A 53610-nucleotide genomic window follows, 5' to 3' on the forward strand; every position below is an offset into this window, starting at 1 on the left:
TGCGAAGTACACAAGCTGATGTATCGGTAGAAAGCGTCCTAAATCTGAGCGCATTCGACTTAGATCAAGTATTAGAACGGCGTCCTACATTTCTCGAACCTGAATATCCGTTTGAGTGGACAGGTGTTTATCAATTAGATGAGGGACATTATCAGATGATTCTGGAGGAGGGCCCTGATCCAGAAATGTCACTCATAGGCATACCTGAACAGAAAGAGGATGAAGAGTCCTTAAAGGAGAGTGCGGAACAATGCGTTCGAATGTATGCACTTCCTGCCACGGCTATCAATCCTGGTGATTCGATTCCGATGAACCAGCATCTGAATCTTCAACTTGAATCAAGTGGTTCCAAAACATTTCACTTTAATTCAAAAGCAAACACAACTATTGGTTTTTATGCACAACATACTGCCGAAGAATTCGATTTGAAGATCATCAAAGAAACCTCCTCTGTAACGACATCACCCACAGCAGAACAAACCTTTACCCCGATCAAGCCCATCAAAGAACGCGTTTGGGTAGCAGAGCATGAGCATGATGATGAAGTGGGTTCAATGGTAATTGAACGCGTTGGCAACGTGGATCCAGACAAACTGAATCAATGGATCGGGCAACTCCTAGCCGAGAAGGGAGTGGATATCTTTCGAACCAAAGGTTTTATCAGCTACCCAAATGAATCCAGACGAATCGTTTTCCAAGGGGTGCATATGCTGTTCACTGCCCAACCTGGTCAAGAGTGGGGGGATGAACCACGGCGCAACCAGCTTGTATTTATCGGCCGTAATCTCGATGAAGATCAAATACGCAAGGACTTCGATCAATGCCTGATATGAAAGCCTTTGCCCCTCAGGGCATGCTTCATGAGGGTTGGAGCGCACAAGCAGATGACTATGCCCTCACCTGTGGATGGGGGGAGAAAGGCAAAACACTTCTCGTTGGAGACGTTGCTGGGGGACTTTATGCATTCAATGCTGATTCGGGCAACTTAATTTGGACCAAGAAAGAGGTCCATCAAGGAGGGTTGCTCGCCTTAGCGATTCACCCAGAGGGAGATCGAGTCGCAACATCCGGACAAGATGGATCTGTCGTGGTGTGGGATGCAACAACCGGGGATGTACTCCACCAAATTCAACCCGGCAAGAGCTGGGTAGAACATCTTGCCTGGTCGGACAATGGACAAACGCTGGCAGTCGCTTCTGGACGACACGTTCACCTTTACAGCAGCGATGGCATAGAACAATGGAAAACAGATGCGCATCCAAGCACCGTTAGCGCAATCTCTTGGTCGAAGCCTGATGAGCTGGCATCGGCCTGTTATGGCCGGGTCACATTTTTCAACCTCACCGAACAGCAAGAAGATCAGAAACTTGAATGGCAAGGATCACTTGTTTCCATGGTGCTAAGCCCCGATGGTGACATTGTCGCTTGTGGAAGTCAGGACAACTCTGTTCATTTCTGGCGGCGGACAACAGGAATGGATGCTGAAATGACAGGCTATCCAGGCAAGCCAAGTCAACTTGCCTTTGATCAAAGCGGCCGATTTTTGGCAACCGGTGGAAGTGATCAAATCATCGTCTGGAATTTTCAGGGGAAGGGCCCTGAAGGGTCACTGCCCGGGCAACTCGTCCTTCATCCGGAGCCAATCTCAAGCCTTGCCTTTGCAAATCAAAGATTAGTCCTTGCTTCAGGTTCAAGAGACGGCTCAGTGTTTGTGTGGTTTCTAGATAAAAACGGCGATGGGAACCCTTTAGGAGGGGCGTTCGTGGGTGAACGCGTCAGTGAAGTGTGCTGGAAGCCGAACGACAGCGCCTTGGCAGCCATCGATGCAGAAGGGGGCATCAATGTGTGGGATTTTAAAATCAGAGAGGGAAAAAACTCCTAACCGCAATCAATAACTCAGCGGATAATAACGACGAGATTATTTTAAAATGAAGGTTAAATCAAAACCCTTTGAACAATATCAGGACAAATAAGTAGTAAGCGATACACCAACAGTCAAGCTGCGCATGCAATCCAAAGAAAACCAAAAGAATCACCTATAATTGATAGAGCGAACAAAACCCGTACACCTCTCCAGGAAGCCATGGCCTCATTCACTTGGGACGAATCCACACTTTCCGCAGACTGTCCAAGCCTTGCATCCATGGCACAGCGCTTTGAAGAAGCAGCCGCCCTGATGCGCCAACTGGATCAAAGTGGTTTTCAGTTAGAGAATCATCAAGGCAGTCGAGTCATTAAGCATCAGAACAAAGAGGTATTTACAAGCTTTGGCTTTGTTCTTGAGGGCAAATAATAAATCCAGAAGGCTTCACAACACGCTTCAAACTCAAGCTATTGAACACCAGGAACATCAAAAAGAAGTCTTATCATTGTTTTAGCGAATAGCCATTGCACAAAATTATCATGCAATCAAAAATAATTTTTTCAACCGATATCTATGGTTCATAGAAGTTTGTTCTTCTGTTTGCTGAACAACGCATTCCTCCTTGATAGAATTCTAGTGTTGGTGAATCCACCTTTGCCGTCTGAGAATGTCAAAATTTATGCTTTCGGCAGTGAATCTAAGCGACTGTTGTTTTGAACGTTTTGGTACTGCAATACTGCCGATCGAAGACATGACCCCCCAGAGTGATAAGGACGCAATCCTCAAATTTGATGATGAAAACTTGAGGTACTACATCATGCGCCTTCGGCGACGACCAGCGAAAGTGTCAAGCATGACCCGTCATCAAAAAGCAACGCAATGCTTGGGGTCAGCCGATGCTCAACCATGGTGGATGGTTGTAGCTGAACCTGGGTTGGCTGGGGAGCAACTCAGCGAAGCAACAACACTTTTGGTGAGGGTTGAAGCGGGTGAAGCCATGAAGTTACACCAGGGAACATGGCATGCGGGTCCATTTTTTCTTGCTTCAAGTGCATTGTTCTTCAACCTGGAGTTAAGTGATACGAATCTCACAGACCACAATTCGCATCCCTTACCAACTCCCATAAAACTCAGATTAGATTGAAAGTGGTTGAAAACATGCGATACGCAATAGCCGTCCAAAAAAAGAGGCTAGTTTGACCTAGCCCCCCAACGCCTCGCAAACTCAACACAACCACCATAAAATAATGGTGGCTTGTCAGATACCAATGCTAAATATCTGACAATACCATCATGCCTTGGCTTAACTTGAAATACATCCTACAAATGTAGGGGTTCATCGATTTGAGGCTCAACAACGAACGACAAACAGAAATAACAGTAGGGATCGTTACCATGCAAAAACAAAGACTCTCGATTCATTAACGCCGAAAGGGCGTGAATTGTCGAGCAGCATAACCGTCCTATAACCACCCACACGACACTCACCAGAAAAGTGATGAGCGGTTGCATTCTTCAAACCAATATTGAAGCAAAAAGCAAAACGCCTTGCAGAAAATATGAAAACAGCATATAGTACTTAAAACAAGAATTCAAATGACTAAAAAGCTCAAGAAAAAAATCAAGAAATCGAATAAAATTGTAGAGAAAGATTTGCTCGGCAATCAAGGAGAAGTTTATTTTTCATCAGATTTTGACGAAAATTCTGTCTATTTCGAAGGATTTGACTCTTTAACTGGAACAATTGTGACTGGCTCATATGATTTCAACAAAAAAGGCGGTGTAACATCATATGGATTTTCCATTGGAGATTCCGACGGAATTGCTTTTACGCATTCATTCGAGCTAGAAAACAACAAAAGCTTTAAAAAGAGTGCCAAACATCTCCGTAGTATTTTTGATGAAGACACGACGTATGCCAACATCTTATCCAATGCATTATCCACAGGTAACTGCCAAGCAATCGCAAATTATCTGGATGGTTTAAGTGGAGTCGCTTCAGGGAGCATGTCAACAGCTGCTGGCGTTGGTAACGGAGATCTCTGCTACGCCTAGTAGAACATATGAAAGATCAAATAATTATAATTTAAAGAACAGCTTTTTGCTCACATTCTGCAATTACAAATACTTTAATCCAATAATTCAATAACAACTTTAGTGCATCAATATAAAAGGATGAGTTCAATCATTGGTCGCATTAATTGCTTCAACATTTAAAAGTCCATTTTGACCATACTGTAGTCGCAATTTTCGTTATAATTGACGCCCGCTTCCGATCATCATGAAATCGATCATCGCCATTTTTTTCGCAGCCGTTATGTGGGTACAGGTACCGCAATGGAAAGATGATTGGTCGAGGTGTGCCGTCGACGTCCCCGATGCAAGTTGCCATTGGTACATCGTTGCTCCTGACAATACATTTGGTGAGGGTTTCAACTGGGCAAGTGCACCATGGTTTGATGCCCATGGGTTGACTGATATTGCAGAACTTGATAACACCATGGTAAAAATTCATCAGCTCGCCACAACCGAGAGTTGAGGAAAGATCAAATCAACCGCAGAAAATTCAAACAATATTATTGAGTGACAATTCAACTATTACCCCGATGAGTATCAAATAATTATGAGTACTCAAACTTAAAACATAAGCATTATAAAATTCTACTGCATACTCTGATATTATTTTAGTGCATATTCAATATTTATCTGAATCTGATTCGGTTCTCATTTTAGGGATTGACCTTTACTATCATCAGGATTTTCATCTTTGCGGCACATCCATTTCGGCAAGGGCTTGCCTTCTTCATCCTTACAGTCCTTCAAAATGGATGAATCAATTTCTTTTTGCAGCTTCTCAGCCTCTTGTTTGATGCTATCCACATCAAAACTACAACCCGTAATAACGGCAGCGACAGCAAGAGAGGCAGAAACAGCACGAATCATAGGACAACTGAATTTCATGTGTTTTAGCAATGGATCAACGCCTATTCAACCATTGTGAACCAACCTGATGGGCAATTAGCATCGGAACACATCAATAACGACAAAGGGAATGATGGGAGTGGTCTACCAACGTGTACAACTGGTAATCCATAAAAAAATCAAGGAGGGACCCAAAAACGGATCATCACACGATTGCTTAACAAGTAGACGGTTTACTGTATGCAAAGCTGGAGTTCCAAAAAATTTTGTCAATTCACAGAGATCACTCTGATTGATTAATACACGTTCAATTCATCAAGGCCTGTTGAACCGAGGCACTTGTCTGTAGCTATTTGTACAATCAGAATGACGTTGAAGCCCTATAAAACAAGTAGGGTTGGCAACTAATCTTGGTCAAAGATCATCGTCCTAAGACTGGGGATGATGATATTGGTAAAGCCCTGTTCTTTCACGTAACACTCTGTTGAACATGTCACTGCGCAGCTACCTCGCCAAAGATGCTATTCAGCATGTCGGTGTAAATGTAGATGATATGGATGTATCAAAGAAATTTTATGGCGAGATTCTCGGTGGAGTTTTCATTGCAGAGATCACGGGAATCGATGGAGAAGAGTGGACAACGATCTTGAATGGTCTGGTTGATTCAGCACCACAACTGGGTTCTGGCGATGCATTAGACGTTTGCTTTTATTCATTCGGCAATTCTGCAATTGAATTGCTTCGCTATTACAACAAAGAGACCGGCAAGACCCACAGTGCTCACCCATGCATGGATGCCAACAAACAGGGCGTGGCTGGAAAGCATATTTCGTTCAACTTAGCTGAAGATATTAATGCCAAAGAGTTCCTCAAAAAGCTATGCGAAGCGACAAAAGACATGCCATATGTGTCACTCAATAAGGATGATTTGCATCACCTCGGTCCGGATGGAGCCCTTGGTGGTTGGAATTGCTTCTTTATGTCTGGTCCCAATGGTGAACGCATCGAGTTCAACCAAATCCCCAAAGGAAAATGCAATGCTGACACAAATTTCTCCGCTGCCGCACAACAATTCCGCAGTTCCATAGACTAGAAACGCAAAAATATGTTCCAGAACAACCTCTCCTTCATTCTCAATATCCAAAGCAACAGTTAAATCACAAACTTTAGATTAATGCATTCGATTTCTAAATACTCCAAACTTTACAGGCGCATTTAAATCACTAAATCAATAGCAACAAATCGCATTGCTACGGTTCCAATTGTGCTAATACTCTATGCATGGATGAAATATAAAATCAAGCCAAAATTGGATCAATAATGGCATCACATTGAGCTCCTTTCCGTTCATGTTGCCTGCAGATATGCCCATCATTCCATCTCCAAACCCAAGGAAGGCTGCGGCGCACCCAACTCAAACAATGGTGATCGCCAAGGCAGACAGGAATAAATTCCGTAGCGTAATTGAATGCAGGATCTCTCAAGGACTGGTTGAGCACCAGGCTGCCAGCATCACCAGAGACTGACCGGTGATAGGTACCAACAGGAATTTGCAAAGCACCCATGGCACGAACAATATGAATCACATGGTGGGGCTGGGGCCAGGCTGGATTCAGAAGAGTGAAAATACGTTCGCCTTCAATGACAAGATTATGGTCCACTTGATGTTGGTGGACGTAATACTGCTCCGAGCCATCCAGATCTGGAGGAGAGATGGCAGCGCCATAGTGCGCAACAACATCCGTGCCATTGCTACCTGGAACGCCAGCATCAAAAAAGGTCACAGAAGGTGTTTCCCTGAAAACATGAATTGGTATGAAGTGAAGTCGCATGATTAACACTCCGGGGTGAACAGAACTGGCATCGCGTTGATTACAAAGGATCCGATTCAGGATCCGAACCATCTGCAATGAAAGGGCAAAGAATGGTTTAGACCCAATCTTCGCTGATCAAGAGTGGTGTGATCCATGCAAGATCAGATGGCAAAACGATGGTTTAAATCTCCGATCATTCATGGCAGCTCCGCCTATCAGACACTCACTATTGGCTGCTCAAGAGTAAAAGACAACCCGTATTAAGGCTGATTGCCATTTTTGCCAAGCCGCCCGACAGTAGTAATGAATTGCTGATTTTTCTTAGAAAAAAGCTGAACATATCGATTCAAGGCAAACAAGTTGAATTTAAAACAGTGAAATCGAAAAATGAACCTCAACGGAACCAAACAAGAGACAAAGGTCGATAGAGACCCAAACAGCTCAGGTTGGGTTTAACTGCCCAGAATCGCCGTACATTCCAAGCGTTCCTGACTGGCATCCCGTCGTTGCACCCGAAGACTGATCAGCTTGGCCAGGTAGTTGGCATCCTCTTGAATCCCACAGAATCGACCTGAACCCCAGGTATGCAACCAGGGCAGCCCTAAAAAGTAGAGCCCGGAACTGGTCGTGACGCCCCGCTCATGGGCGGGTTGTCCTGAACCATCGAAAACAGGCACATCAACCCAACTGAAGTCGCTGCGATAGCCCATGCACCAGATCACTGCAGCAAGGGGTGTATGCCTTAGATCCAAACCTGGGTCTGTTGCCGTGGATGGATGCCAACACGGTGAATAAACATCCTCCTCAGGGATGGATCGCTCGAAATCCTGCTGCTCAATCCACGAATCAATACTGCTACGAATCCTGCAATACACGGCATCAGCATGATCGAGATTTTCAGCCAGATCCATGGCGAAGCCAATGTGATCGGCTTCAATCGTGGAGAGACGACCATGCAGATTGAGGCCCTCGAGAGCGCGTCGGCGAAGGTCAATCTCACGACCACCATCCCTGCCAGTGAGGTAGTGATTGGTTTTGGCGCGAACAGAACGGGGGTCGCTGTGCTCACTGATTGGCATGGCGTAGTACCCCATACGATCGAGCCAATCAACAACGTCACGACCGCGATAACGCCTGGGAGAACGAGGTGCACTGCCGACACTCAAGTGCACCTCCCGGCCGGCAAGAAACAGGTCTTCTGCGATCTGACTTCCGGACTGACCACTACCAACAACAAGGACCGGACCCGAGGGCAGCGATTCAGGATTGCGGTAGTCGCAAGCATCGAGTTGCCGAACGGTAGTTGGTAGACGTTCAGCCAAAGGATGGCGCTTGGGGATGTGATAACCGCCTGTTGCCACAACCACGTGATCAGCGTTGATCACACCCTCGGTGGTGTGCAGGCGATAACGACCGCCGCTGTGCGTGAGTCGGCGAACAGCGATACCCTCACGGACATCGGCACCCACGTGTTGAGCGAAGCGCCTCAAAAAATCAACGATCGCCCTTTTGTCCATAAAGCCATCGGGGTCGTGACCGTCGTAGGGAAATCCCGGCAACCGGCATTGCCAATTCGGCGTGACCAGGCAAAACGAGTCCCAGCGTTGCTGATCCCATGCAAAACCAATCTTGTTTTTCTCCAAGACAAGGGGCCGAAGGCCTTGGCGATGTAATGCTTCGGCAACGGAAAGGCCAGCCTGGCCTGCGCCAATCACAACAACCGTCTTCAGCTTGCAGCTATCGGACGATTGAGTCATGAAAAGACATAAGATTAGATTTTAACTTTGCCCCATTCAACAGCCAAAAGATGTAGCAGTAAATACAATTTATCGACGGTCAATCCGCATGTGAAACGCAGCATTTTGTCGCATTAGAAACTTTTTTTGGCGCCGGGGCGAGTCAGCCTGAACTTACTTGGAGTTTTGTGACATGCCCTCCGTTGAGCGTCCTGCCAATCAACCGGGTGATTTTCTCGTTGACTACGAAGAAAAGGTTTTTCCTGATGTGAAGGCAGATCCCGGCGAAAAGGCCCTGGTCACTTTTCACACCGTGGCATTTGAAGGTTCGATCGGGCTGGTCAACCTGTTGCAAGCCAGCCGATTAATTACCAAGGGATTTGAAACGTCAGTTCTGCTCTACGGTCCTGGTGTGACCTTGGGAGTTCAAAGAGGATTCCCGAAGCTCGGTGATGCCGCCTTTGACGGACATCTCAATTTCAATGCACGCCTTCAAAAATTTATGGATCAGGGGGGGAAAGTTTATGCGTGCCGTTTTGCTCTACAGGCGCTTTACGGCCATGGGGAAGGTGCATTGATGCCTGGGATTACTCCTGTTAATCCATTGGATGTTCTGGATATCGTCCTGATGCACCGGAAGGAAGGTGCCTTCATTCTTGACACGTGGACTCTCTGATTCAAAACAGTTTGCATTCATGGTTTCCCCATTGAAAGTTGCTGCAGCCCAGATCCGTCCAGTGTTATTCAACCTGGATGGATCTCTACAAAGAGTTCTGGATGCCATGGCCGAAGCTGCGGCTCAGGGTGTTCAACTGATTGTCTTTCCAGAAACATTTCTCCCGTATTACCCCTATTTCTCATTCGTTGAACCTCCTGTTCGCATGGGGAAAGCACATTTGGCGCTGTACGAGCAAGCGGTTGTTGTTCCTGGGCCAATAACTGATGCAGTGTCGAGTGCTGCCCAGCAACACGGCATGCAGGTGTTACTGGGAGTGAACGAACGGGACGGGGGCACTCTCTACAACACGCAACTGCTGTTCAACAGTTGTGGTGAGCTTGTGTTGAAGCGGCGCAAAATCACACCCACGTATCACGAGCGAATGGTGTGGGGCCAAGGCGATGGCTCCGGTTTGAAGGTGGTGCCGACCGCGATTGGACGCATTGGAGCCTTGGCTTGCTGGGAGCACTACAACCCCCTAGCTCGCTACGCCCTGATGGCTCAGGGAGAAGAACTGCATTGTGCGCAGTTTCCTGGTTCGCTGGTCGGTCCGATTTTCAGCGAACAAACGGCCGTCACCATGCGCCACCACGCTTTAGAGGCCGGTTGTTTCGTGATCTGTTCCTCCGGCTGGCTGGATCCCAGTGACCACACCCTAATCACATCAGACGAATCTCTTCACAGAGCCTTCCGCGGGGGATGTCACACGGCAGTGATCAGTCCGGAGGGTCGATACCTGGCCGGTCCGCTACCCGATGGAGAAGGCTTAGCCGTCGCCGAGCTTGATCTCTCCTTAATCACCAAGCGCAAACGGATGATGGACAGTGTTGGGCATTACAGCCGCCCGGAGCTTTTGTCGTTGCAGATCAACAACGCAGAAAACTCGCCGATGCAAACCATGACGGCTCCATCGACAAGACGTATTGATCCAGGCCCGATTACATCGGCGACACCCCAGCACGAGGACATGAACCATGTCTGAACTGGGGCGACTGGTAACCGAACTGCAGGTCAAAGGGGTGCAGACAGAATCGGTTGAGGGGAACCGTGGTCGTCGCGGTGGAGCAGGCCCTTCAGACCACAGGGCGCTCACCCTCGATGGAACCACGGTGATGGTACCGGTGTACAACGCCTCCGCATCGACCTCTCAATACAGATTGAATGCCTCCTCCCAGGGAGGTGTGGAGCTTGAAGGACCGCAGGCTGGCATCACTGATCAGATCTCCACAACACAACAGCCGGCGTTCTATGAGCTCTCAACGGCGGATGGAATTCCTTACCGATCGATTGCGTTGTTGCACGGTCGGGATGTGCTGGCAACAACGTTGCTGCAGACCTGCATTCGCTTCCGAGACCGCAGTCAGTCATGCCAATTCTGCGCCATTGAACAATCGTTGGAGGATGCCCGCACCGTTGTGCGGAAAAGCCCGGAACACGTTGCTGAAGTAGCCGAGGCTGCGGTACGTCTCGACGGTGTGCGCCAACTGGTGATGACGACCGGCACGCCCAACAGCGACGACAGGGGCGCACGGATGATGGCTGAGACGGCTACCGCCGTAAAACAACGGGTGAATCTTCCGATCCAGGGTCAGTGCGAACCCCCGGATGATCCGCTCTGGTACGACCGCATGAAACAGGCGGGAATCGACAGCCTTGGCATGCACCTCGAGGTGGTGGAACCGGATGTGCGTCGCCGCATTCTTCCAGGAAAGTCGGAACTCACTCTGGAGCGCTACTACAACGCCTTTGCTGATGCGGTGAAGGTGTTCGGACGAGGGCAGGTGTCGACCTATCTGCTCGCCGGATTGGGGGATAGTCATGACGCTCTGCTTGCATGCTCAAGTCGGCTCGTTGAGATCGGGGTTTATCCCTTCGTGGTGCCATTTGTTCCCATCTCTGGAACGCCACTCGAACATCACCCCGCACCGAGCACAGACTTCATGATCAACGTCTACCAAGGCGTCGCCAAAATCCTGCGAGACGGAAATCTGAGATCTGATCAAATGCAAGCCGGTTGTGCGAAATGCGGTGCATGTTCGGCTCTATCGCTGTTTGAAGACCACGCCTGAACACCATGGTCTTCCTTGATCCCAGCAGTCGCGACATTGGCAGCAGCTTCAGCTCTGCCCCGCACCTGTTCACCCCATCGGTGCGTTGCGGTGTTGGCATCGATGCCGATGACTTTCGGTTGTCACCAACGGCGACCTCAGAACAATTCACCTTCCATGTGCTGGGGCCCAATACCCCTCTTCTGCAGGGCTACTGGAAGCTTCGTCGAAAAATTTTTTGCGACGAGCAACATGTCTTTGAGACATCAGACCGAGATGGGCACGACGCCACCGCCATTCCCATTGCCGCGCTACATCACGGAGAGGAAGACACGGCAAGGGTCGTGGGCGTCGTTCGGATTGTCGAAACAGAACCAGGTCTCTGGTATGGAGGCCGCCTCGGCGTTCACAGCGCTTATCGGCGCCACAACCAAATTGGAAAAGGCTTGATCTGGAAAGCAGTCACCCGGGCCAATGGCTGGGGTTGTGCTGAATTTCTGGCCACTGTCCAAATCCAGAATGTGCGTTTTTTCAAACGGTTGCATTGGACATCGATCCGGGAAATCGAGATAAGGGGCATTCGCCATCACCTGATGCAAGCCGATTTGAACTACTACACACCCTCCAACGAACGCCGCCCCCATCAGCTCTCAGTTGCATGAACGTTGAACGCTTGATTCAGCAACTGCGTCAGAACAAGGGACTGCGTTCAAAGAGGGACATTCAGCCCGCAGCTCAGATCTTTCCCCATCAGCCGTTTCCAAACCTGGGCCATGCAGCGCTACTGGGAGACGATGCCGCTGTCTTACCGGCCCAAAACGGCAGCTTGCTGATGGCCTGTGAGGGGATGCATCCCACCCTGGTGGCAAACGATCCCTGGTTCGCAGGCTGGTGCGGGGTGTTGGTGAATCTCTCCGACATCGCTGCGATGGGGGGGCGGCCAATCGCGGTGCTGAACAGCATCTGGACGCGCAGACGGGGGGAACTCGAAAGAATGCAAGCCGGCATGCAAACGGCTTGTGAACGCTTTGCCGTCCCAATGGTGGGAGGGCATTCAAACCAACAAAGCCCTTACGACGCACTATCTGTCGCCGTGCTGGGAGTAACGGAGGGGCCAATACTTTCAGCGCGAGCAGCTGAACCTGGAGATGAGCTTTGGTGGCTGATCAACCACAACGGCTCGTTTTACAAGCACTATCCGTTCTGGGATGCAGCAACAGCAGCGCCTGGAGAACAGCTGCGCGATCATTTGGCACTTCTACCCGCATTGGCCAAAGACAAGACAATTCACGCTGCGAAAGACATCAGCATGGGTGGCATTACAGGTACAACAGCGATGTTTGCCGAAGCTTGCGGACTGACCATCACGTTGAATCGAAACGCCATCAGACGACCATCAGGGGTGGGTGAACTAAAATGGTTAACTTGCTTTCCAAGTTTCGGATTCTTGCTGGCCGTTCAGCCATCAAAAACGAATCAGCTTCGAGGGCACCTGAATCGAACCAACAACCTGACCTACTGCCCAATTGGTTGCTTCTCCGCGGGGGAAGCAGGGGTATTCATTAACGATGGCGACAGCACACACACATTGTGGAGATCGGACGAGGGTCTTACCGGTTTTGGATGTGCTTGATGCGACAGCAGGTGGGAGCAGATAGCAGCGATAGTTACAGTGAGATTCATGGATTCAATGCCCGAGGTTCAACTCGAACTTGAGTGGCCTGATGGGCAATGCAGTACATTGTATTCGCCATCAACAGTGATCCTTAACTATTTCAAAACTGGTGACTCAATGAGTGTCACCGAACTCGAATCGTTAGGGACAAAAGCTTTACGACAAGCCTCTGAACGGGTTCGAGAACGTTTTGGTTTTTCCTGCACACGCACGGACGAACAGGAAGCACAACTCCGCGAATGGGTCGCTCGATACGACCCCAAAGCGATCGTACGTGTCATGAACCAACTCCCCTAAACAAATCTTCTTCAATGACTGGAAAGCCACCATTCCCCCCCTTCACCCTTGAAACTGCCAAACAAAAAGCAAGAATGGCTGAAAATGCCTGGAACAGCAAAGACCCTGACAAAGTATCTCTGGCCTATACAGAAGACAGCGTATGGAGAAACCGCAGTGAATTCATTTATGGTCGGAAGGAAATCCTAGAATTTCTGAAACGCAAATGGGCCAAAGAGCTTGATTACAAACTAATCAAAGAAGTTTGGGCTTTCACCGACAACCGAATAGCTGTTCGGTTTCAATATGAGTGGCATGATGGTGCTGATCAGTGGTTTCGAGCCCATGGGAATGAAAACTGGGAGTTTTCAGACAACGGTTTGATGAGAAGACGCGAAGCAAGCATCAACGACATACCGATCAAATTGGAAGATCGAAAATTCACTTGGGGAGATGGTGCACGACCTGAGGATTTTCCAGGTCTCACCGAACTGGGCCTTTAATGGCTGGAGACCCGTTCAGTCGGCTGGTTCAGCAAATCAACGATGTCGATGATCTGAGAGTCTTCATGGATTTGCATGTTTATGCCGTGTGGGATTTCATGCATCTCCTCAAAGGGCTTCAGCGGACAGTTGGCAAACATCAACCTGAATTAAAGACTCTGGTCGATGAACTCATCACAGAAGAAGAAAGCGATCACTTACCGGTTGGCTTGGGCGGACCAGCTGAACTGAGTCATTTTGAGATTTATGTTTGTGCCATGCGTGAAATCGAGGCAGATACAGGGGCAATGACGTCAAGGATCGACAACATGCGGCGATGCAGTTTGAAGGAGATGCTTGCTGATCCAACAGTGCCTGAGGCAAGCCGTGCTTTCATGACCAACACGCAAAACTGCTTGGAAGACGGACAGCCTGAAGTGGTTGCTGGCGCTTACACCTACGGCCGAGAGTTACTGATGCCAAAGCTGTTTGCAGAGCTTCGAAATCGGCTCATCCAACTTCAACTTCCCTGTCCAACACTGAACTGGTACCTGGAGCGCCACATCAGTCTTGATGGGGAAACCCATGGTCCGCTAGCGATCCAACTCGTCGAGAAGCTAATAGGCAACGACCCTGAAGCGAAAAAGCGCGTTGAAGTCATCAAAAAAAAGACACTCTTTGCTCGAGCAGAATTCTGGAACAGGATCTCAGAAACCATTAAGAAAGCGAAACAACCAAATTGAAGGCCAACTGCATGGCGAACAAAGCAATAAAGCCCCCGCAAGAAAAGGGCTATGTCATGAGAGACGTGCTTGCTTGAAACAATCAATCACCGCAAGTACAGCCACAGGAACCGGTCCCATGACAGGGCTCACCATTGGGGTGACCCGTTGCACAGGCATCGGAACAAAAGCTTTGTCCATGACTAACAACAGCACTTGACTCCTGCACATCACAGGAACAAGAGGGACATGCGCACTTTGAGAGAACTGCTGACATTTGAAACGAGACCCCTAATTGATTTTCTAAACCCTACAGCATCGTAAGCAGAAAACAGCAAAATCCTCATACAAAATTCATTCAACGGGAGAATGATTCTCATTTCGAATTGACGGCAACAAATGCTTATCAAGACCTCAGGTTCAACAAAAAGCTTGGAGAACGAAACAATTAATAGAAGACAAGACTGGATCAAAGGCAACCATCCAGAATAGAACCGAGAGACAAGAGGCAAAACAATCAGGAAAGCAGCAATTGACGCGGTTCCAATGCACGCATTGATTCGAAAGGATCAACCAGGCCCCAAAACAACGATTGAAGTGACGATACAAGATACATTTTTGAACATTGAGACAAGTTGCCGTGCATCGATTGCTAAACAAAGGGAAAAAATCACAAATTAAACAAGATAAATCGACAACAAACAGACTGGCTCAAAGATGGATTCAAAAACCAGTAATCGGGAAAAACCTCTATTCAAGGTATGAAATACTTAGGGCCAACAAACGACAGCCGGATTTTAGGGTTTGACGTCATGTCATAATAACCAAATCACTAAAATCAACCGATCGGAGAGAAATAAAACATATGAAAGATGAATCAGCTAGGATTAGCAAATTAGATCTGCATGAACATGAAACTCGTCATGATCGCCTGCCTTGGAAGCATGCTTCTAAGTACAGCAGCGCACAGCCACGGCAATGAACATGGTGGCGGGACAACATTGGATACAGAACACAACAACAACGGGCCCGTCATTCATCTCTATAGAGAGGCATCGTGCGGATGCTGCACAAAATGGGGGAATTCAATGCTGAAAGGCGGTTACCAGGTTGTTGACCATGTCACAGACGACATGCAAGAACTAAAGAAAAGCGAAGGAATCTCGGGCGACATGTCGTCATGCCACACAGCATTTGTTGGCGGTTATTTCATTGAAGGACACGTGCCAATTGAATCTATTGATAGGTTGTTAGATGAAATGCCGAACATTGCAGGTTTGACAGTTCCTGGAATGCCACTCGGTTCTCCCGGGATGGAAGCACCAATGGTGAAGGGAGATTCCTATTCAGTCATCGCAGTCTCCAATCAGGGAGATAAAGCGGTGTACAACTCCTACGTGGGGTCGACCCTCGTAAAATGAAAAAGCCAAAACATACTCAATCCAAAACTCTATTTAGCAAACAACCAACATGAAAAATTTGGCATTAACAAATACTTGCATCAAAACAATTGCGTTCCTCACTTGTGCATATGCAGTAAATATTGAATACGCTCATGCCCATGGGAAAGGAATGTATACAACACAAGCAGCCGCAGAGGAACGAGCCAAAGAACTCAATTGTGAAGGAACACATGAAAACAACGGAAAATGGATGCCATGTCGCGATGAAGCAGACCTGCACAAGGCACTTCGAAAACAGTGAAAGTCCGTAGACTCCATCGGCTCTTAGTACCCATTGCAGCAGCCCCCCTGCTGATCACTACCTTGACGGGATCGATTTACAGCGGCCTTCTGGAATTCAACATTGATGCATTTTGGCTGTTGAAAATACACACTGGCAGGTTTGGGGCAATTAACCTGCAGCCTTCATATTCCATTATTCTAGGTGTACTGTCATGTATTGTTATTGTATCTGGCTCGCTTCTTTGGTTGCCAAGAAAACGTCAGAATAGAAATTGATAGCAAACAAACATTTTAATATTCAGGTTGAAACAACTTCATGGGCGCATCGCATGAATTCACATTCCATCTGAAAAACATGCCGACCCTTTATCTTCACACATTCAATCAACGAATAAAACGACTGATTGGTCACTTCAACGCCCTGGGCGTCTCAAGAGCGGCTTTTGACTCTCATAGAAACCAAGAATTTCATCATGAATACGACACCCTAAAATCTGGTTTGACTGCAAAAGTCAACACATGAATGCACAAAATAACAAATGGAAGAAAAATGGTTAAAATCAAAAAATACTTAGTTCATGATGTCCACGTTGCAAATGTAATCAGTTTTGATATCAACAACACTCAAATTGCTTTCAGTTGCAATTCTTTCTTTTACAGCTGTATTACAGTCAAGTCATGGGGCTGAACTGAAGAAGGTTCGAGTGGGGATGATTCACTCACTCACAGGAACAATGGCCGTGGAGGAAACGGGGCTTGTGGAAGCAGAAATGATGGCGATCGCAGAAATCAATGCAAATGGGGGAAATTCGGATCAACAAACAGCACAATCTCATCTAACCGATCCTGAGAGATGCTGCCTCAGTGGCCAGAACACGCCCGCCAAGCCAATGACCTAATTGTTCGAAACCAAGTCGCTGCCCTATTCCGTGGATGGACTTCAGCCAGCCGTAAAGCAATGTTGCCAGTGGTTGAGGCGCTGACCATCTCTTATTTTATCCAATCTATTATGAAGGACAAGAATATTTGCGCAATATTTTTTATACAGGTGCTACACCAAATCAACAATCAGAACCAGCAATCCTATTCATGCACCAACAACCCACGGCAGCTGGAAAACCTTTTTTCTCGTCGGTTCTGACTATGTATTCCCGCAAACCTAACATATGATCACAAGAGAACAGTTGAAAGGACTCGGGGCATCAGTTGTTGGGGAATAGTACTTGCCATTGGGAGATACAGATGTCGGAGCAACCATTCAAATGATCAAGGCAACGATGCCCGATGGAGGTCTCATCAATGATTTGAACGGAAATCAAAATATTGCATTTTTCAGAGGATGGAAAGCAAAAACACTGACCCCTGACAATGGTTATTAGATGATGAATCTTACACTGCACGGCCCAGAACTGGAACTGATCGACCACCATTATTGGTCTGGTCATTATGTAACTTGGAATTACATGATGTCTGATCAATCGCGCTCATCCCAAAAGTTTGTACGCTCATTTCAACAACGCTATGGAGCTGATCGATGGCTAACGGGTCCTCAGGAATCCGCATACACAATGGTTTATCAATGGAAACAAGCTGTTGAGAAAGCAAAGTCATTCGCTTCACCTAAAGTACGTGAAGCACTTGTTGGAGTGACCTTCCAAGCTCCGCAGGGAAGAGTTCAGATGATGCCAAATCATCATCTTGCGCAGTCTGTACCCATCGCGCAGATCACACCAACGGGTTCGATGCGTATCGTTGCAGAAAGTAAAAGCATGGTTGAACCGCATGCATGGAGTCGCTATGAACCCGTGATGCGAGGCTATGCCTGCAACTGGGCGAATTCTTCCGGGGGCTGCGTTTTAAATTCTAATGACTTTTTATTACCCAAGGGCGTTTGGGGACTGGTAGAAAGACTCGATAACAGTTTGAAGGTAGCTGTTCCTAAAAATTCACTTGGTTAATGATTAGGGAGTTGTGGTCATCCCTGTGGAGATCCGGGTCCGGGCCCATCGTCATCTTTATAGACAACAGATCGGGAAACCACTGAGTGGTGGCCAACTCCAGATTCAAGCCGTCTTGCCCCACCGTTCCCAGCAATTCAGATATTCTGCCTGCATCAAGAGCCCAGTCCATTTCCCTGTGCCAAATGGGCCCAGGGCTTGAACTTCCTTTTCAAATAGGCGAAACGCAGCAACTGCTTTTTCCTGATGTAGCAACAGAACAGGATTCTGCAGTTCAGAACCACCCCATAGAAGAAGTGTTGGTGGGTCATGGAGATGTCAACGCACGACTTTGGGTGGTGGATTTCAGGAGCGGCAGGGCTTCACCAGCAACTCACCACCAATACGGGAGATCCACACCAGAAAGCATCAGACGCCTCTCAAAAAAGGATGTGATCTTGTGAATGTCGAGGGCAATACAGCTCACGGCAATTCACACAACCCCCATCTACTCGATCAATGAACAACACTGAACTTTCTCTTGAGCAACTCGAGAGCTGCAATGGTGGTTTAGGTTTCAACCCATTTGTTTCAACCATTGTTCAGGCAGCTCATGGATACAGTTTTGCAAAAAGTATCGATCAACAAACCAAAGACAGGCCCATCAATACTGCTCTTGACAAAGCACGGAAAGCAGTGCCAGAGCCATTATCTTGGTACATTTGAACCCCTATAAAATCTTTGTCTTCAACCATTACTTCAACCCTCTCATAACAATGACTTCTTCGATTTCATCTTCTACTGACCAATACGATCAAGAACTTTCTATTGATGAACTATCTAATATCAACGCAGGCGCATTACCTGCAGCAGCAATTGTCGCTGGTATTGGTGGGGCTGCGGGAATTCAGCTGGCGACACTTATCGCAACACCTATTATATTAAATACGATCGCAAAAGAGGCCAACAAAAAAAAATAATTAATTTATTAATTTCACTCAAAAAAAACCTCGCCCCCATGAGAGGCGAGGTTTTGTTAATTAAAGCGTTTCGCCAATCATTCATTCCGATCACTGTTCAGCTAATGCTTATTTTGAAGCAGCTCAAGCTCTCCGTAGAACAGTGTCATCACAAGAATGATGCCGAGGCCAAGAATGGTGGCCAGCGCGAGTGCATTGAGCATTTGCTTTTCCTATTTTCTGACCTTGGTCTACTCCTGCTCAAGTGGTCATTCAAGAAGGAGAACCGTCATTTTGAGATCGCAAAACCGACCCATCGAAGCGCTGGCTTCAGACTCCTTGTTCAACCTCTCCAGGTAACGGTATTGAGCCAGAACCAGCGACGAGGTAGAAGAGTTCAGTCGTGCGCCGAGCTGAAAGCCCGAGGGTCCAGAATTCGAATGCTCGTGGGTATCAAATCAGAACCTTTCAGGTGAAGCGTTGACCGACTGCTTTCTAGGCAGTTGCTCTATGCAGTTTCAGTTTCTGATGCCAACCCCATTTGCTTTTGCCCTATCGGCGCTTGGAAGCCAGAGCCAGTGTGCGGCTCAGCTGCCGTTGAGAAATCCGGCCGAATCGTCTGCTCCAAACAGTTGTCGATAGGCCGAAGCTGTGATCACGAAGACCACTGGAACCGCTGCAAGCAGACCAAAACCACAGGCACAGACCCCCAAAAACAGGATCACAACCTGCATCACCAGAAGCCCGAGCACCTGCCACCACTGGCTCTGAACGGTGCAGATCCCTTGTTGGATCGTTGCGATCGGTCCCAGACCCTTAACAACAGCGAGATAGCCGAGGAAAGCCTGATTCACCTGGATGTAAATACCAAGCACGGACCCAACCAGCAGAACGGCAAGGGCGCTGGGACTCAGTAGGACTTTCGTCGCAAGATCCTGGACGACAGGAATCAAGGCGGTGATCTGGTCGAGATCCGACGGATCGATCTCCATCAAAAGCATGGAGAGCTCACCTAAAATCTCGTTGGCATCAGCGGCGATCAGGGCGAGCCAAAAAACGGCAAAGCCGATCACCAGCAGCAACATGGCCAGGATCAACTGGCGGCTGAAAAGTCTCCAGATCGCGCCCGGATTGATGGCGATAAAGTCACGAAAACGCGGAGAATTGCCATTCAGGCCGACCCATGCACCACGCATGATTCCGATCGTGGCCCAAAGGTCTACCAAGGTGGTGGCGATGATGCCGGCCAAGCCTGGAATCTGATCAACCACAGTGGACAGGATGAAGGCCGCAAGCACAAAGAAAACAAACGGCCATGGAGCACGACGGAAGGTCTGCCAGCCTTCCTGGATGGCGAGACCGATGGAAAGACGCGGACTGGACGGGGCGTCGGTCATGGAACCTCAACGCGACGACTGGAGGGTAAAGGCGCCAGGGACGGACGTCAGCGACTGCAACAGGGAGATGAGATCGATGGGCATCTTCACATCGACGCTGGACGTCTGGCGGCTGAAGCTGAGACATAGAAAGGCTTCTTTTTTGCTTCGCGAACGGCAGATCTTCGGTATCACTTTGGATGGCACAGGACCCGATGCACTGGAGGTCTAGCTGACGACAACCGTCTTAATGTTGGAGTGATGTGGTGGCTGCTTTTGAGGAGATTAATGCCCAAAAGGATTCTGCCGTGCTGATCCACTCCGCAGGAAAAGTCTTAAACGGTCGTGAAGATGCAAGAAACTTTTCAGCGCTGCAACCCCGGTCATTGATGAAATTCCACTCCTAAAGCTCACCCTTGCCCCCACATTGTGTCCTAGGGGTCGTGCAGATGACCAAAATCAGGCGAAGGATGGTGCGTGTGACCAACCTCACATGCGCCGCTGACTCAAGTCATCGATTCGAGCACTGATTACGGAGATGGTGTGTTCATCGGAGGAACACACGCCAATTTCACTTTCTCAATCATGACCAACCAACCTGAACTTGATCTTTCACAGCTTCAATCCATCTCAGCTGGAACAGCTGCAAATGATGACTTTTGCGTTGACCCTTTGGTTCTGATGTGGAAGTTACAAAATCCTGGCAAGGCTCTTCCGTGGTTTCTTGGGGGAAAGAAAGATCTTTCTTCTAAATTCTGATCCATTTTATTCATCACATTCACTACCTCACACACAACCAATGAACAACTCTGAACTTTCGATTGAACAACTCGAAACCTGCAGCGGCGGAGCTGCATGGATTCCTGCGGGTTACATTATCGCCAAGGAAGGGGCAAAAGCGGTTCAATTCTACAAAGATCTGTACCAGAACCTTAAAGACGGCAAATGTGTTGGTGCAGCAGTTGTAGCCGCTGGCCACAGCTCAGGCACAATTGAAAAAGACTGATTTAAGTCAACATCAACAGCATCCCCGTCAGCAATGGCGGGTTTTTGCATTAAAATGAATGGTCACTGCTTAAGTCAATCCATCAGAGATACACCATGAGCAATACAAATTAAGATCAGAATAATAACTAATACTACGGCTAAACATGACACAAAAAGCTAGATTACCAGAGCAGCACCAGCGATAAGGGTGTACTATTTTGCGAGAAGCAGTGCAGACGTTGCAACATTGCAAAAAGACTTGTACGAACCGATTCCACACCCTAAAATACTAACGTCCTGCAATCTCGAATAAAATTATTGATGTTTTTTGCTAAAAGACGGCTATTAATGGTGGCTGGCCCATCAGGAAGCGGGAAGTCAACGTTCATTCGACTGATGACCGACAACAATCAAAACATTTTCACCAACGAAGTTCTCAGAAAAACATTGTCATGCAATCGCATCAAAGCCAAAAGACTAAAGGGGAATAAACTGCGCGATATTTTTTCTGAGCAAAGAAACTTTTTAGATGCCATAAAAGGACATAGAGATTTTATATTGCACATCGACACGACAGGGCCACGCTACAAAGAGAATTTAATTCTCTTGCCCGAACTGTTCAAGATATTTGATGTGATAGCATCGGTTCAAGTTTTTACGCAAATAGACATCTGGTATCAGCGAAATATTGAAAGAATCGAAAACAAAACCCAAAAACCAAGCAAGATCGTCAAACGAATTTTAAAACTTTACTCATCAGAGAAGGCACGCAAAACAAAGAAAGCAGAATCTGTCTATTTAAAAAGTTTTACGGACTGGGAATCGTTCTTAACATCCAATGGAATTTCACGTCAGTTAAAAATAGATACCATTAAACAAACAATTAACTATTCTTCGATAGCTGATAAGTCAGATCAAGACAAATTCTCATGAAATCATTAATAACATTAAAAGCTTATATCAACTCAAATCAGCGCTGGCATGAATCACTATAAGCGATCTTGACTAAAATTTTCAGGAATCTCTCGACCACACATCGCTTTTAGAAATTAGATAGAATAGTGATTACAATCAAGCCACACAATTGACGCAATTCGTGAAGTCCAAAAACGAAGAGGCAAAATTAAAAAAAGAATAGGCGGCAAAACCACACCTTTTCCAACGAAGATCCCAGTTGATGCCGAAAATAATTGCACACGATACAGTTGATACCATGAAGGATTGATGACATATTGTTGATATCGTCACGAGGCAAATCAAGGGACAAGAAAACTTCTGCCAATGGCTCGATGACCAAGACCTAGTTTATTACTGACGATCCATTATTAGGCGAAAATATTGATACAATATTCGAACCGAGCCAATATCGCGATGATATTCAACAAATTAGTGACTCATTGATGTTTTTAATCGTCTCACCAATTAAAAATGCATCATCATTAACTGATTGCTACTTATCGAGAGGAGACGGCCATTACCAACTTCCTTACCAGAAATGCGTTGGAACCATCTTGAATGCTTGATCATATCCATCTGATTAAGAAGCCCAAACTATTCAAAGCATGACCATGGCGAAAGGGTGGGTGATTCATCAAGCACGGCTGGAAGGCAGGTTTCAACGAGACAAGCAAACCTAGCTGCATGATCCGATGCTGTTCGTGGATGACTGTAAGAAGGTGTTAGACAGTCAACTAGCCCTTCTCATGAGCAGACGACATCTACGAAAACCAGGCGCGATTGAGCTTCGGCAGCCAATGAAGCGTGGTGGCTGGAAACCTTGTAAGCTGTTATGGCATGCTGATGCAGAGGTTTAAGAGGGAATGGAGTCATTACAATTCAAGGAGTTATGTCAAAGTGAGTGATAAAATCTGCTGCTATTTTAGCTATTCTTCTTATAGCAATTCCTACGACTGCTCAAACTCAATTACCGCAACTAATTTGTGATGATCAAGAATGGTGTATAGGAGGTTGTTCTGGCCCCAATGAATGCGACAAGATAAAAATAATACGAAACAATTGGCCTTCCGTTACCCACTATACAAAAACTCAAAAATACATGTTTACGAGTGAAACCAATTGCCAGATGTTCAATGGCCGCATGAACCACACATTCACAGCTGTTGACGGAGAAACTATCGAAAAGAAATGGGAACTTCGTAAGCCAGGATCAATCGGTTGGGCAACGTCCGGTGCAGCTTGTCAAAAAGCATATAAGGACAGATTTATAGATAAAATCTTTGATTAACCATGAAATTGCTCTTGCAATATTTCCGATATCTAATTTATTTTTAAATCGTCTTTCTTGGTTATATTGAAAAGATTTTCCATTACTGCCATCAATCGAGGAGAATTAAGCTTTAACGTCGGCTCGCAGTACTGGTTCAGCGTTTGAGTGCTTAGAGAGCATCAATCACCTTCTCTAATCCGAAAGGTGACATCGTCTGACATTGTGCAGGTTGATCTGCCATGTCATCGTCTCCACCTCGATGTTCATCGCTATTCACTGGGACAACGAAAGGGATGGGCTGCTGAGGTGAGCTTAGGCGAATAGGGAAATCCGCCTATTCACATTTCGTTACAAGAGCAGTAAGATTCTTATAGATTCCAAAAGGTGCACTAGTGACTTCCAGCTCCGACGCTAATTGGTATCAGGAAGCTGCTGCAGCCCAAATCAAGGCTGAACGCACGCAAAAAGCTGATCTACTCAATGGACGTCTGGCAATGCTGGGATTTGCCATTGGCCTCATTACAGAAGCAGTCACTGGACAAGGCATCATCAACCAAATTAGCTTCGGCGTCTTTGGCATCAACTAATGAACGACGACACAACTGCCAGATGGAGTCTGATTGCACTGACAGCATTTGTTTCAAATGCAGCGATTAACCGACTTGCTCAACCTACAAGCCTACCTTCTCAAAAACAAACAGTCGACTGATGACAATTGATAATCGCTGCAGAGAACAACGAGACGTTGCTGACAGGATGTTTATGGATTTCAAGTACACACCACCGGGCTCTAAAGAACAAATCCGTGCGCTGACAACACTCAGTTTTCTTATTGGTATGTGGGCTGATTTCCTCGTGATTGAAGAGAGACGTATGGATGCTGCAATATCTCTCATGTAAAGGACTTGTCGCAGGTTTTCAGTATCAACAATAAGAAAATGAGTCTTTTGACTTATGGATGGTCTGCAATTGGCTGCCTATGAAGGGTAAAGCCACCAAGTGATCATGGATTCATTTTTCTTCATTAGTATCAATGCAGGTTTGCTCCTGTTGTTATTCGTGGGTTTGACATCAGCCAAAAATAAAATCAAGGCGGGGCGTAAAGAGGTTGCTTAAATAGAAATAGATCACATTGGCAGTTCCGCAATCAACCTCAGCTCTGTTGATCTGTCAACAGGAATTGTTCAGGCCCTTCGCTAAAATCACTACCGATATCGATGCAGCTCGCAGGCACAGTAAGTAGCTGCAATGCGATGAAGAGGAGTCGATGGATGACAAACACTGAGGGGGGATCATCTGATACCCGTTAGGCTGACGTGCTACCAACTAAAAACGGGATAAGCTCGGGCCAATATCAAAAGCTCCTGTACTCGCATAAATATGGCGAAAGGATATGGTGCGCTTGGAGCCGATGCTGACCTACAAAACTTGGCTCACAACTTTTGGCTGAAAATCGTTGGTATTACGGTGACGGCCCCTGATGGATTCGAACCGATGACCGACTATTTAGATTGAGAACAAAGCTGCTCTCTTCAGATCAGCCAGCACCACTGATAGAGAAGCTGGATGACATGATGGGGACAGAATTCGAGCGCACCACTTTGCAGTTGTGGGGGTCGCAGACCCAGCCATAGAATGGTTTTACGTGCAAAGAATTAGTCGTATAAATCGTTGCCAAGCAATTTGCCATTAGATATAATTTAGGCTAAATCCTACGCCGAATAAATGAAAACATCTTCCTCAGTAGCCGCGTCTCTAGTTATTTCTGGAGTTTCGCTGCTCATCACTCTTCTTCCCTCTGGAGCTTCAAACATTGAATGTTCTGAATTGGCGAATTATTTTGCAAATGGCGATATCAACTTTGACGAAAACCTTAGATGTAGAAACAGATCTGGATTGGAGATGTCCTATGGAAGATACTGCACTAGAACACAAGGCATTGTTTGCAAGAAGGGAAGGGGGTCGTATTAAAAATACTTGGTGTTCGCGAATGTCGCCATCAAGCACTCGACAAAACAGTCAGCAGACCCGTCTAATATGGGGTTCTCTTTCGTTAAATTCAATGCAGTATAATCAAGCTATTTGATGTTAAATATTTTGTTCTTGCAGTCTAAGCAGATGTTTCGCATCACCACAGTCCTGGCTGCAGGCTTATCCTTGATGCTACCTGTAACCAGCCCTCTGCTCCTTGGATTGACTTCTGCCGTAGGTATTGGAGCGGAGGTGCTGTTAACTCAGACAGCCCATGCACAGAGCGCTGAAGATTGGTACAACTCAGGTATGGTGAAAGCAAAAAGCGGAAATCTGAAAGGTGCAATTGCCGATTGGACCAAAGCGATAGAGATCTATCCTCAGTATGCATTTGCTTATTACAATCGAGGGCTTGCAAGACGTAAATTAGGTGATTTAAAGGGGGCCATTACAGATAACACGAAAGCCATAGACATATTACCCGATTATGCATGGGCCTATTATAATCGCGGAAATATCAAGCATGACTTGAAGGATTATCAGGGCGCTATAGCTGATTATACAGAGGCGATACAAATCAATTCTAAATTCTCAATAGCTTACGGCAATCGTGGGTTTTCGAAAGAAAAAATATCTGATTACAAAGGAGCTATTGTTGATTACACCATGGCAATAAAGATCAATCCTCAAGATGCTATGGCCTATAGTAACCGTGGTCTAATCAAGTTTAATACATACGGTGACCTAAAAGGTGCCTGCTCTGATTGGAAAAAGGCAGCAAAGTTTGGTCACACCAGTGCTGCGAAATGGGTTAGGGAAGATTGTGAATGATAGAACTTTTTATTTAATCCTCTGCAAAAAATAACTAGTTCACTTAATTTTTTGAGGACAGCAATTTCATTATCAAAAAAGTGTTTCAAGGGCTACTGATGAGCCATGGGGTGTAGTCCAAATACTTAAAAAAAATTGTTGAAAAAGCATCCCACAAACCCGAATGCTGCGTGAGACCAAAAGTATGATTGCAATTAAGATATAATCTTATTTGCTTTTGAGAGCGGTAAATCTTTAACGCAATTCAAAATGAAATTCAATCGCTAAATCTTTAGTTTCTATCCTATCCGATGCAAACAAACTGTCTAAGCAACTCATACCTTCAAGGTATTTGTATCGTGTCATCTATTAATGGATGAAATGCTGAGTATTCATTGGTCAACAAGATAATAGCCTCACATTTGTGAGGCTTCATTCCTCAGTGATTAGCCAGCAACAGCAGAGATGCTGTAGGGCGCTTCAGGGGAGCTTGTAGGCATGGGATCGAGTTTTCCTTGCGCCAATGCTTTCGCGCGGAGATACATCTGGCTTGAGGTTGCACCAGCTGCTTCCATTGCTTTAGCAACAACATCCCAGTTGCGGATTTCGGTGGACATTTTCAATGTCGATGAAGGACCCAACAACTGTGGCTATCCCAATGACCTAGTGATGACGTTGAAACCCGCCCCTAAGCCGAACACGCAGATTGAAAGAGCACTTGTTAAGAGTCGCGTGCCAGCCTCATTTTGATACGCAGCCAAGTTCCAACAGATCACAGAGCCGAAAGATCGTCTTCTTCTCGGGGTGTCATGAAAACGCGCCCTCTGAATCACCCTTCTGTCTTTTGATATCAGTTTCGAATGGTGGCCAGACTCCACCAATTCCGAACAAGAACCGCCCACTTATTCGTGGACGTAACGTTAATGTCGAATACGAGCCATTGATGAGCCATTTGCGTCTTGCACTGATCTCTGCCGCTTCCTGCTGCTCCGTTTGTGTAGCTGTCGCTCGTCCCATCATTGGATTTCATGGCATCTGCACTTTCAACGGCGTTTCAGAGGCTTGTTTCGTCCGGGAGAACACTGAGTCAATCGAGGTGACCTACGCCAGTGACAACAAGCGTGTCATCTATTGGAAACCTGCTTCTGGTGAAATTTCAGTTGAAAGCGACGGCAAGGTTTTTCCCGCTACGTGGCAGGTTGATCGAAAGAGGGACTTGACCATCTTCCGCACCCAAAACGGCGTCACTGAGATCCCCCATCGCAAACCCTAAAACTCACGCTGACTAGCCCCGACCCATCGCTCCGCTGGGGCTTGGCGCTCACGGTTCGGCCATTCTCTGTCATTCCCAGTAGGTTGAATCCAAACAGAACCCGCTACGAGGTAGAGCAAACCAGTAGCTCGTCGGGTTCATAACCCTGAGGTTGTGGGTTCAAGCTCCATCCTCTCTTGTGAAGTATGGATCGACTACCACCTATGCAGTTTCTGGAGCCAGCTCCATTCCCTTTTGCCATATCGGTACTTGAGGGTATGCGCCAGTGTGCTGCTCAGCAACTTTGTCAGACGGCTGCTGAGAGGCCACCTTCTTGGTTCTGCGACGTATCGACATAACCCTGACGCAGGACCATCGTCATTTTATGAAGGCCCGTTTTAGGCCCAGCCATTTTCGATTTTCAGGTTTAGCCCTTTCATACCAATGAATTTGCAGAAAGGGTCAACACATTGGAGTCGTGGGAAAACCAGTCGCTTAAAGGTTTTTGGCAGCTGTGACCAACCTCACAAGCAGCGCTGACGCAGGTCATCGAGTGAAGCAGTGATTCCGGAGATGGTGTGTTCATCGGCGGGGGAGACCTCCCACCACATCAATCACACATCCACAAGCTTCAAAACAATGGCACGCGAGTATTTCACCCTGACCAACAACAACGATGTTCACCGTTCCACTCGGAACAATCCTGAAGGATCTCAGATTTACACGCTCAATGGTGACGACAAGGCCTGGGGTTCCGATGGCCCCGATCTGATCTGGGGTGGTGATGGCAAGGATGCCCTTTACGGCTATGCCGGTATTGATCTACTGCGGGGCTTCCTTGGTAATGACTTCATGATGGGTGGTGACGGAGATGACCGCCTCTATGGCCACCTGGGAGACGACAAACTATGGGGACAGAATGGACATGATTCCCTCGATTGTGGTCCAGGCAATGATCGAGGATATGGAGGCAGTGGCAATGACTATATTGATGGTGGATATGGAAATGATTATCTCTCTGGAATGAACGATCATGACACACTCAAGGGTGGCCATGGTGACGATATCCTTTCCGGCGGCAATGGCAATGATCGCTTAGAAGATGTCGCTGGAACCACAACATTTTGGGGTGGACGTGGTGCTGATGCTTTTGTAGTCAGCAACAATCAGCGCAACAGCACCGTTCGTGACCTTAGAGATGTTGGCGACAAAGTGATCTTCCAGAATATTTCAGATCCCAGCTCACGGTTTGATGGCAGTGATTTTGTGATGATGAGTGATGGCGAAGTGGTTTGCACCGTTGAGAATCTTCTTGACCGCATCCATGCGCGTGAGGCAAGATTCGTTGGCGGAGGGGAAGTGGGATTTGAAATTATTTAGATCCTTCCTTACTTAACGCTCTAAGCGTTACAGAAGCCGGGGCGCCTGAAGTTCATTCGATGAACTGAAAGCCATACAACACTCTTTCAGGGAAAAGCAGGGCAGGTCGTGTGGTTCCTGATCAATCCCCCGGCAGAACAACACCTATCACCAACCTCGCCTGCAATGGCGGGGTTTTGCTGTCCCAGCCTGTTGAAGCACTAGGGCATGAACCAGGTCATCACAGCCGGCTCATGCGCAGATGAACCTTTCTGAGGCTTACATGCGACCTGCAAGAGGGAAGCAATACCCACCCCTCAGTTGGGTTGAAATTTCCTGCCCCTGTTCCTAAAACCTATCCAAAACAAACTCCAACTCTGATGAGAGCTGTTTTCACCGCAGTCGTCCTTGCTTCGTCAGCCATCGCCACACCGGCCCTTGCCCAAAAAGAAATCCCCAAAGCTCCTGGTCATGACCAGTGCCCAATGGGTTACGTGAACACCCTCGGAACGACTTGCGTCTCCCCCATCTTTTACGAGGTGGCGCCCACCGATGGTGAAGCCTGTAAAGAGGGCTGGATGAACATCGGCGCCGGGTACTGCAAGAAGAAAAAGGGGCCTCTCGGCATCCTCTGAGCGTTAAGGTCAATTCCTGACGACGACATCCAATCAATTGATCCCGAGTCACCTTCACTAAGTTGGTGGCTTCGGGGCCGAAAATTCTTGTGGTGAACACTCATGGCAATCACGACTGAACCATGCCACCGACAACCGCATGGCCCTGTATCTACGTGAAGAGCTGGTGGCCGCATGAGGAACCAACGAGCCTGATCACTTCAAGCGATTGTCTTGAGGAGTACAAGACCATGGAAAAGCTTGGATTGGATGCGTTGCAGCTGGACTGGCTCAACTCTTTCCTGACTGAAGAGGAGTGAGAGGCTGGTTGCTTGGCACTTGGGGGAGAGCCTTTAGAGCTTCTGGGGGATAGGGCAGCAGCGAAGGCCACTCGAATGGGAAATCCACTGGGTTAATGGAGAAGAGGTCACCCAGATCATCAGTTCAAGCGGCGGTTGATCTATTCTACTTATTGAGTCGTTGAACAATCAGGTTTAGATTATTTTGTTTGCTACGAAACCTCCAATCCTCCTAGGTGCGCTGCTCCTTTTAGTATCACCTGTTAGTGCTCTGCCGACAAGGCTTTTGTGCTCCGAAACTGATGGAGTGCACTTCTATGAAGCAGATGAGCTAGAGGAGCATTTTGGTTCAAATAGAGTTGAACGACAAATATGCGACCCTGATGAGCTTTGGGATGACGATTGTGCAGCAATGTCCATTTATGGAGAGAATGATCCGTATACCATTGAGTTCAACTCAATTACAAAAGAAGCCGTTGTAGAGCGTGGCTCAGAAGTCATGTTTTATACTATCCAAGAGACAAAAGATCAAATTAAGTTAATCAGGAAAAGGCGGCCGATTGGTGAAAGCACTTATCAAAGTACTGGTTTTCAAGAATTTCATACTTATAGCATTTCGATTGAGAAGGATTCTTTAGCCTCTGTATATACTGCCATTTTTGATAGAACCGACTGGGGCACAGTCATGGAAGGTGGTATTTTGTATACCACGATCATCAATGGTTCCTGCAAGAATCACCCTTTGTAAAATCAAATCATCACCTAATTGCATTACTCTTGATGATATTTTATCTCAATCTGCAAGTGAGGCGGGATATGCAATGCAATTGATGAATCCGTTTTTGAGAAAGCATTGAACCAATGAAACTTCAAATCCTTTAAGCAACTCAGGGGCATATTAAACAAAATAAATGTGCTTAATTGTGATCCATGAACAAAATTGCCAATCAACATCAGACTTCATCGACAATCCTGTTTGCCTTAAAGACCAAGGTGTTATCCTTGCCAAACTTCTCTTTTTAAAATTCATCCCTATCAATCCTATATTCCGTCTTCAGCTTGCAAACAGTTACTGACGAAACCAGAAAATCATCTGAAGCTGATTTAAGCATATGAAGGAATGAGCTGAACCTTAGATTCGCCTCTAAATTAGATTCATGAAATACCTACCCCTCCTTGGAGTTTTGCTCCTCTCAGTTGCTCCTGTTTTTGCTGTTAAACCTGAACATGGATATGAGTCAAGACTCAAAAAGCCTTGGTAGCCAAAGCCAGGAACAAGTTTCAGATGTCATATAGATCTTAAAGAAAATGGTTTATTCCTATTTAAAGAAGTTTTAAAAAAGAGTGAAACGAGTTGGGAGTTTTTCCCCGTCCTCAGCCTAAGCGCTTTGAATTCCTTGAAGACAAAGGTGGTGCTTGGGTAGGCAGTGTGGATAACACCCGGCTTGTTCTAACTCAGATCGGCATCTGTCATTACTGATTCCTGAGCAGCAATCTCCCCGCATGCACTACAGGGAAGACGACCAATCAAGTCCAGCGAAGTGCAGATTTTATAGTCAACCTTCATCTAGTCATTCGATTCAATAGTCATAAAAAGCCCCAGCAGAAGCAGGGGAAGGTGTGGTTTATGAAGAAGGTGATTCAATACTTGGATTCATCCGGCTTCTAAATGCCATCAATGATCAATCGGCCTCCCCAAGTATGTCTAATTATTCCATCAAGTTTAACTCCTCTAAGTATAGCCAATAAATCATCACCCTCCATAATTGCGGTGTCGCTGCCACCGTTTACCCCATTCAGTATCCAATCCGCCTCAATCGGAATGATGTCATCGCCACTGTTGAAGTCATTGATAATGTCGTGCCCTGTGCCTGGAACAAGATGGAATTCATCATTACCGAGTCCACCTGTAATTTGATCTTTACCTGAACCTCCAATCAACGTGTCATTGCCTGAACCGCCAGCAAGGATATCATTTCCTTCGTGGCCAGTAAGGAGGTCATTTCCTTCGCCGCCTTGGAGCACATCAACGCCTTCATTGCCCCACAGAATGTCGTGGCCTGAGTCGCCATGCAGCACATCATTTCCTTCCTCGCCAATCAGTACATCATGGTCTTCGTTGCCGTGCAGGTGGTCAACGCCTGAGCCTCCGCGCAGCAGATCAATACCTGCGCCACCGTACAGACCGTCATTTCCTTCACCGCCAAATAGTTTGTCGTTACCTCTGCCGCCAAACAGCCTGTCATTACTTCCTTCGCCGAAGATTTTGTCGTCGACATTTCTCCCAACGATCTTTTCACTATCGGATGAGCCCTTGAAATCCCCGATGTGAGACCATTCAATTTCAATTGTTTTCATGACTAATAACAAGTGTTGGGGGAATCTCTTCCCGAATGCTTTCACCATCTCAGCTGACTTTTTGACGTTCTGGTCATCTTTTGGTCAGCAATTAGAGGGGGTTTGGTGAAATACAGGTGAAGCTCTCAGCACTGCTGGTGTTTTTCGCTAAAAGCATTTCTCTGTATGGGATTTGAGTAACGCGGCACTGCCGAGCAAATGATTCGAATTCGTGACGGGAACGAATGCCTCAGGCTGACGTTGACGGCGTCATGCCGCCTCGCAGCTGAATCACCCTCCTCCAAAAGCTGATCAAAGTGGCATCAGCTGGGGGCGTCAGGGGCACCGGTGTGGCGCAGCTTCCATAAGGAGCCGTTCCCCATCGTTGTCTTGAATGATTAAGGCGTATTGGGCCATCGGCAGCGCATCAGCATCCAGCTGATCCTGCGGCTCTCCCAGGCCACCAGCCAGCGTTGGTGACGACGCAGCTCCGGTTGAGGCTCCGGCGATTCTTCGGGGAACACGGTTGCCCAATCAGCAGCTCCCCAAACCTCTTGGGCAAACGCGTCGTTGCTGGCTCGGTAATGGGCGCGGATCTCGCGATAGAGCTCTGGTGTGAGTCCGCTGAAGCGTTGTTTCGGCCACCCGTAAAGGTTCGCCGTTGCCTTGAGCAGCCGGAAGGCCTGTCTGCGGTGCAGAGGCTCGATCACGGCCTGCCCCTTGGTGGTGAGACGGCATTGCACCGCCAGAGCTGTCTCGATGGCCAGGCGTCCGGGCTGTTCATTGATCCTGGGCAGATCCATCCAGTCCGTTGCTGGGCCAGCACCGATCACAGACAACAACTGTTCAAAGGGATCAAGAGATCTGGATCCGCCATAAGGGATGAAGTGTGCCGATGTCGTCGCTTTGCGACGGATCCAGCCGAACAGCCTCTGGGGATCGCATTCACCACGTTCAAGGGTGTGCCCCATGATTTGACGGGCGTAGGTGTCAAAACGGCAGTTCAGACCGAATTTCTTGACGTGCTGGGTGTACTGGGAATTGAGATAGCTGGGTTGATCGCGCAGGAAAGCAATCAAGGTCATGCTGCAGCCCTGCCTGTGAAAGGCGTCGATCAACCAGTCGCCGAGGCAGCGGTCTGAATCCGATGGTTGGCGCGTCAGCAGGTGGGAGAGCACCTCACTGGACACAAGCAAGGCGTTGTTGTTGGCGCGAGCCTGATCAAGCTTCGTTTGCCAGGGCTTGAAATCCCTTTTTTTAACAGCTGGTTTGAGCTGATTGTCGCGGTCTTTGTAGAAAGTGATCCGGTGCTGCTGCAACATCTGGCCGTTGGCCTCAAGCCGTTTCTGGATGGCTGTCGAGCCGGTTTTGTGCATGCCAATGTGCAAAAAAACCCGCGTCATCGCTCGCCAACCTCCCGACTGCGCACGTGAGTTTCGCAAGGTCGCTTGCACCACGCCAATGCGCTCTGGTGGCGTGCTGAAACACTGATGGTTCAGCTTCTGCCGAAGGCGCAGCACCGAGAAAAGAGGGCTGATGCAGGGGTATAGCCCGGTTTTCTTACGCCTTGAAGCGAAGATTGATAGCGCACCACTTTGGGGTCGTGGGGGTCATGGATCCGCTGTACTCAGCCTCTCTGCTGCATCACACCAGATCCTCACCACCAACACGAACCATCCACACCACAGAGGAATAGAACTGCTCACCAAACAGGCTGTGATCTTCTGAATGTCGAGGACAAAACAACCTCACACCACACACAATCACACCAGTTAATCGAATGATTAATCTCACTCAACTTCAAGAGCACCAAGCATTCGATGCATTGACTGATGAAGAACTCGAATCCGTGGTTGGTGGCAGTAGGCGCTGTATCCGTGGGTTGCATCCTTGGGCATGGAAAGCATCCATAGAGCGTCACCTTACTAATGACTTAGAGCGCGCATTGCCAGATGGGGGGGTTTGCACCTGCACCGGTTCAGAGAAGTTTCTGATGCCATAGAACGTTTAAACGCACCATCCGGTCAACAATGGCTGGATGGTGCGCCTTGGCATCCTGCTATCGCTTGTACTTTTTGCAAATCAATGAATATGTTTTCTCTCTGTATTTGTCGTCGTCAGCTTTTATCTCAATGCTGATTACGTCGCTGGGGTTATTTCCGTTGGCAAAGTCCATAAACCACTTGTCATTGCGACGGAACTGAGTCTCCTCGCTTGCATTTGGGAAAATTTCAGCAAGCACGCCTTTTGAACAGTTAATTCCAACATTGTAGGGCTTATAAGCTTCCATGTCTTCAAGATTTTTGACCCTTTGCAGAAAGTAAATCCAGTTTTTTTTGTAATTAATTGAGTCTACATCTACTTGCATTTGTAAATTTCTGGAATTGCTGATTTTATCGGTATCGACCCAGGTGGCAGCAGTAGCTGGTACGGCCAGGACGCATGAAGCTGCCAGGGCTCCAATGGAAATGCGCAGTGAATTCCGGATCATTGATCAAATGTTCGGCAAGGCCGAATCGTTTTTAAACCATTCATAGCTGCTTTGATGCACCTCTTGTCGATTCCCGATAAAACTTACACAAACTTACCCGACAGCAATGGCGGGGTTTTTATTGCCTATTTAAACGTGTGACTAAGATCACAGCTGCAGATGATTGCGGTCATCACTTGGGTCGTTGATTGTGGAGATGGTGTGTGCATCGGAGCAGACGCTCCTGATGTCCTTGTCCAAACGCACTAGACGTCATGAATGACGCCCAAAACACTGAAAGCCAAGAGCAGAGCCTTGATGACGGCATGGATACACATAACCATCCATCGATCGCTGCAAAGTTTGTTCTAAAGCAAAGCCTTTGTATAGGAGCAATCGGTTGCTTGGTCGCGACTGCCCTGGGCACTGCCTATGCATGCGATGAACCCCATTTGCATCAAACAACACTCTCAGCGGGTTTTCTTCGCGACTGCGCTGGGCAAACGCCGGCATCAGTGGCCTCCATCAACTCAGATTGCCCGAATGTGCAGCAAGGCTTGATTGGCAGCGGATCAACAGTCACTTTTCTACAGGGAGTAAACCGAACTCTTTCAGGGCAAAAAGGTCTTTGGTATGAGGTACGTGTCGTGCATAATCAATCCACTCAAAAAGCATCTAGCAATGCGCGAGAAGGTGCCATTGGTTGGCTGAGGGCAAACAAGTTCTGATTACAAGCTCTGTTCGAAATCCATCCTCTTCGCTGACTCAAAAACGAGATCAGCAATCAATGGGTTCGGCGCCCGGATTGACAGCCAGTTCTATTGCGAATTTGACTAAAAAATGTTGCTAGCGTCAGTGAATCACTGACAACGCCCAGGCCGTGTTCCTGGCCGGGGCGTTGTGATTGCCGCTAAACATCTTCAGACAAAATCTCACACTCACCACCCCGTCAGCAATGGCAAAGGTTTTTTGTTGAGGGGAACCTGGCTACTAACCCTTCCAGATGGATCAACCAGCCCTCAGCCATCATCACTCCTTAGGCAGTACATGGATGCTAGCTCGGATGGGTGGTATGTCTCCAGGATCTATTGGTGAGATAAAATATTCTGCTCAAAGTCATCAGCTTGCTAATGTTTCAATAACAAGAACTCGAATTGCTGGATTGATGGCTTTAAAGCTTCTTGAAAATGGTATGCCATTCAAGGTTCGTACAAATCTAAAGGGCTTTAAAAAAATATGTGACGAAACGAGGCCTTATCCAGAATAAAGGGGTCTACCTGGACATGTCCAACGATAATCCTCTAGAAGATATATTTGGTTTAGGCGACCATACACTTTTGACGGCAAAAAATTCTTTAAATGAACCGATAACTTCTCGTTCATTTGTTAATTACTGGATTGCTGCTCCTCAGGCAAGTTCCGATTTCTGGGCCATGGCTGGATGGGACGGTGACGATTTTATTCAAGGCACAGATGCTGCAGAAAATGAGATTCATGGTTTTGGTGGTGACGATAAAATGTATAGCTACAAGGGTGATGACATGATCTTCGCAGATGCAGGATCTGATATTTTGAGCAGTGGCCTTGGAGACGATACATTGGAAGGAGGTGATGGTAATGACAGTCTTTTCGGCGCTAAAGGTGACGACATTCTTAGAGGAGGACAAGGAGACGACCTTTTGATGGGCGGTCCAGGAATTAATACTTTGGCGGGTGGACAAGGTGCAGACCGTTTCGCTCTGCTGAAAAGTGCTGAAAACCTAATCTTCGATTTCGACCCTTTTGGGGGCGATCAACTTCTGGTTCGGAGCAAGGATATGGCCAAGCTTAAAATTTTACCGCAGGGTTCCAGCTTTATTCTTGATTTCGGCCAAAGTACAACCAATATATTTTCCAGGAAACTCCTCACTACTGACGACATTATGGACGCGATCATCTTGCGTAGATAATTACTTTTATGCTCATTAATATCAACCTCCGAGCACGAACAAACTAATCTTTTACGGTAGCTATTTATCACTGTCGTCTGGTTTGATCTTAGTTCCCGTTCGATTCTGGAAGCCTGAAGGGAGCGTTGATGTTGTCGCTTTCGATCTCCCGGCAAAACAACTCATACGGATAATAGCCCCGCCAAGTGCGGGGTTTTTTATCGCCCTGGATCGCACGGAAGGATGTGGCTCACCAGATCAGCGTTGACCCAGCGGATCACGCCTGAATCCACATCGGCGATCTGGAACAGGATGTGGATGCTCGGGTCACGAGCAGCTCCGCCGCCTCTCCGTTGGATTACTGGCTTCTGCTGTTGCCATCGTCCCGCTACCGCTGAGAGCACAGGATTCATAACCCTAGGTCGACCATCCGGCTTTTAACCGGCTGGACCTTCACGCCCGTGCGCTTGAGCTCGTGGGTTCGAATCCCACCCACTCCGTTTTTATCAAAGGTGCAGCACCGAAAAAAGCAGCCTGCTGCAGATCTACCGAGGGAGCGAAACCCTCCCTCGCCCCTAACTGACACCGTCGGTTCGAATCCGACCCTCTCTGCTGAGTTCTCCGGCGTTGTTCATTTCGATCAACTTGCTTGAACCTCCAGCCAAGCCATTCGACGCGCCAGTTTCAGGTATTAGCGAGCGTTGACAATGAACCGACTGTTTAGAAGGCAATTGCTCGATTCAATGGGGTGATCACCGTCCAGGAGGCGCACCACTTTGGGTTAGTGGGGGTCAAGAAAGACCTGCCGTTGAACGGGGTTTTGGTCTCTGTGACCAACCTCACAGGGACTGCTGACGCAGGTCATCAAGTTGAGCAGGGATTCCGGAGATGGTATGTGCATCGGAGGCGGAAACCTCCGCAACCCACAAAAAGCAATGACCAGCGCACTGACTCTCGATCAACTGCAATCAGTTAGCGGTACGGGCACAGAAACCCACTGGAACCAAAAACTGCGCAATGCAAAAGGTTTCTATAATATTAAGCAGCTAGCGAATACTGGGAAGCTTGTTAAAAAAATGAAGTATGTTCCTGGTCAAATGTATATTACCATCCCTGGCCAGATGTACTGATAAAAATATCTAGAACTACAGAGCCCCGCAAAGTGCGGGGGTTTTTATTGCCCTGGAGCAATCCCCTAAACATGGGCAATGAGCAGCAATAAAGATCACCCGCATGGGTGATGGAATCTGAAAGTGAATCAGCGATGGTATGTGCATCGGAGGAATGACCTCCACACACCCAATCAATCAATCAAATGAAACTCATTACTTCAATCGCTGCCGCTGCTGTTATCGGCACTTCATTCATCGCACTTAATCCTGCGAGAGCCTCACACATCACACGTGAACCATGACCAAATCAGTGAAGCATCGTCGCAAATCACGTAATCCTCGCTTTTATCGCAGAGACGACAGTCATCACAATGCAGTGGGGAATGTATCAGGATTAAGCAATTCTTGGCATTGAGCCAAAAGCAATAGCTTTGCATTTATAGACAACCTCTTGCGTCACAAGCCCTAGCTGGATGAGACTAAATACCTCCGCAGAATCGCATATATTCATGATGACATTTTTTCATTGATAGTCTATCGTTACAAAAACAAGTATCAATTCAATGACTTTGTCTCCCAATCCTTCAATGAAAAGTCGCTGGGTGCGTGTTGTTTTTTCTTCTATCACTGGAACAGCATTGACTGTTTTGGCGATCCCTTATCAAACATCAGCTCAGCAAGTTTATTTCGATAATGAATGCAAAGCCACAACATATGCTGTGATGCAAAGGGGGGGAGCTTTTCGCGTTGATCACACCTTCCAGGTTGAAACCAAAAAAGGGAACCATGTTTTTTACGCTGCTCGTTACGGTGACGGGAGCGGCTTGTTTTGCATCTACAAGCCAGGCAGCAAAAATGCAAAAAAGATTTCTGTCCCATTTCAAATGGGATTTTTCAACAATGTAATTCAGAAAAACTCTAAGACCATTGAGATTGAAATCCAAGATGGTAACGGTTTCAACATTCCGGTGACTCTCTATCAGTTGAAGTTTAAAAATCCTGTCAAACCAAAAGTCAAACCCATTCGAACGTGGATTGGAAATACCCGTTAATAACACAAACAGTAGGGCCAACGCTCTCAAGCTTGCAGATCCCACGAGATTGGTTGAGTCATAGCGCCCACAGGTCAATTGCCCTGCCAGCGAAGATATTGAGGAAAGGACAGTGCGTGTTCTCGTCGCGATAGCTCAATTGTCCAGCGTTTCATCGCAAATCGCTATTCCTGTAGCCAATCAACAGCTAGGAGATGGACTATGTCTATGGATTGAAGATCCGGTTCAACTTGCCAGACCGCGATTTTGATGTAAAATAGGAGAAAGGATTAAAGGAAATAGAGCAAAACTTACCTTAATCTATTCTTAGCCCAATGCAAATTAAATCATAGTCCAATCTCAACCCATTCTTAACGTTTAAGTGCTAAAATATTTGCCTTAAGAATATTTCAGCATCCTACAACTTTGCACTCCTTTATAACTAAATACAGGCCGTCCCAGTCACTAAGTCGTGGGTGGTCAATCTCCATCACGAGCATTGACCCTCACGAACTAATTTTTCTTTTGTAATCGTGTTAAGGCCCTTTCCATAACCGTCATCGCGCAATCTTCCATAACCAACCTGCCTTTCGATCGATTCATATGTGGCGATCTCCTTGTCGTAGATCGCTGTTGAGCGTTGCAGACAATCCTGATCTATCTCCTGGTCCTCAGAGATTAATGGCTTTGGAAAGATGTTGTCAGAACGATTGGTTTCCGGCGCAACACTAGGCTCACTTGTTTGAAATTTTCTAGCATCTTTTATGTAAAAGAATGCAGCGGCTACCAAAAGCAACATCGGAACCAACCACGAAAATTTCAAGTGCATAATTTGCCGCCCCTTTCACCAAGACAAAAGAATCATAAGTTGGTATATCTAGTCAATCACTCTCCCCGCCACTTGGTACATCACCAGAGATTGATGGTGCTCGACTTGGGACCTGTCCCAGTAAGTAGGTTGCAGGGTGGCCGATCGAGCACGAGGCCAGGGCGCAGTCAATGACCCACCTTGCCTAGCCGGGGTTGAATCGATCAATTCCTAGTTAATTGAATTCAGACAGAACCAGCTACGGGGTAGAGCAGTCCGGTAGCTCGTCGGGATCATTAACCGAAGGTCGAAAGTTCAGATCTCCCCCCCGCCACCACATCACAAGGCCCCTGGAACCACTGGTTTCAGGGGCTTTTGGCTGTCACTATCTAGAGAGTTCGGTACTTCACAAGTGGCGATGCATCCTGCATGCCATTCCCAGGTGTCAGGCATTCGACCCTGATTTCACCGTTTAGAGGACTCCCCCCCTGGACTCTGGAAACCCCCGATCTGACATGAAAAGAAGGTTCACATCAGCACATTTACGGCGCCCGCGGCCGGGTCAGATCAAAAAGCGTCTGGGGACAACGGGTTGATGACCTGAAGGCCCGGCGCTGTTCGTTCCGCCCGCTGGCAGGCGCAGCAATGAATGACTACAAAACGGCCGTGACGGCGGCGGCAGACTCCTCACCCGCCAGCAAGGCACCGTGGATATAACCCGGCCACGCTGTACTGACTTCGGTTCCTGCCCAGAAAATGCGACCCACCGGTTGGCGCAAATGCTTGCCGAACTGGGTCCAAGTTCCGGGAGTGTAAAAGGTTGAGTAAGCCCCGCCGACCCAGGGGTTCGCTGGCCAGTTGCCCTCGTGATATTCGAGGACGCCACTACGGGCCTCGGGCCCTAGAAGGGTGGCAAGATCAGCCAGCACGGCAGCTTGGCGCTCAGACACAGGAGCAGCGCCATAACGCGTCGCCGCCTCGCCGGTCAAAAAGGTTGCCAACACGCCAGGGCTTCCGGGCCGTGGGTTGGTCGAATCGGCAACCAGCTCAATGGCGTCAAGATTTCCAATGGCATTTCCCGAGAGGCCGCTAGCACGCCACCAGGGCGAGTCGTAAACGACAAGCGCCTTGATGATGGCCCCCATCGGCGAGCGCTGAGTCAGCTGGTCACGTGCCGCCGGCAGCGGCGGGTCGTAATGAATACGCCCAGTGAGATGCGGCGGCATCGCGACAATGACGGCTCGACCTCGGTACGTCCCCTTGGGCGTGGTCACCGTCACGCCTGAGCTGGTGTGCTGGATGAATAGCACCGGCTCGTTCATACGAATCGCCTCAGAGGGCAACGCGGCTGCAAGTCGCGACGGGAACTGCCCTGCCCCACCGTCGAACAGCAACGCTTCAGGCGTTTGACTCTGCGGCGACACGCGCTGCGCCCAGGCGAAGTGCAGCATTGACGCCGAGCCCGATTCAAAAGCGCCGTTACCGCCCCAGTTGCGTGCAACAACGTCTGTCCACCAGGCCGCCATCGGCGTGCGGGCATGGCGCTCCAGCCATGTGGTGATCGTCATCGTGTCGAGCGCGCGCGCATCTGGATGGGTCCATGGCGCGGCGGGGTCAATCGTTGCCGCCAGGGCCTCGATCTTTCGCCAAGTGGCAACGACGTCATCACGCTGCTCTCTCGGTACGTCGAGGTCGGGCCAGTCGCTCTTCAGCGCGTTGGCGTTGTACGGGGTCGATGGCCAAGCGTGGTTGTGCCGACTTAGGCGACCGTCATAGAGGAACGTGTCCTTGCCACCAACCGGCACTGGGAAGGTGGGAATCTTCAGCTCGCGCGCGTAGTCAACTGTCTTGGTTTGGGTGAAGCCCGCCCACTGACCTCCGAGATCAACCCATCCGGGCGCGGCACCAACGGCCCCGCGCCCTTTTTGTCCGACCTCGACCCGCTGGAGGCGCCCGCCGATCCGTTCTTGGGCCTCAAGCACCAGAACATGGCGACCGTCTTGAGCTAAGCAGCGCGCTGCCGTAAGTCCTGAAACACCAGCACCGACAACGATCACGTCGACGATGTCACTGCCTGTGCCACCAGGGTCAGATTTGCGTTCCGCAGAAGCTGGCTTCGCACTTGTGTCACTACTCGCGATCACACCGCCGATCGCCACTCCGGTGGACAACAGAACATTGCGACGTTTCACCGGCCTTTGACAGCTAAATCGAAATTTAACTACGAGTTATGTGTTTTACATGGATGGGAGAGAGCCCTGAATCGGCAACGGCGCATGCAACGGCGCATCGGCAACGGCTACGACATCCATCGCCTGGTGCCCGGTCGATTGGCAGGGAAAGAGGTTGAACCGATGACGATCTGCACGGAATCTGGTGAACCACAGGAACCCATTTTCGATGGCGAAACCCCGGCCTGATGGGGAGGGGGAACGTGTGGAGTTCACTTAAAAGGACCATCCTTTAGTGACAGGGGTTTGGAGAATCTGGTGCCTTCTCATAACCCGAAGGTCGAAAGTTCAGATCTTGCTCAGCTGGAATCAGGCGACTGGTAAGAGCACAGGATTCATAACCCTGAGGTCGACCATCCGGCTTTTAACCGGCTGGTCCTTCACGCTCGTGCGCTTGAGTTCGTGGGTTCGAATCAGACCCTCTCTGCTGCTGGTGCAGCTTGGTGGCACACCACTTTGGGGTCGTGGGGGTCGTGGATCTGCTGTAATCAGCCTCTCTGCTTCATCACACAAGATCCACACCACCAACACGATCCATCCACACCACAGAGGAATAGAACTGCTCACCAAACAGGCTGTGATCTTCTGAATGTCGAGGACAAAACAACCTCACACCACACACAATCACACCAGTTAATCGAATGATTAATCTCACTGAACTTCAAAAGCACCAAGCATTCGATGCATTGACTGATGAAGAACTCGAATCCGTGGTTGGTGGTAATAGGCGTTGTATCCGTGGGTTGCATCCTTGGGCATGGAAAGCATCCATAGAGCGTCACCTTACTAATGACTTAGAGCGCGCATTGCCAGATAGGGGGTTTGCACCTGCACCAGTTCAGAGAAGTTTCTGATGCCATAGAACGTCTAAACGCACCACAAGGCTTGCATTTTCCAATACTGAATCTAGCCTCAACTCATGCAAAAGCCACATACATGGTTTAAAAGGCTTATCTGTGCGGGTCAGTTGACGTTGATTAGCATAATGATGTTTGGTGTCCTAAGCATATTTTTTGAATGCTATAAGGGGAGACATCCTCCTTATCGCGAAGTACCTGAATACTGTTCTGAATAAGTTAAGCAGAACCTTTTGTCAAACAAAGATTACGAGCATCATCCCGTCAGGAATGGCGGTGGTTTCTGTATTTGCAGATCAGATACAGACAGGGATCGTCAATAAGGGCTAGAGATGGAGTAGGTACATGCTGCAAAGGATGCCTCGCGTTACAACTGCCTTTGCTGCTGGCTTGGCCTTGTTCCTGCCATTAGGGCGCCCGCTGATGGTTGGGCTGACTCCTGTATTTGGAATTGGCGCAGGGTTGCTGTCAACACAGACGGCACAAGTACAAACCATAATAAGCCTTTATGACTCAGGATTAGATAAGTTCAATATCGGCGATTATCAAGGAGCAATTTCTGATTTTAGTAAAATGATAAAAATAGATCCTCGGAATCGTTCTGCATACTATGCTCGCGGCATGGCAAAGTTAAACACAGGGCAATATAAAGGCAGCATTAAGGATTCTACTAAAGCGATAAAGATTGATCCAAATTTTGCAGGCGCCTATCTAGTGCGTAGTCAAGCAAAGATGGAGCTAGGCAATATTAAAGGGGCCATAAAAGATCTTAATAAAGTAATCAATTTGGATTCCAAAAATGCCTTTGCATACAGAGTTCGTGGTCTCCATAAAGAACAATTAGCAGACCTTGAAGGTGCTTGTGCTGATTGGAAAAAGGCAGCGGAATTAGGTGATAAGTCACCTGTCGCTGACTGGGTAAGAGATCAGTGCTGACACCTGAAGCTGTGTAATTTCAACTCTTTCAAGGCATTCCCCCGTCAAAAATAGCGGATTTTTTAGTCAGTCTTCTTCCAATCGTGCGGTCAAGTCAACAACTGCCATCCTCACTAACTTGGTCATTCGCACATTCTTATCAGCAGACAATGCTCGTAATTTTGCGTGCATACGTTCAGACATATCATTGGTGAATCTAACTCTTGATTCCCGAGATTTAGGTTGCTTTTCAGGCTATTATGCGATATTAACACGTCATTCATGGATTCAAGCAGCACGATACAAGTGAAAAGTTCCAGCACTGATCGGAATGCGCATCGATGCAATATGGTCAGTGCATTTACATTTTTAAACCATGCTTGGCCAACAAAAATAGCTTTCTTGTAGGCTCGCTATCCGTTAATTCTCCATCCAGGGATACCATCACAGCTCCTGAGTGCAGTCGCTCCACAATTTATTTAACTGCATAGGCGTCTTCAGCGAGAATCGGTTTGTAACCTGCGGCACCATCGGGCAGCTCGCAGTAAAAAACCTGATAACGATGCATTGGCCTTGAGTGACGATCCATCTCGTAGCTATGGGCCATGGTATTGATTCAATCAACAGGATTTCGACGGAACACGATCATCCTTCTTTTGGTCTATGCGACTTGGCTGTTGTAAGCCTCGGGTTGGCAGCTGTTAAACGCTTTAAAGCTCCGCTAACGGTCAAAATTCGAGAGTGTTGTCCGGCACTGGAGATATCTTTATAAATTGAGGAATAGGGAAAGATATCTGCCCTCTACAGAAATTCAGTCCATGCGGGGGGTTAGAGTGCTTCTAGCCAGTCACGATGTCCTACGGCTGAAGATGGTAAAGCTGTTATTGGACAAGCAAGAGCCCTTCTCGGCAAATATTTTCCTTCGCGGATAATTGAGCCAATAGGTTGAGCGTTAGTCAAGAACAAAATCACAACAGAATTATTCCAGGTATTCATACCGTAGTCACGTCGACTCTCAACTGTGAGTAACAAGTCATACGGATATTGCACCTCCTAAGACGACCGCTACCTATGGTAATGATCACCTGCGTTGGCTGGCATCTGACACAACATCTAGACCATAATAAGAGAGAGACAGATCGCTCAAGAATCTGCTATCCAAACCGGGGCTCGTTAACTGATTATTTTTTTAAATTCTTTGGGTCTTTAAAATATACATTTTCGACCAATTCGTCAATCATTATTTGACATGTTGCTGATTACTGCGATTCAGACTAATTGCGGCCTAGGCATTAATGTGAATTGGGTTGATAAGAATCAAGCTTTGCGTAAACGTTTCAAAGGCTCTACAAGTGTCTTTTCTGCATCTCGTTGACCGTGTTTCCCAGCCCATAAACGGACTTGTGGTGCCCTGACAGGAGGGATTGGCTGCGAGTCCATCGGCTTAACAAGAGAAGCCTTTTGTTCAATTAACGAGCGAAGGTAGCGGCGATGTTGTGGGGAAGGTTCTGGCACAAGCCGATCTCATTGCATCTGCGTGTTCAATCTCACATGGATCAGGTGGATTTATATCCCCCAATTGGGGGTGGGGAGTATTGGCGCTTTCTCCACATTGGCAACGTAATCAAACCAGCCAAGGGTGCAGTTTGAACTAATTATCAATATCTACAAGACGTCTTTCCGAATAGTTTCTATCTATCAGTTTCTCGACCTCATAATCTAATGTGTGTGTAACCATCTGCCGGCAAAGCAGTGCCAACAACATCCCCCGCAACTTGATTCATGATCACGAAAGCGAATGTAGCTAAGAAACAACATTCAAGCTTGCGCAAAATCCAGGCAATAGCAGCGAGAACTACGAAAAATCAGAATCTCTTAGTTAAAGAAACCGAAAACCTGTTGAATAATTCCTTGACCAGTGAGCCATTCAGTGGCAAGACCAATAGTTAAACCAAGCATGGCCAACCTGCCATTGAGCTTCTCAGAAAAAACCTTTGTAGGGTCGGGAGTGTTAGGCATGATGGAACTGGAAACCTTGTAAATGTAAAGACTTGTAAAGCTGCTCGGTCGCATCGTTTTTTACAGCGCTCTGTACCAATATGGATTGGTTTTGGTTTTGTGAAGCGTGGCCGTGCCCAAGGCGGGGGCAAGCACTAGGCCGAATCTCGCTCCATCAGCACTCCCTGCGCCCAGCCCAGCACCAAGGCCTGCACCCGCACCAGAACCAGCTTCTGCTCCATCGCCATCACCCGAACGTGACAGCTGACCGCGTCGTCGCCTGATCGAGGCCAAAACTAACTTAAGGCCATCGAATCCCAAAAACTGTTTGGGCAGCAAAACTCCGACTTTGATTCCTTCAATGACAACAACACTCCATTCCTTCTCCCAACAATCTCATGACTTAGGAAGATGATTTGCTGACATAGACAAACCTTGACTCTCTCCAACCAATACCGGATTGCAACAGCACGGTATGGGCTGTTGCAATCAAAACAATCTGGTTGAAAATCAATGGATCAAGAGAGACACACAACAACCAGTCAGACGAAAAGGCAAGTACTGTCAGACTCTCTGGCCCTAAATACAAAGCAGAAGAGCTAATGTAGGGCGATGAGGCTTAAACGACAGTCACCAACGAAGCTTGATCGTAAACTAAAAGCCAGAGTGTCAAAATACGACGCTATATGGCAAAATCTAATTAATACCAACAAAGATCTACATATAACTAAGCTGCCTGTGCGAAATCTGCAGACTTGATTACAGAAAACCCTGCGAGAGGGTCTTGCTCACCAAGAGCAATAGCACGTGCCCTCTCATAAAAAACGCTATCCGTCTCTCCAGCGGCTTCGCAATCAACGGCAATCCGTGCCCAGTTGTTAATTTCCGTCTGATCCACGAGAGCAACGTAGCTGAGCCAATAAGAGCGCGGGAAGGACGATCAAGAGGTAGTAACCACGACAATGGCTGCCCACATGTCAGCATTTGGAGGCAATAAATCAGCGACGCGATCACATAGGCCGAGGAAAAAACACTAAGAAGCACTTGATGGACCCAACATCCAAGAAAAAATCATAGGTCTATATTGAGAGAAAACCCTTCAAATGAGCTCCTTACAATACCCACGCGGAGCAGTCAAACAAGGGAGCAAATAGACCCTTGCGCTCTTTTCTTTGCCAAGCATCAAGCAGCGTTAGAGTTCAAAAAATATAAAATATTAGGTAAGAGCCACTACCATAAAAGACAGATCACAACAATCGGCACCATGAAATTCAGCTAAATAAAGTGAAAAGCTCCAGATTCTTAACAAAAGGACTGCTGATCTAAATAATAAAACGACAACAAGTACATACAACTCGCAAAAACATCGATGCGGAGCTCTTCAGGCAGATCAAACACGTGGAATCTGCTTGGCCTGAAAATTCCAATTGGTTTCATCTTCAAGCCACAGCTCCCACATGTACACTTTACCGTCAGAAACCATGAGTTTCCCGCCAAAACCAGCTGGGGCTGCTTGATAGACATCCATCACATCAGCAGCGGGGTCTCCATCGCGCGTAAAAATAGAAACAACTCTTACCCCTAGTCTTTGCGATAGATCCTTCTTAAAATCATCTATTGTCATAGAAAATCAAACAATAATCTTCTATTTTAATACAAGCTAGACAGCCAACAGAAAACACCAATAACGCGAAGGCCAATTGCAAAAAGGCAACAAATCAAAAATCAACGAATTCGACCAATAAATTGATATTGCCAATTACAAGCAATTAAAAAACTTTAACAATATAATCCAAAGATAGAAACAGAACAAGAGCGGCTACAAGTCACATTGACCAAAGCAATACCAAGCCAGAAAGTTTTATTCAAGAAAGCAAGACAGGATTGGATGTCGTTGATACTGTTTTAAAAGCAAGGCCCAGATAAGTGCTCCTTGGTACATCATTCACTAGCGCACCGGTGCCACAGAAGAGGAGGAGCTTTTAACAACCGATGAAATTTCGTGTTCAATGCTTTGAAACAGAGCAGCAGCAGTGGCAAACGGAAGCTGAGATCGAGCGAGAGCTACCTGCCTATGCGTTGGCAAGAAGCAAATCACTTGGACGAGGCGTGTTGTGTCGCCTTGTCTCACCAGACGGAGGGGTGGTGAGTCAAGTCAATCCACTGATCGACCATCCAACACTGCATTAAGAAGCTCAGGCAGACACGGTCGCCACCGAACAATGGTTCAAAAACAAAGGAATAGGTCCACGTTCTCCGAAGAGATTGATGCTTAGCGAAGAAAAGTAAAAGCAATCACTTGAGCGACTATTAACGATCCAAAATCAAATCTACCTGCAGGAGTCGATCGGTCAGATGAGTAAGCGCTTGGCTGAAATACGGACTGCGAGCCATCTAATGATTGAATTAATAAGACAGAAATGGCGAAAATCCTTAAACCAGTACCCAATAAGAGGTGATTCAATGTCACCATATTTTCAGGCTATAAACATAGAAGAAATAGCTGGCAAGACATTCAACCAAGATTACTTTAGGAGAGTCGATTTATATCCACAAGGAGAATCACTGAACAATCAAATTGGCTTAACGGCTCTGATTGATTCAGAAGGCAAGATACTACGATGGGAAATTTTCCAACATTATTCAGGCTGCTACCCCTTGACAAAAGAAACTTCGGAAATCGAATTGAGCGCAGAAGAAATCAGAAACTATCTAAATTACTGGCAAGAAACCAGTAAAAAGAAATAGAAACTTGCACGTTGAGGTTAGGTGTCATGAGTTGCGCAGGCAACCACTGAGCTAGCGAACATCAAACCAAGGGAGCTGTTCTGGAGACCTGCCTGGTCAAGAGGGCGTATCAATTAAGTTAAAACGTGTGGCGAACAAGCCCCGAAACACTGGACAAAGGCAGCGGGGTCGACGCAGAATGAGAATGATTCCCATTCTCGCATGAACGGCTTGGAGGCTGAGCCAAGTTGCACCACCCCATTCTCGAGGAGAAGTGCCATCAACAAGCGTCTCCATTGCGGTGAAAGGTTATGACGCAAACCTGGCTGATTTCAGGGCCACCGGGATGTGGCAAAACCAACTGGATTCTCAACGCGCTTAAATCTCACGCAGGGCCGTGTGGATACCTGCGGCTTGAAGGGGGAAGCCGACCCGGCCTTGAACAAGGACGCGATTCAAGCATCGATTGGAACTGGCTAAAAGATCAGATTCCGCAGTTAACAGATCTGCGCTCCAATGAAGACTCAGGAGACTATGAACAACATGAATCAACGTTCAAGATTGTTGAACTCTCACAGTTTCAGACATTGCGAGGAACTGAACCGGATGGAGTCAACACCATAGTCAAGGCACAGCTAGAGGAGCTGAATCTGAAACCACAGCGAATCAGACATTTTGGCGAGGACCCAGAACTCCCTAAGGGTGACACGCTTGACTACAACACCCTGGAATCATTGAGCATCAAGCTGAACCAAAAAGTTTGGGATCCAAACAGCCTCAGCAGTTTCTGGTTCGAACTGGTGAATGGTGCCTACGGTGATGTCTACAGAGCGAAAGCACTGATGAATCTGCCAGATGGACGGGCCTTCTATTGCAACTGGATCGTGACACAGAAAGGATCACAATTTCTGCCACTCAATGCTGTTGAACAACCGAATGGTCGTCCCAAGCGTCAATCGGCATTGGTGCTGCAAGGTAAGGCTCTCAACGGTCCAGACGTCCAATCCACAATTCATGACTGTCTGCTGAATGACGACGTCCTGGAAATGCACCAAGCGCAGCGACGAAGTCAACAACCAAACCCTTACCAACCGGCTCTTTGATCATGGCCCATGCAGTGATTTCGTGTCTTCACGCCAATCTCGCCGCCGTTGAAGCGGTGCTGGATGACATTGACCAGCAGGGAATCGAAACCATTACCTGTCTCGGCGACCTCGTGGGGTATGGCCCCCAACCCAACGAAGTGGTGGAACTGGTGCGGCAGCGCAACATTCCAACCTGCCAAGGATGCTGGGATGAAGACATCATTGATGGCCTCAACGCCTGCGAGTGCAGTTACCCCTCACAGCTTGCCGAGCGGCGTGGACATCGGGCGCACCACTGGGCAGCTGAACGAATCACAAAGGACAACAAGGATTTTCTGGCGGGGTTACCCATGACCCTGCGAAGGGGACCCTTTCTGTTCGTGCATGGAAGCCCTAACAGCCAGCACGAATATCTTCTTCCTGGCATGAGTGCCTTCGCTGCGCTTGAAAGAGTGGAAAGCGCGAAAGCAGACACCCTATTTTGCGGACATACACATCAGCCGTATGTCCGCGAATTGCGAGATGGTTCGATCCGAATGAAATTAGAGAAGCCAGGTACAGATCAATCTGTAGAACAGGAAATTACGTTGCCAATACGGCGCATCGTCAATGCAGGATCGGTTGGTGAACCTCGCCATGGCAATACTCATGCCACATACGTCATTCATGATGAAATCAACGAAAAGGTGATCATCCGCGAAGTTCAATACGATGTAGCCAAAACATGCCAAGCCATTATTGAGCAAGGCCTACCCGAAGTGTTCGCTTGGCGATTGAGCCATGGCTTCGAATATGCCGAACGGGCAGACGACGCAGATCACGTATGTGAGCGGTCATGAAACGCTGGGCTCTGATCAGTGGATTGCACGGCGATCTAGAACTGTATGAACAAATTCAAAATGACCTAAAACATCAACGATCCATAGATAGTTTGTTTGTTTTGGGTGATTTGATAGGCCCTGATCGAAACTGTGATGCTTTGTTGGACCGAATACGAAACCCAAAACGCAGCGACATTAAACCGGACTGTGTCTACGGCTGGTGGGAGGAACAGCTACTCGCTGAATGCGGATATCGAGGCGATCGTAGGGCTCAAGCACTTCGCATGAGCGATGGGGAAGAAGCAGTCAATCAATTGATGAATGCTGTGGATTCAAGTCATGTTCCATGGCTCGCCTCATTGAAATTTGGCTTCATTGAATTGGATTGTGCCTTGATCCATGCCAGTTCAGCCGATATTGGAGACAAACTAACTCCCGAAACGTCGCCGCTCATCCTTCTTGATCGACTAACGCGACTCGATGTCAACCGATTGTTCACTGCCAAAGGAGGTCAGCAGTTTCGTGTGAAACTAACAGGTGGAACCATCCAATCACACATTAAAGACCATGAAGGGATGCAGAAAGCAAATCACGCTGTACCCAAACGGAGCGTAATTGGGATTGGACAACAAACGGCTTACACGCTGTATGACCCTGCCACTGACCTGGTTGAATTTATGGAAGCCGGTGGCAAGGCTCCAACCTCAAAACGACAGGGGTTAGGGTTCGCTTAACTAGCAACCAATTGAAAAAAGAAGAAGATCTGGCAGCCAAAAGGCAACATTAGTCAACACCAACAAAATTAAAAGCCATCATAAAAACCGAGAACAATTAAAATCGAAGGAAAAATAGTTAACAGTGTCAATCACCAAATCTCTGCGGATATGAAATAGAGCCATTCACTAGAGCCATACGCCTAGATAAAGCAGATTCAAATGGCCCAAACAGATTCCTACAGAAACCACAACCGTTGTGAGCCAATGTGCTGTTTTCCAAGATCTTCCGTTAAAGCTGGAGTGACCCCGACATCCAAATGCTGATTCATGGTCGAAGACTGCCATCAGCATCAAAGCTGGGCAGAATTGATAGGACGCGTGAGTTTGCAATGACAAAGCGGTTGAGAATGGGATTCATCTTGCTCATTGGCTGCATTTTGATGTGTTGGGGTGGCGACTCGGCATTGGCTTGCATCCAAGGATTGGATTGGGGGATGACGGTGGATGAAGTAAGTACACACCTGGGAAGTCCACTCCCTTCAAACAGCAGCCAGTCAATGCGATTTTCAACGAAAGGCGTGCTTTTGGATCGATTGCCCGTCTCCCTAATGACCGTCGAAGTCGACCGTTCTGAGGGGCTTCGTGGCCTTGCCTATGAATTTTCCATCGAAGACATGTCTGAAGTCTTGTCGGGCCTAAGAGCTCGACATGGGCAACCACTGACCACAAGTCAGGACGACGCCAACTCCACAGAACAGATCTGGGTGTGGAACACGGGGGAGGACCTCATCACCGCTGTAAAGCGAGACACAAGCAACAATCAACAGTTTCTGATTTCCTATCGACCGAGTCGCTTAAGGCCGGAAACACTGTGAATGATGATCAGGGACAGACAGACGCTGCCCCCAACACCGAATCAGCAGGGTTGAAAGCAAAGGGTAAAACAATATTTTTGTCATCAATATTTTAAAACGAAGCCAAACAACGTTCAAGCTTATCAGGATTGTGTTCAATTAATCCTCTAAACCGCGCCACCGACAAGCACTCGGTCATGGATTTGACCAACAATCAGGCCAGCCCCAGACAGGAGGACAGGACAACCGCCTGAGAACGAGACAACGGGCATTACACTGGCCCCTGGACAGGCAGACCTCAGACGTTATGAAGGGCATTGACCGATAACAAGGCTTGCTGAAAAACGAGGTCCTAATAACTGCGTGGCATCGATCAGACCAACGCTGGTTCAAACGCCATCCAAAGCGCATCGTCCGATTCAGAAGCGAAATCAACGGTGAATTTGATGCCCTGCGAAACGAAGCTCGTGAGATACCGCAGTATCGACCAGCTGGTTTCCGAGCCGATATTCAGTTGAATTGTGTCGCTGTTGTTGACCTTCAACGACTTGCGGGCTGCTTCAACGCCCCGGAATCCTTGCGAATCAGAATGCAAACGTGTGCGATTCGATCCGATGCGATGCAGAGGCTGGTGGGTGATGAATTGGCTGAAGCCGTAGCCGCGGAATTGCTAACAATGATGCAAATCGAACAGATCGATCAAACGGCCTGAGGCACAACATCACAAGCCAATGTGGCTGAATGAAGCGAGGCAGCAAAAAGCCAAACAGAATCAATATCTTTAATCACAACTCATTCCTCTCGATTGTCTGTAACTCTGTTCATCAGCCGAAGCCTGGTTGAGCTGACTCCAGGGGAAGACGACCCACTCCTGACTGGAGAACACCTCAGCTGCAATCCACCATTCTGGAGGTGACTTACTGATCCAAACAGCAAAGACGGCGTCAGGCCATTCCTCATGAAGAGGGTTGAGGGTCTGTCCGGTTTCATAAACATCATCAACGATCAAACAGCCGGCCTGCGGAGTGATCAGATAAGGCAGCTCAAGCGCGTGACTCAAGGCCACAGCAAGACAGAGTCCACCTCTTGGAACGCCATAAATTCCAGAAAAAGACTGGGGAGTGAGGCGCTGGGCCAGAGTTGCGACCGCAAGGTCAAACTGAGCCCATGAAAGCTGCTGCATTCAAGAAGCATCGTGAGTATTTAACCCTAAGCTCCTTGGAATAAGACCCGCAAACATTGAGCAAAGCCTGGTCTTAGAGGTAGCTGACCAATTCAAGATGGTGAGCCATGCCCATGAAACCGAGCACGAGGAGCGCGATGGATACAAACGACAATCCCATGACGACTTCGTTGTGGCGCTTTCTCTCGTGGTAGGAACGCATAGCAGAATCAGGAATGATTTGCAAGATAAACGGAAGACGGAATTTCATTCAGCGAAAACATAAAACGTTTCAGCACCACACGAAAATTCACAGAGAGAGAAAAACAAAATCAGTAAGTATTTCAACTCAACAAGCGGGCAAAAAAGCAAGCGAGGTCGTGGTGTCTCGATCAATTGGCAGGAGAATTGACGCAAAATCAAGCTGAATCGCGAAGAAAGTTATCAGTAGATCGACTCGACTCTGGTCACAAGAGACCCTGGTCACTCAGAGGGTTTGGGCGAGAACACTCGTCACGGCCGTGTCAACACTGAGAATGCGCTGACCGAGATGTGCACGTTGCGCGATCACAGATTCGGCAAGACTGATTTCAAAAGGAACGAACCCACCCTCGGGTCCAACCATGACCACCGATGGAACACTCGCTGTCATCGTTAATGCCATGGGGGCACCATGATCAGCAAGCCAGCAAGGTCTTCCACCACAAAGGTCGGCCAATTCGTCTTCAACAAATGGGCGAAAGCGACGGTGAAAATGGATCTGGGGCAAGATCGTGTCGGAGGAACGGGACAGTCCGGCGCACAGGGCATCATGAACTTTGTTGC

At 47.7% G+C, this 53610-nt stretch carries 71 protein-coding genes and 2 pseudogenes (2 of these 73 only partly in view); 54 read left to right on the top strand and 19 right to left on the bottom strand.

The window, feature by feature from the left end; translation table 11 throughout:
• From SIB64_RS11860 to SIB64_RS11885, 6 genes are all read left to right on the top strand, one after another.
• Positions 1-833 carry the 3' portion of a CobW family GTP-binding protein gene (locus tag SIB64_RS11860; RefSeq protein WP_413443012.1) on the top strand. The gene continues 544 nt to the left of window position 1, outside the view, so only the last 833 of its 1377 coding nucleotides appear in the window; its start codon lies off the left edge, out of view; its stop codon occupies positions 831-833.
• Positions 821-1882, top strand: a complete 1062-nt coding sequence (locus SIB64_RS11865; RefSeq protein ID WP_413440400.1) for a WD40 repeat domain-containing protein — start codon at positions 821-823, stop codon at positions 1880-1882. The genes SIB64_RS11860 and SIB64_RS11865 overlap by 13 nt, the downstream gene beginning before the upstream one ends.
• A 261-nt stretch (positions 1883-2143) precedes the next feature.
• Entirely contained in the window at positions 2144-2293 is a 150-nt protein-coding gene (locus tag SIB64_RS11870; protein WP_413440401.1) for a hypothetical protein, read from the top strand.
• A 250-nt stretch (positions 2294-2543) separates the two neighbouring features.
• Positions 2544-3008, top strand: a complete 465-nt coding sequence (locus SIB64_RS11875) for an ureidoglycolate lyase (RefSeq protein ID WP_413440402.1) — start codon at positions 2544-2546, stop codon at positions 3006-3008.
• A 452-nt stretch (positions 3009-3460) separates the two neighbouring features.
• The gene (locus SIB64_RS11880; protein WP_413440403.1) at positions 3461-3919 is read left to right on the top strand and encodes a hypothetical protein; all 459 of its coding nucleotides are present in this window, start codon (positions 3461-3463) and stop codon (positions 3917-3919) included.
• Positions 3920-4145: 226 nt separating this feature from the next.
• Positions 4146-4403, top strand: coding sequence for a hypothetical protein (locus SIB64_RS11885; RefSeq protein WP_413440404.1), 258 nt, complete (start codon positions 4146-4148; stop codon positions 4401-4403).
• Positions 4404-4588: 185 nt separating this feature from the next.
• On the opposite strand, the gene SIB64_RS11890 is transcribed toward SIB64_RS11885, so the two are convergent.
• Positions 4589-4807 (bottom strand): hypothetical protein, encoded by a 219-nt coding sequence (locus SIB64_RS11890; protein ID WP_413440405.1) that lies wholly within the window; start codon positions 4805-4807, stop codon positions 4589-4591.
• 469 nt (positions 4808-5276) lie between these two features.
• Here SIB64_RS11890 and SIB64_RS11895 point away from each other — a divergent pair, with 469 nt between their 5' ends.
• Positions 5277-5879: a VOC family protein gene (locus SIB64_RS11895; protein ID WP_413440406.1), complete on the top strand. Its 603-nt coding sequence runs from the start codon at positions 5277-5279 to the stop codon at positions 5877-5879.
• Between the two features lie 205 nt (positions 5880-6084).
• On the opposite strand, the gene SIB64_RS11900 is transcribed toward SIB64_RS11895, so the two are convergent.
• Together SIB64_RS11900 and SIB64_RS11905 are read right to left on the bottom strand one after the other, a co-directional pair.
• Positions 6085-6618 carry a hemagglutinin gene (locus tag SIB64_RS11900; protein WP_413440407.1) on the bottom strand — a complete coding sequence of 178 codons (534 nt, stop codon included), beginning with the start codon at positions 6616-6618 and terminating at the stop codon, positions 6085-6087.
• Between the two features lie 434 nt (positions 6619-7052).
• Positions 7053-8357 (bottom strand): MSMEG_0569 family flavin-dependent oxidoreductase, encoded by a 1305-nt coding sequence (locus tag SIB64_RS11905; RefSeq protein ID WP_413440408.1) that lies wholly within the window; start codon positions 8355-8357, stop codon positions 7053-7055.
• Between the two features lie 172 nt (positions 8358-8529).
• On the opposite strand from SIB64_RS11905, the gene SIB64_RS11910 reads away from it, so the two are divergent.
• The 8 genes from SIB64_RS11910 to SIB64_RS11945 are packed head-to-tail and all read left to right on the top strand — an operon-like array spanning position 8530 to position 14278.
• Positions 8530-9012, top strand: a complete 483-nt coding sequence (locus tag SIB64_RS11910; protein ID WP_413440410.1) for an MSMEG_0572/Sll0783 family nitrogen starvation response protein — start codon at positions 8530-8532, stop codon at positions 9010-9012.
• A 19-nt stretch (positions 9013-9031) separates the two neighbouring features.
• Positions 9032-10036: a Nit6803 family nitrilase gene (locus SIB64_RS11915; RefSeq protein WP_413440411.1), complete on the top strand. Its 1005-nt coding sequence runs from the start codon at positions 9032-9034 to the stop codon at positions 10034-10036.
• Positions 10029-11123: an MSMEG_0568 family radical SAM protein gene (locus SIB64_RS11920; RefSeq protein WP_413440412.1), complete on the top strand. Its 1095-nt coding sequence runs from the start codon at positions 10029-10031 to the stop codon at positions 11121-11123. The genes SIB64_RS11915 and SIB64_RS11920 overlap by 8 nt, the downstream gene beginning before the upstream one ends.
• Positions 11124-11128: 5 nt before the next feature.
• Entirely contained in the window at positions 11129-11764 is a 636-nt protein-coding gene (locus tag SIB64_RS11925) for an MSMEG_0567/Sll0786 family nitrogen starvation N-acetyltransferase (protein ID WP_413440413.1), read from the top strand.
• On the top strand, positions 11761-12735 hold the full coding sequence (locus tag SIB64_RS11930; protein WP_413440414.1) for a sll0787 family AIR synthase-like protein: 975 nt from the start codon (positions 11761-11763) through the stop codon (positions 12733-12735). The genes SIB64_RS11925 and SIB64_RS11930 overlap by 4 nt, the downstream gene beginning before the upstream one ends.
• 48 nt (positions 12736-12783) lie before the next feature.
• Positions 12784-13074, top strand: coding sequence for an MSMEG_0570 family nitrogen starvation response protein (locus tag SIB64_RS11935; RefSeq protein WP_413440415.1), 291 nt, complete (start codon positions 12784-12786; stop codon positions 13072-13074).
• Between the two features lie 14 nt (positions 13075-13088).
• The gene (locus tag SIB64_RS11940) at positions 13089-13556 is read left to right on the top strand and encodes a DUF1348 family protein (protein ID WP_413440416.1); all 468 of its coding nucleotides are present in this window, start codon (positions 13089-13091) and stop codon (positions 13554-13556) included.
• Positions 13556-14278, top strand: a complete 723-nt coding sequence (locus SIB64_RS11945; RefSeq protein ID WP_413440417.1) for a DUF3050 domain-containing protein — start codon at positions 13556-13558, stop codon at positions 14276-14278. Before SIB64_RS11940 ends, SIB64_RS11945 begins: the two co-directional genes overlap by 1 nt.
• Before the next feature lie 82 nt (positions 14279-14360).
• Here the strand turns inward: SIB64_RS11945 and SIB64_RS11950 are convergent, their stop codons facing one another.
• Positions 14361-14534 carry a conjugal transfer protein TrbI gene (locus SIB64_RS11950; protein WP_413440418.1) on the bottom strand — a complete coding sequence of 58 codons (174 nt, stop codon included), beginning with the start codon at positions 14532-14534 and terminating at the stop codon, positions 14361-14363.
• Between the two features lie 634 nt (positions 14535-15168).
• Between SIB64_RS11950 and SIB64_RS11955 the strand changes: the two genes are divergently transcribed.
• The 9 genes and pseudogenes from SIB64_RS11955 to SIB64_RS11995 all read left to right on the top strand — a co-directional run bounded on the left by SIB64_RS11955 (position 15169) and on the right by SIB64_RS11995 (position 18859).
• Positions 15169-15678, top strand: coding sequence for a DUF411 domain-containing protein (locus tag SIB64_RS11955; protein ID WP_413440419.1), 510 nt, complete (start codon positions 15169-15171; stop codon positions 15676-15678).
• 49 nt (positions 15679-15727) lie between these two features.
• Complete coding sequence (locus SIB64_RS11960) at positions 15728-15961, top strand: gibberellin regulated protein (protein WP_413440420.1); 234 nt, start codon at positions 15728-15730, stop codon at positions 15959-15961.
• Complete coding sequence (locus SIB64_RS11965; protein ID WP_413440421.1) at positions 15958-16218, top strand: hypothetical protein; 261 nt, start codon at positions 15958-15960, stop codon at positions 16216-16218. The genes SIB64_RS11960 and SIB64_RS11965 overlap by 4 nt, the downstream gene beginning before the upstream one ends.
• 40 nt (positions 16219-16258) lie before the next feature.
• Entirely contained in the window at positions 16259-16465 is a 207-nt protein-coding gene (locus SIB64_RS11970; protein WP_413440423.1) for a hypothetical protein, read from the top strand.
• 187 nt (positions 16466-16652) lie between these two features.
• Entirely contained in the window at positions 16653-16841 is a 189-nt protein-coding gene (locus SIB64_RS11975) for a transporter substrate-binding protein (RefSeq protein ID WP_413443013.1), read from the top strand.
• Positions 16796-17112, top strand: a pseudogene (locus SIB64_RS11980) (transporter substrate-binding protein). The gene SIB64_RS11975 and the pseudogene SIB64_RS11980 overlap by 46 nt, the downstream one beginning before the upstream one ends.
• Before the next feature lie 59 nt (positions 17113-17171).
• Positions 17172-17900, top strand: a pseudogene (locus SIB64_RS11985) (transporter substrate-binding protein).
• A gap of 498 nt (positions 17901-18398) precedes the next feature.
• Complete coding sequence (locus tag SIB64_RS11990) at positions 18399-18605, top strand: hypothetical protein (RefSeq protein WP_413440424.1); 207 nt, start codon at positions 18399-18401, stop codon at positions 18603-18605.
• 50 nt (positions 18606-18655) lie between these two features.
• Positions 18656-18859, top strand: a complete 204-nt coding sequence (locus tag SIB64_RS11995) for a hypothetical protein (protein ID WP_413440425.1) — start codon at positions 18656-18658, stop codon at positions 18857-18859.
• Between the two features lie 566 nt (positions 18860-19425).
• On the opposite strand, the gene SIB64_RS12000 is transcribed toward SIB64_RS11995, so the two are convergent.
• Positions 19426-20235, bottom strand: coding sequence for a hypothetical protein (locus SIB64_RS12000; protein ID WP_413440426.1), 810 nt, complete (start codon positions 20233-20235; stop codon positions 19426-19428).
• On the opposite strand from SIB64_RS12000, the gene SIB64_RS12005 reads away from it, so the two are divergent.
• From SIB64_RS12005 to SIB64_RS12040, 8 genes are all read left to right on the top strand, one after another.
• A complete protein-coding gene (locus SIB64_RS12005; protein ID WP_413440427.1) occupies positions 20234-20446 on the top strand; it encodes a hypothetical protein in 213 nt (70 codons plus the stop codon). The genes SIB64_RS12000 and SIB64_RS12005 overlap by 2 nt on opposite strands.
• Before the next feature lie 353 nt (positions 20447-20799).
• Entirely contained in the window at positions 20800-20973 is a 174-nt protein-coding gene (locus SIB64_RS12010) for a hypothetical protein (protein ID WP_413440428.1), read from the top strand.
• Positions 20974-21013: 40 nt separating this feature from the next.
• Positions 21014-21220, top strand: coding sequence for a CCRG-2 family RiPP (locus SIB64_RS12015; protein WP_413440429.1), 207 nt, complete (start codon positions 21014-21016; stop codon positions 21218-21220).
• A gap of 302 nt (positions 21221-21522) precedes the next feature.
• Entirely contained in the window at positions 21523-22134 is a 612-nt protein-coding gene (locus SIB64_RS12020) for a hypothetical protein (RefSeq protein WP_413440430.1), read from the top strand.
• Positions 22135-22850: 716 nt separating this feature from the next.
• On the top strand, positions 22851-23015 hold the full coding sequence (locus tag SIB64_RS12025; protein WP_413440431.1) for a hypothetical protein: 165 nt from the start codon (positions 22851-22853) through the stop codon (positions 23013-23015).
• Positions 23016-23059: 44 nt separating this feature from the next.
• Positions 23060-23446 (top strand): hypothetical protein, encoded by a 387-nt coding sequence (locus tag SIB64_RS12030; protein WP_413440432.1) that lies wholly within the window; start codon positions 23060-23062, stop codon positions 23444-23446.
• A gap of 374 nt (positions 23447-23820) precedes the next feature.
• Positions 23821-24015 (top strand): chlorophyll a/b-binding protein, encoded by a 195-nt coding sequence (locus SIB64_RS12035; RefSeq protein ID WP_413440433.1) that lies wholly within the window; start codon positions 23821-23823, stop codon positions 24013-24015.
• Between the two features lie 1531 nt (positions 24016-25546).
• The gene (locus SIB64_RS12040; protein ID WP_413440434.1) at positions 25547-26230 is read left to right on the top strand and encodes a tetratricopeptide repeat protein; all 684 of its coding nucleotides are present in this window, start codon (positions 25547-25549) and stop codon (positions 26228-26230) included.
• A gap of 425 nt (positions 26231-26655) precedes the next feature.
• Here SIB64_RS12040 and SIB64_RS12045 read toward each other — a convergent pair whose 3' ends face one another.
• Positions 26656-26826 carry a hypothetical protein gene (locus tag SIB64_RS12045; protein ID WP_413440435.1) on the bottom strand — a complete coding sequence of 57 codons (171 nt, stop codon included), beginning with the start codon at positions 26824-26826 and terminating at the stop codon, positions 26656-26658.
• Positions 26827-27161: 335 nt separating this feature from the next.
• Between SIB64_RS12045 and SIB64_RS12050 the strand changes: the two genes are divergently transcribed.
• From SIB64_RS12050 to SIB64_RS12070, 5 genes are all read left to right on the top strand, one after another.
• A complete protein-coding gene (locus tag SIB64_RS12050; protein WP_413440436.1) occupies positions 27162-27482 on the top strand; it encodes a hypothetical protein in 321 nt (106 codons plus the stop codon).
• 618 nt (positions 27483-28100) lie between these two features.
• Positions 28101-28841 carry a calcium-binding protein gene (locus tag SIB64_RS12055; RefSeq protein ID WP_413440437.1) on the top strand — a complete coding sequence of 247 codons (741 nt, stop codon included), beginning with the start codon at positions 28101-28103 and terminating at the stop codon, positions 28839-28841.
• A 359-nt stretch (positions 28842-29200) separates the two neighbouring features.
• Complete coding sequence (locus SIB64_RS12060) at positions 29201-29455, top strand: hypothetical protein (RefSeq protein WP_413440438.1); 255 nt, start codon at positions 29201-29203, stop codon at positions 29453-29455.
• A 122-nt stretch (positions 29456-29577) separates the two neighbouring features.
• Positions 29578-29754: a hypothetical protein gene (locus SIB64_RS12065; RefSeq protein ID WP_413440439.1), complete on the top strand. Its 177-nt coding sequence runs from the start codon at positions 29578-29580 to the stop codon at positions 29752-29754.
• A gap of 286 nt (positions 29755-30040) precedes the next feature.
• Positions 30041-30481, top strand: coding sequence for a hypothetical protein (locus SIB64_RS12070; RefSeq protein ID WP_413440440.1), 441 nt, complete (start codon positions 30041-30043; stop codon positions 30479-30481).
• Between the two features lie 917 nt (positions 30482-31398).
• On the opposite strand, the gene SIB64_RS12075 is transcribed toward SIB64_RS12070, so the two are convergent.
• Positions 31399-32139, bottom strand: a complete 741-nt coding sequence (locus tag SIB64_RS12075; RefSeq protein WP_413440441.1) for a calcium-binding protein — start codon at positions 32137-32139, stop codon at positions 31399-31401.
• Positions 32140-32468: 329 nt separating this feature from the next.
• Positions 32469-33590: a hypothetical protein gene (locus SIB64_RS12080; RefSeq protein ID WP_413440442.1), complete on the bottom strand. Its 1122-nt coding sequence runs from the start codon at positions 33588-33590 to the stop codon at positions 32469-32471.
• 16 nt (positions 33591-33606) lie between these two features.
• Between SIB64_RS12080 and SIB64_RS12085 the strand changes: the two genes are divergently transcribed.
• Complete coding sequence (locus SIB64_RS12085) at positions 33607-33798, top strand: hypothetical protein (protein ID WP_413440443.1); 192 nt, start codon at positions 33607-33609, stop codon at positions 33796-33798.
• Positions 33799-34129: 331 nt separating this feature from the next.
• Here SIB64_RS12085 and SIB64_RS12090 read toward each other — a convergent pair whose 3' ends face one another.
• The gene (locus tag SIB64_RS12090; RefSeq protein WP_413440444.1) at positions 34130-34561 is read right to left on the bottom strand and encodes a hypothetical protein; all 432 of its coding nucleotides are present in this window, start codon (positions 34559-34561) and stop codon (positions 34130-34132) included.
• 254 nt (positions 34562-34815) lie between these two features.
• Here SIB64_RS12090 and SIB64_RS12095 point away from each other — a divergent pair, with 254 nt between their 5' ends.
• From SIB64_RS12095 to SIB64_RS12105, 3 genes are all read left to right on the top strand, one after another.
• The gene (locus tag SIB64_RS12095) at positions 34816-35268 is read left to right on the top strand and encodes a hypothetical protein (protein ID WP_413440445.1); all 453 of its coding nucleotides are present in this window, start codon (positions 34816-34818) and stop codon (positions 35266-35268) included.
• Between the two features lie 275 nt (positions 35269-35543).
• Entirely contained in the window at positions 35544-35807 is a 264-nt protein-coding gene (locus SIB64_RS12100; protein WP_413440446.1) for a hypothetical protein, read from the top strand.
• 16 nt (positions 35808-35823) lie between these two features.
• Positions 35824-36489, top strand: coding sequence for a calcium-binding protein (locus SIB64_RS12105; protein ID WP_413440447.1), 666 nt, complete (start codon positions 35824-35826; stop codon positions 36487-36489).
• Between the two features lie 197 nt (positions 36490-36686).
• On the opposite strand, the gene SIB64_RS12110 is transcribed toward SIB64_RS12105, so the two are convergent.
• On the bottom strand, positions 36687-36881 hold the full coding sequence (locus tag SIB64_RS12110) for a DUF3104 domain-containing protein (protein WP_413440448.1): 195 nt from the start codon (positions 36879-36881) through the stop codon (positions 36687-36689).
• A gap of 99 nt (positions 36882-36980) precedes the next feature.
• Here SIB64_RS12110 and SIB64_RS12115 point away from each other — a divergent pair, with 99 nt between their 5' ends.
• From SIB64_RS12115 to SIB64_RS12125, 3 genes are all read left to right on the top strand, one after another.
• A complete protein-coding gene (locus tag SIB64_RS12115; RefSeq protein ID WP_413440449.1) occupies positions 36981-37121 on the top strand; it encodes a hypothetical protein in 141 nt (46 codons plus the stop codon).
• A 282-nt stretch (positions 37122-37403) separates the two neighbouring features.
• Entirely contained in the window at positions 37404-37598 is a 195-nt protein-coding gene (locus SIB64_RS12120; RefSeq protein ID WP_413440450.1) for a hypothetical protein, read from the top strand.
• Positions 37599-38167: 569 nt separating this feature from the next.
• Positions 38168-38632: a hypothetical protein gene (locus SIB64_RS12125; protein ID WP_413440451.1), complete on the top strand. Its 465-nt coding sequence runs from the start codon at positions 38168-38170 to the stop codon at positions 38630-38632.
• A gap of 469 nt (positions 38633-39101) precedes the next feature.
• On the opposite strand, the gene SIB64_RS12130 is transcribed toward SIB64_RS12125, so the two are convergent.
• Together SIB64_RS12130 and SIB64_RS12135 are read right to left on the bottom strand one after the other, a co-directional pair.
• The gene (locus SIB64_RS12130; protein WP_413440452.1) at positions 39102-39419 is read right to left on the bottom strand and encodes a hypothetical protein; all 318 of its coding nucleotides are present in this window, start codon (positions 39417-39419) and stop codon (positions 39102-39104) included.
• Positions 39420-40072: 653 nt separating this feature from the next.
• The gene (locus SIB64_RS12135) at positions 40073-41611 is read right to left on the bottom strand and encodes a flavin monoamine oxidase family protein (RefSeq protein WP_413440453.1); all 1539 of its coding nucleotides are present in this window, start codon (positions 41609-41611) and stop codon (positions 40073-40075) included.
• Positions 41612-41695: 84 nt separating this feature from the next.
• Here SIB64_RS12135 and SIB64_RS12140 point away from each other — a divergent pair, with 84 nt between their 5' ends.
• The 3 genes from SIB64_RS12140 to SIB64_RS12150 all read left to right on the top strand — a co-directional run bounded on the left by SIB64_RS12140 (position 41696) and on the right by SIB64_RS12150 (position 43443).
• Entirely contained in the window at positions 41696-41839 is a 144-nt protein-coding gene (locus tag SIB64_RS12140; protein WP_413440454.1) for a hypothetical protein, read from the top strand.
• 106 nt (positions 41840-41945) lie between these two features.
• Positions 41946-42239 (top strand): hypothetical protein, encoded by a 294-nt coding sequence (locus SIB64_RS12145; RefSeq protein WP_413440455.1) that lies wholly within the window; start codon positions 41946-41948, stop codon positions 42237-42239.
• A 625-nt stretch (positions 42240-42864) separates the two neighbouring features.
• Positions 42865-43443: a tetratricopeptide repeat protein gene (locus tag SIB64_RS12150; protein WP_413440456.1), complete on the top strand. Its 579-nt coding sequence runs from the start codon at positions 42865-42867 to the stop codon at positions 43441-43443.
• Positions 43444-45297: 1854 nt separating this feature from the next.
• Here SIB64_RS12150 and SIB64_RS12155 read toward each other — a convergent pair.
• The 3 genes from SIB64_RS12155 to SIB64_RS12165 form a co-directional block, all read right to left on the bottom strand.
• Positions 45298-45441, bottom strand: coding sequence for a hypothetical protein (locus SIB64_RS12155; protein WP_413440457.1), 144 nt, complete (start codon positions 45439-45441; stop codon positions 45298-45300).
• Positions 45442-45501: 60 nt separating this feature from the next.
• A complete protein-coding gene (locus tag SIB64_RS12160) occupies positions 45502-45714 on the bottom strand; it encodes a hypothetical protein (protein WP_413440458.1) in 213 nt (70 codons plus the stop codon).
• Positions 45715-46810: 1096 nt separating this feature from the next.
• On the bottom strand, positions 46811-47044 hold the full coding sequence (locus SIB64_RS12165; RefSeq protein ID WP_413440459.1) for a hypothetical protein: 234 nt from the start codon (positions 47042-47044) through the stop codon (positions 46811-46813).
• A gap of 368 nt (positions 47045-47412) precedes the next feature.
• On the opposite strand from SIB64_RS12165, the gene SIB64_RS12170 reads away from it, so the two are divergent.
• The 6 genes from SIB64_RS12170 to SIB64_RS12195 all read left to right on the top strand — a co-directional run bounded on the left by SIB64_RS12170 (position 47413) and on the right by SIB64_RS12195 (position 51644).
• A complete protein-coding gene (locus SIB64_RS12170) occupies positions 47413-47610 on the top strand; it encodes a hypothetical protein (protein ID WP_413440460.1) in 198 nt (65 codons plus the stop codon).
• Between the two features lie 165 nt (positions 47611-47775).
• Positions 47776-48168: a hypothetical protein gene (locus SIB64_RS12175; protein ID WP_413440461.1), complete on the top strand. Its 393-nt coding sequence runs from the start codon at positions 47776-47778 to the stop codon at positions 48166-48168.
• Positions 48169-48458: 290 nt separating this feature from the next.
• The gene (locus SIB64_RS12180) at positions 48459-49250 is read left to right on the top strand and encodes an ATPase (protein WP_413440462.1); all 792 of its coding nucleotides are present in this window, start codon (positions 48459-48461) and stop codon (positions 49248-49250) included.
• A gap of 2 nt (positions 49251-49252) precedes the next feature.
• Positions 49253-50071: a metallophosphoesterase family protein gene (locus SIB64_RS12185; protein WP_413440463.1), complete on the top strand. Its 819-nt coding sequence runs from the start codon at positions 49253-49255 to the stop codon at positions 50069-50071.
• On the top strand, positions 50068-50787 hold the full coding sequence (locus tag SIB64_RS12190; RefSeq protein WP_413440464.1) for a phosphoesterase: 720 nt from the start codon (positions 50068-50070) through the stop codon (positions 50785-50787). Before SIB64_RS12185 ends, SIB64_RS12190 begins: the two co-directional genes overlap by 4 nt.
• 389 nt (positions 50788-51176) lie before the next feature.
• Entirely contained in the window at positions 51177-51644 is a 468-nt protein-coding gene (locus SIB64_RS12195; RefSeq protein ID WP_413440465.1) for a hypothetical protein, read from the top strand.
• Positions 51645-51996: 352 nt separating this feature from the next.
• Here SIB64_RS12195 and SIB64_RS12200 read toward each other — a convergent pair whose 3' ends face one another.
• On the bottom strand, positions 51997-52218 hold the full coding sequence (locus SIB64_RS12200) for a hypothetical protein (RefSeq protein ID WP_413440466.1): 222 nt from the start codon (positions 52216-52218) through the stop codon (positions 51997-51999).
• Between SIB64_RS12200 and SIB64_RS12205 the strand changes: the two genes are divergently transcribed.
• Positions 52213-52335, top strand: a complete 123-nt coding sequence (locus tag SIB64_RS12205) for a hypothetical protein (protein ID WP_413440467.1) — start codon at positions 52213-52215, stop codon at positions 52333-52335. The two genes, SIB64_RS12200 and SIB64_RS12205, sit on opposite strands and share 6 nt — an antisense overlap.
• A 69-nt stretch (positions 52336-52404) precedes the next feature.
• Here SIB64_RS12205 and SIB64_RS12210 read toward each other — a convergent pair whose 3' ends face one another.
• The 3 genes from SIB64_RS12210 to SIB64_RS12220 all read right to left on the bottom strand — a co-directional run.
• Positions 52405-52806, bottom strand: a complete 402-nt coding sequence (locus SIB64_RS12210) for a phosphoribosyltransferase (RefSeq protein WP_413440468.1) — start codon at positions 52804-52806, stop codon at positions 52405-52407.
• A gap of 73 nt (positions 52807-52879) precedes the next feature.
• Complete coding sequence (locus tag SIB64_RS12215) at positions 52880-53008, bottom strand: hypothetical protein (protein ID WP_413440469.1); 129 nt, start codon at positions 53006-53008, stop codon at positions 52880-52882.
• Positions 53009-53272: 264 nt separating this feature from the next.
• A protein-coding gene (locus SIB64_RS12220) for a 16S rRNA (uracil(1498)-N(3))-methyltransferase (protein WP_413440470.1) crosses the window boundary here: on the bottom strand, positions 53273-53610 show its 3' end. 373 nt of this gene lie beyond the right edge of the window; the window shows 338 of its 711 coding nt (coding positions 374-711); the start codon falls outside the window, past its right edge — the gene reads right to left on this strand; its stop codon occupies positions 53273-53275.

This window comes from Synechococcus sp. MIT S1220, from assembly GCF_047303025.1.
GTDB lineage: Bacteria > Cyanobacteriota > Cyanobacteriia > PCC-6307 > Cyanobiaceae > Parasynechococcus.

What these genes read in the sequence shown, in the direction of transcription:
- SIB64_RS11865 (WP_413440400.1), top strand. Translation starts at nt 821, where the DNA reads ATGCCTGATATGAAAGCCTTTGCCCCTCAGGGCATGCTTCATGAGGGT.
- SIB64_RS11870 (WP_413440401.1), top strand. Translation starts at nt 2,144, where the DNA reads ATGGCACAGCGCTTTGAAGAAGCAGCCGCCCTGATGCGCCAACTGGAT.
- SIB64_RS11875 (WP_413440402.1), top strand. Translation starts at nt 2,544, where the DNA reads ATGCTTTCGGCAGTGAATCTAAGCGACTGTTGTTTTGAACGTTTTGGT.
- SIB64_RS11880 (WP_413440403.1), top strand. Translation starts at nt 3,461, where the DNA reads ATGACTAAAAAGCTCAAGAAAAAAATCAAGAAATCGAATAAAATTGTA.
- SIB64_RS11885 (WP_413440404.1), top strand. Translation starts at nt 4,146, where the DNA reads ATGAAATCGATCATCGCCATTTTTTTCGCAGCCGTTATGTGGGTACAG.
- SIB64_RS11890 (WP_413440405.1), bottom strand. Translation starts at nt 4,807, where the DNA reads ATGATTCGTGCTGTTTCTGCCTCTCTTGCTGTCGCTGCCGTTATTACG.
- SIB64_RS11895 (WP_413440406.1), top strand. Translation starts at nt 5,277, where the DNA reads ATGTCACTGCGCAGCTACCTCGCCAAAGATGCTATTCAGCATGTCGGT.
- SIB64_RS11900 (WP_413440407.1), bottom strand. Translation starts at nt 6,618, where the DNA reads ATGCGACTTCACTTCATACCAATTCATGTTTTCAGGGAAACACCTTCT.
- SIB64_RS11905 (WP_413440408.1), bottom strand. Translation starts at nt 8,357, where the DNA reads ATGACTCAATCGTCCGATAGCTGCAAGCTGAAGACGGTTGTTGTGATT.
- SIB64_RS11910 (WP_413440410.1), top strand. Translation starts at nt 8,530, where the DNA reads ATGCCCTCCGTTGAGCGTCCTGCCAATCAACCGGGTGATTTTCTCGTT.
- SIB64_RS11915 (WP_413440411.1), top strand. Translation starts at nt 9,032, where the DNA reads ATGGTTTCCCCATTGAAAGTTGCTGCAGCCCAGATCCGTCCAGTGTTA.
- SIB64_RS11920 (WP_413440412.1), top strand. Translation starts at nt 10,029, where the DNA reads ATGTCTGAACTGGGGCGACTGGTAACCGAACTGCAGGTCAAAGGGGTG.
- SIB64_RS11925 (WP_413440413.1), top strand. Translation starts at nt 11,129, where the DNA reads ATGGTCTTCCTTGATCCCAGCAGTCGCGACATTGGCAGCAGCTTCAGC.
- SIB64_RS11930 (WP_413440414.1), top strand. Translation starts at nt 11,761, where the DNA reads ATGAACGTTGAACGCTTGATTCAGCAACTGCGTCAGAACAAGGGACTG.
- SIB64_RS11935 (WP_413440415.1), top strand. Translation starts at nt 12,784, where the DNA reads ATGGATTCAATGCCCGAGGTTCAACTCGAACTTGAGTGGCCTGATGGG.
- SIB64_RS11940 (WP_413440416.1), top strand. Translation starts at nt 13,089, where the DNA reads ATGACTGGAAAGCCACCATTCCCCCCCTTCACCCTTGAAACTGCCAAA.
- SIB64_RS11945 (WP_413440417.1), top strand. Translation starts at nt 13,556, where the DNA reads ATGGCTGGAGACCCGTTCAGTCGGCTGGTTCAGCAAATCAACGATGTC.
- SIB64_RS11950 (WP_413440418.1), bottom strand. Translation starts at nt 14,534, where the DNA reads ATGTCAGCAGTTCTCTCAAAGTGCGCATGTCCCTCTTGTTCCTGTGAT.
- SIB64_RS11955 (WP_413440419.1), top strand. Translation starts at nt 15,169, where the DNA reads ATGAAACTCGTCATGATCGCCTGCCTTGGAAGCATGCTTCTAAGTACA.
- SIB64_RS11960 (WP_413440420.1), top strand. Translation starts at nt 15,728, where the DNA reads ATGAAAAATTTGGCATTAACAAATACTTGCATCAAAACAATTGCGTTC.
- SIB64_RS11970 (WP_413440423.1), top strand. Translation starts at nt 16,259, where the DNA reads ATGGGCGCATCGCATGAATTCACATTCCATCTGAAAAACATGCCGACC.
- SIB64_RS11975 (WP_413443013.1), top strand. Translation starts at nt 16,653, where the DNA reads ATGATTCACTCACTCACAGGAACAATGGCCGTGGAGGAAACGGGGCTT.
- SIB64_RS11990 (WP_413440424.1), top strand. Translation starts at nt 18,399, where the DNA reads ATGAACAACACTGAACTTTCTCTTGAGCAACTCGAGAGCTGCAATGGT.
- SIB64_RS11995 (WP_413440425.1), top strand. Translation starts at nt 18,656, where the DNA reads ATGACTTCTTCGATTTCATCTTCTACTGACCAATACGATCAAGAACTT.
- SIB64_RS12005 (WP_413440427.1), top strand. Translation starts at nt 20,234, where the DNA reads ATGGAACCTCAACGCGACGACTGGAGGGTAAAGGCGCCAGGGACGGAC.
- SIB64_RS12000 (WP_413440426.1), bottom strand. Translation starts at nt 20,235, where the DNA reads ATGACCGACGCCCCGTCCAGTCCGCGTCTTTCCATCGGTCTCGCCATC.
- SIB64_RS12010 (WP_413440428.1), top strand. Translation starts at nt 20,800, where the DNA reads ATGACCAACCAACCTGAACTTGATCTTTCACAGCTTCAATCCATCTCA.
- SIB64_RS12015 (WP_413440429.1), top strand. Translation starts at nt 21,014, where the DNA reads ATGAACAACTCTGAACTTTCGATTGAACAACTCGAAACCTGCAGCGGC.
- SIB64_RS12020 (WP_413440430.1), top strand. Translation starts at nt 21,523, where the DNA reads ATGTTTTTTGCTAAAAGACGGCTATTAATGGTGGCTGGCCCATCAGGA.
- SIB64_RS12025 (WP_413440431.1), top strand. Translation starts at nt 22,851, where the DNA reads ATGCTGTTCGTGGATGACTGTAAGAAGGTGTTAGACAGTCAACTAGCC.
- SIB64_RS12040 (WP_413440434.1), top strand. Translation starts at nt 25,547, where the DNA reads ATGTTTCGCATCACCACAGTCCTGGCTGCAGGCTTATCCTTGATGCTA.
- SIB64_RS12045 (WP_413440435.1), bottom strand. Translation starts at nt 26,826, where the DNA reads ATGTCCACCGAAATCCGCAACTGGGATGTTGTTGCTAAAGCAATGGAA.
- SIB64_RS12055 (WP_413440437.1), top strand. Translation starts at nt 28,101, where the DNA reads ATGGCACGCGAGTATTTCACCCTGACCAACAACAACGATGTTCACCGT.
- SIB64_RS12060 (WP_413440438.1), top strand. Translation starts at nt 29,201, where the DNA reads ATGAGAGCTGTTTTCACCGCAGTCGTCCTTGCTTCGTCAGCCATCGCC.
- SIB64_RS12065 (WP_413440439.1), top strand. Translation starts at nt 29,578, where the DNA reads ATGCCACCGACAACCGCATGGCCCTGTATCTACGTGAAGAGCTGGTGG.
- SIB64_RS12075 (WP_413440441.1), bottom strand. Translation starts at nt 32,139, where the DNA reads ATGGTGAAAGCATTCGGGAAGAGATTCCCCCAACACTTGTTATTAGTC.
- SIB64_RS12085 (WP_413440443.1), top strand. Translation starts at nt 33,607, where the DNA reads ATGCAGGGGTATAGCCCGGTTTTCTTACGCCTTGAAGCGAAGATTGAT.
- SIB64_RS12090 (WP_413440444.1), bottom strand. Translation starts at nt 34,561, where the DNA reads ATGATCCGGAATTCACTGCGCATTTCCATTGGAGCCCTGGCAGCTTCA.
- SIB64_RS12095 (WP_413440445.1), top strand. Translation starts at nt 34,816, where the DNA reads ATGAATGACGCCCAAAACACTGAAAGCCAAGAGCAGAGCCTTGATGAC.
- SIB64_RS12100 (WP_413440446.1), top strand. Translation starts at nt 35,544, where the DNA reads ATGGATCAACCAGCCCTCAGCCATCATCACTCCTTAGGCAGTACATGG.
- SIB64_RS12105 (WP_413440447.1), top strand. Translation starts at nt 35,824, where the DNA reads ATGTCCAACGATAATCCTCTAGAAGATATATTTGGTTTAGGCGACCAT.
- SIB64_RS12110 (WP_413440448.1), bottom strand. Translation starts at nt 36,881, where the DNA reads ATGAATCCTGTGCTCTCAGCGGTAGCGGGACGATGGCAACAGCAGAAG.
- SIB64_RS12120 (WP_413440450.1), top strand. Translation starts at nt 37,404, where the DNA reads ATGACCAGCGCACTGACTCTCGATCAACTGCAATCAGTTAGCGGTACG.
- SIB64_RS12125 (WP_413440451.1), top strand. Translation starts at nt 38,168, where the DNA reads ATGAAAAGTCGCTGGGTGCGTGTTGTTTTTTCTTCTATCACTGGAACA.
- SIB64_RS12140 (WP_413440454.1), top strand. Translation starts at nt 41,696, where the DNA reads ATGCAACGGCGCATCGGCAACGGCTACGACATCCATCGCCTGGTGCCC.
- SIB64_RS12150 (WP_413440456.1), top strand. Translation starts at nt 42,865, where the DNA reads ATGCCTCGCGTTACAACTGCCTTTGCTGCTGGCTTGGCCTTGTTCCTG.
- SIB64_RS12155 (WP_413440457.1), bottom strand. Translation starts at nt 45,441, where the DNA reads ATGCCTAACACTCCCGACCCTACAAAGGTTTTTTCTGAGAAGCTCAAT.
- SIB64_RS12165 (WP_413440459.1), bottom strand. Translation starts at nt 47,044, where the DNA reads ATGACAATAGATGATTTTAAGAAGGATCTATCGCAAAGACTAGGGGTA.
- SIB64_RS12170 (WP_413440460.1), top strand. Translation starts at nt 47,413, where the DNA reads ATGAAATTTCGTGTTCAATGCTTTGAAACAGAGCAGCAGCAGTGGCAA.
- SIB64_RS12175 (WP_413440461.1), top strand. Translation starts at nt 47,776, where the DNA reads ATGAGTAAGCGCTTGGCTGAAATACGGACTGCGAGCCATCTAATGATT.
- SIB64_RS12180 (WP_413440462.1), top strand. Translation starts at nt 48,459, where the DNA reads ATGACGCAAACCTGGCTGATTTCAGGGCCACCGGGATGTGGCAAAACC.
- SIB64_RS12185 (WP_413440463.1), top strand. Translation starts at nt 49,253, where the DNA reads ATGGCCCATGCAGTGATTTCGTGTCTTCACGCCAATCTCGCCGCCGTT.
- SIB64_RS12190 (WP_413440464.1), top strand. Translation starts at nt 50,068, where the DNA reads ATGAAACGCTGGGCTCTGATCAGTGGATTGCACGGCGATCTAGAACTG.
- SIB64_RS12195 (WP_413440465.1), top strand. Translation starts at nt 51,177, where the DNA reads ATGGGATTCATCTTGCTCATTGGCTGCATTTTGATGTGTTGGGGTGGC.
- SIB64_RS12205 (WP_413440467.1), top strand. Translation starts at nt 52,213, where the DNA reads ATGCAAACGTGTGCGATTCGATCCGATGCGATGCAGAGGCTGGTGGGT.
- SIB64_RS12210 (WP_413440468.1), bottom strand. Translation starts at nt 52,806, where the DNA reads ATGCAGCAGCTTTCATGGGCTCAGTTTGACCTTGCGGTCGCAACTCTG.
- SIB64_RS12215 (WP_413440469.1), bottom strand. Translation starts at nt 53,008, where the DNA reads ATGCGTTCCTACCACGAGAGAAAGCGCCACAACGAAGTCGTCATGGGA.